Here is a 57671-nt window from a genome sequence, read left to right as displayed (position 1 = left end):
CGGTAACCAAATCGCGGGTAATAATACCACGAGCTTTACCGTCGATCTTAACAACGTCTAGCATTTCCTGGCGGCTGTACATTTCAACGTTGCCTTTGGCAATCTGACGGTTCAGTGCCTGATAAGCTCCAATCAGCAACTGTTGACCGGTTTGGCCGCGGGCATAAAACGTACGGCTGACCAACACACCACCAAACGAACGGTTATCCAATAATCCGCCGTACTCGCGACCAAACGGAACACCTTGCGCTACACACTGGTCGATAATGTTTGGCGAAACTTCAGCCAAACGGTAAACGTTGGCTTCGCGTGCACGGTAGTCACCTCCTTTAATCGTATCGTAAAACAAGCGGAATACCGAGTCGTTGTCGTTCTGGTAGTTTTTGGCCGCATTAATACCACCCTGTGCAGCAATGGAGTGTGCACGGCGCGGGCTGTCCTGGTAACAAAATGCTTTTACTTTGTATCCTAATTCGGCCAGTGAAGCAGCTGCCGAAGCACCTCCCAAACCGGTTCCTACTACAATAACTTCGAGTTTTCGTTTATTAGCCGGGCTCACCACTTTAATAGTCGACTTGTGTTTGTTCCACTTTTCGGCCAATGGCCCTTCGGGTATCTTGCTATCTAATATGCTCATAACTTTTCCTTTTTATTTGTACAATCCCAACATGAAATAAAGCGGTATAATGGCAAATCCCACGGCTACAACAATAGCATAGATTTGACCGATTACCTGCCATCTTTTCAACCAGTACTTATTGTTCACACCCAGAGTCTGGAACGACGACCAAAAGCCGTGCGAAAGGTGCAGACCAAGCAGGATACCACCGATGATGTACAAAATACCGGTAAAAATACTTTCCTTGAATTGTCCGGCAACCAAATCGTAATCACCTTTGGCCAGTTGTTCTATTTCTTCAGGATTGAATTTAATTACCCAGAAAAAATCGATAATGTGAATAACCAGGAAAACCAAAACCAAAGCTCCCAGAACAAGCATGTTTCTTGAAGCCCATGAGCTCGCGCCACTCATGTTCTTTTTGGCGTATTTTACAGGCCGTGCTTTCCAGTTCTGATATTCCAGAAAAAACGACCACAGAATGTGAATTAAAAAACCCAATCCTAAAATGGGTTCCATAATTTTAATTAATGGATTGGTGGCCATAAAATGAGCACCCTCATTAAACAAATCACCACTGTCGTCAAAAATCAGCAACAAGTTCAGGCCCAGGTGGACAGCAATAAAGGCCATCAGGAATATTCCTGAGAGACTCATCACAAACTTCCTTCCAATCGAGGCAGTTAAAAATTTGCTCATAATCTAATCTTATTTTAGTTGAATGTTTATCTCTGTTTATGAAGCGAATCACAAATGTAGATGAACGTGGATTTATACCCAAAAAAGGCGTTCTAAAATAGCTAATTTAAAATCGTTCTACAAACAATTTAATTTTGGGTTTAAATAACGGTTTTTAGTCGCTCTAATCTATCAATATATATTGACAAATGTATATATTTTCATAAATAAAACCCTTACTATTCGGGCGAATGTGATAGAATTTTGAATCCTAAACATGAAACTAAAGTGCCTTAAACGCCCGGTTCCATTCGCGCAAAGTAAACTCTTTAGTTAGCGCAATCAACTCGGTGGGGTGAAAACTATCTTCCACATCAATTAGTTTAACATCGTTGAAGCTGCATTGAACGGCTACAGTACCTCCTTCTTTTAAATTTGCATAGCCTTTTATTCGATAGGATTTAGGCGCCCATTCATCCAAAAATATTTGCAGGTTCTCGCGACGAATCTTTTTCGACGATTTGATGACCATAGAATTCACTTCGGGACGTGGCATCGCTTTCACATCGCCAAAATAAAATTTGTCAACAGCCGGATTCCCAATTTCGAAATCGATGTTACAAAAAGTTGAATGTTTAATTTCAGCAAAAGGATTGATTTTTTTGATCTCCTGCTCCATTTCATCTGCACTGCCTTTTACCAAATCAGTTTTGTTGATCACTACTACATCAGCCATCCGCAACTGGTGATTAACGCGCTGCTTCATTAATCCAACTTTGGCAAAATTCTGTGCATCGACGATGCACCAATTCGACGCCAGAAATATTTTTTCAGAAAGCGATCCAGCCGAAATCACCTCCGAAATAGATGTTGTGTCCGACAAACCTGAAGCTTCAATAATCACTACATCGGGTTGGTGTTCGTCGATGAATTTTTCGAGCGATCGTATAAAGTTTCCCAGCAAACACACACAGAACACCGAACCGTTATTTATCTCGAGCAGCTCAAAATCATCTCCCGATTTTTTCAATTCGGCTCCATCGATATTAGCCGGTGCAAATTCGTTCTGAATGATACCCACTTTCTGTTTCGAGGCTGTTTGTTCCAAAATTTGTTTAAGGAAGGTGGTTTTCCCGCTTCCCAAAAAACCAGATATGATGTGGAATGGAATTTTTGCCATACCCTGCAAAACTATAAACCTTATTTTAAAGTCGAACTAAAGTTTTAAACTAAAAATAAGGAATAACAGCTTAAATACTATTACTCCTTATTTTCATTTCAATTTATTTGAACTCTCACATGGCCGCCAGTTCCAGCAATTTTTCCTTAGTCTTTGGATTTGACGGACGACTTGCGTTGGCATTCACTATTTTGCCTTCTTTATCTATTATGATAAATCTTGGAATTCCGCGAATAGCGTAGGCTTTTGTAATATCCGACTGCCAGGCACCTTCTGCAAACAACTGTAGCCCGCCCAGCTCGTCTTCTTTTACCATCTTTTCCCAGGCGTCCTTGTCATCGTCAATCGAGATACTCACAAAAGCAACCGGCTTATCGTGAAGCTCTGCTTCCATTTTTTTAAGCGATGGAATTTCTCCACGGCAAGGGCCGCACCAGGTTGCCCATACATCAATGTATACCACTTTACCTTTAAGTGACTCGGAAGAAATCATGTCTCCATTGATATCCTCGTAATTAAAAGACGGAGCAATGGTTCCCGATTTTGTTTTATCGACTACAGCAACAATTTCCTCAAATTTCTTTGTGTATGAATCTTTTGTAAGCAATTCCTTATAACGGGCCCTGTAAATCTCCTGAATAGAATCGGGCATATAGGTATAGCTCGAAAGTGTACTATTCCCAATTTCATTCTTTACCTCTTCGGGAACATCAAGTGCTATCACCTTGTCGATGCTTGCATTATAATAGGCCCCGGAACCTCTTGTCAAAGTTGAATCTTCCATTAACCCGGCATTGATTTCTTGCTGGATTCCGGAAATCACATAAAATTTATAATCTCTGAGTTCATTAAAAGCCTCATAATCATCCAGCGGAACCTCATCAACATAAGCCTGAAATGCAACAGGGATTGGAGTTGTATCGGCCGGAGCATATCTGTTATGCAGCCTGATATAATAGTTATACTTCTGCGCTAAATCAACTTTTCCCTTTAAACTGACTAAGCTTACAAATTTTTCAGAAAGATTATTTTCCACCTCAAAAGCTTCAATTGCATCCGACCATTTTTTATCTTCTTCAGACATGATCATCGAAAAACTATCAACAGGCATTTTTAATAGATCCACTATCCCATAATTCATGCTATTGTTTTCCAGTTTATCAATCAATGCAGAAGGCTCACTTCCTTCTCCTGTTATTTGAACAGCATCAGTTTCTTCTTTATTGGCCGCCTCAACATCGTAATCTATGTTTATGGTGGCACCGGGAGTTAAGAAAAGTGTGAAGATGAAATTTCCATCATTTAAGGTTGCCAGGTGTTCTTCATCTAAGTTAAGTTGTGTTGAAAATGTTCCGTCTTCGGCTAAGGTTAAAGTATCAGTCAGGTCTAAAACATCAATGTGGAGCAGTACTGTTTTTTGATTTGAGTTCGTGATTTTTCCGCTAATGGTAACGGGTTCGGTTTTTGTGCATGAATAAGCAACAAAGGCAATCAAGACAAACAGGGCAATTTTTTTCATAACAATCGGTATTATTTCATTTTGGTTGGCATGAAAATAACGCTTCTTGACCGAAATGAAAAAATAATATTGTTAAATATTTATTGAGCCTCCTTTGATTGCAGTCACAATAACAAGAACTTAGAGATAATACTATTCTTCTATTCTGTTTAGTTCTTCCCTAACACGGCAAATATGATCGGGAGTGGTTCCACAACAGCCACCAATAATGTTGGCACCGGCGGCCAGGATTTTAGGAACAAGCGCACTCATTTCATCGGGTGTTTCCGGAAAAACAGTTTCGCCATCTTTAAAAACGGGCATTCCTGCATTGGCATGCACCAGTACCGGAATATCAGGATTTACTTTGCGAATTTCTTCCACAATTCCGATCATGTTTTCAATGCCGTTTCCACAGTTGGCACCAATCAGTTCAGCACCGGCGTCAATCAATGCAGGAATCATGTCGGTTGGAGCAATTCCCATCATGGAACGGAACTCACCATCGACGGTTTTCTCGAAAGTCATGGTGCAAAATACCTCGCATTTGGTATTTTCTTTTGCAGCTTTTACTGCCAAACGAGCTTCATCCAAATCGGTCATGGTTTCAATCATGATGGCATCGGCACCACCCGCCTCCAAACCAAGACACTGTTCTTTAAACGCATCGTACAGTTCTTCTTCGGTAACATCGCCCATCATCAGAATTTTCCCGGTCGGACCGACTGAACCCAACACAAATTTATCGCCGGCAGCTTTTCTACTGATCTCTGCGGCAGCTTTGTTCAGCTCGAAAACTTTATCGGCCAAATCGTATTTTTCAAGCTTAAAACAAGTTCCTCCAAAACTGTTGGTTTCAATCATGTCAGCACCGGCATCGATGTAACTTTTAGCAATATCGAATACATCGTCGGCATGCGAGATGTTCCATTCTTCAGGGCATTCACCGGGCTGCATTCCTTTTTGCTGAAGGAAAGTTCCCCAGGCACCGTCCGAAACCATTGTCTTTCCCTGTTTGATCTGATCGATTATTTTTCCCATATCTATATTTTCCTGGTGAGACTTAGAGCTAACTTTGGGCGACTTTGCGGTCAAATAACCACAAAGATCACTAAGTATTACACAAAGTCTCTCAAAGTTAAGAATACAATTATAACTCTTTTATCCACTCTTTTATCACATCGAGCGAAGGTTCGGTAGCTTCCGATTTTACCTTGTATTTTACGGTTACCACGGCCGGCCCCTGAGCCACTCCAAAATTGGCCATCTGAGCTTTGTCCGAAATCACTTTTACATCTACGTCTTTGCCCAGTTCGGTAATGGCCCGCCTGATATTTTCTTTGATGCCTTTGCACTCGTCATTTTCCTCGCACAGCAAAAGAATTTCACTCTTTTTCTGTTTGATCTTTAGCTTCAGTTTCTCGTTTATACGTTTCTGAATAGCTGCAATCAATTCGGCTTTGGGTGGAATTTGTGATACAAAGGCAATCTTACCATCGATACAAATCGTCGGGATATTTTTTACCATCAGCGACGACATAAAAGTTACCGCCTCCATTTTTTTAATGGCATGTTCGCGCCATTCCACCACGCCTTCAAATTGCGGAGTCACTTTTTTTACGGCTTCAACCATGTACTGGCAGGGCGCACACGATTCCGAGTCGAGCGTGATTACATCCACGACCACTTTATCAGCCTGCCCGTAATCCTTCATGTTAAATACTTCGAGGGTGCTTTCCTTTTTATCCATGGCACGCACCACATCCTGCTGATAAGAGTCCTTTACCAGTTCGGTAACTGCTTTCAGGTTTACCGGTGGCGTTTCCATAGGCAGGTCGCATCCGGGAGCCAGGATAAATCCCTTTTTCCCGCCCTGGTCGAGACATTCAATGGCATGTTCACGCACATCGTTTTCGTCGCCCATTAGCAGCACAACCGTAAGTTTCAGGTTTCCGCCAAAGCTGATCCCTTTTTTCAGGGCCACATCTTTTACAAAATCAAGCGGTATGTTTTCATCTATTGAAACATTATCGGGCTTACAATTGCACATGGCTTCGATATTTTGCTGTGCGTGTCCGCACACAAAAAATGAACTCAGTTTTTCACGCTCTCGCACATAATCAAAAACGCGCGTAACAAAAGGCGTAACAAAGGTTTCGAACGACATTGGATCGATCTGGCTGGTCATCGGATCGACAACGGCAATTATATCGCAACCGGAATCGATAAGGTATTCCGACATTTTGATGCCCACCTGCGTACATAATTCCATCACCTCGTTCACCTCGTCGGGAGCCTCGAATAGTTTCATAAAAACATCAGTTCCCAGCAGGTGAAGCGCCAAAGTAAATGGCCCCGTTATTAATCCGTACAAAGCCAAATCGGGGTATTGTGCCCGTAATTTTTCAGTAGCCTCCAAAATCACAGGAATTCTGCCGGTTGTTCTATCCGGAATTTTTAAATCGGAAATTGAAGTACCATTTGCAAGTGGATGAGAAACCACAGCTGGCGGATTATGAGGTGCCCATTGCAATTCACAACCCAGAATTTCAGCTTCAACCTGCAAATCAAAAACTACAGGAACACCATCAGGATCGTATTCTTCAATGGCATTACTAACTCCTTTAACTACTTCGTCGGCCGATTTCAGGTAAGTTTCCGCATCAACTCCGGTAAGAAATCCACCATGAACACCTACAAACGGCACCCAGGGAACCCTTTCTACTTCTTGCAGTTGAAATGCTTTTTTTATGAGTTCGAGTCCTTTCATTTTACTAGTATTTTGATTTTAGTCGTGAGTATTGAGATCACACTGAATGCAATTCTCCCATTTCAGAAAATCTGGTTTTCCAATCAACTCAATTTGAATAAATTACTGTTTTTATTGTCCTGATAAAATAGGCACAAAGTAGCGACTGGAATTCTCTCACTACTCAGTACTTATCATCTCGGGTCTAATTAGGCCACTTGCGAGTTCAGGTATTCCACCAGTCCCTGCGGATCGGGTGAATACACATCAGCACCAATTTTTTCGCAGAAATCCTGTGTGACAGGTGCTCCGCCAACTGCTATTTTTGCGTTTGGTATTTCTTCTCGGATCACTTTTGTGATCTTCTCCATACTTGCCATTGTAGTTGTCAGCAATGCCGAAAGTCCAACAAAAGCGTTTTCATGTTTGCGCATCGCCTCAACAAAAGTTTCGGCTTTCACATCGGTTCCCAGGTCAATCACTTCCCAGCCGTTACCTTCAACCATCATGGTTACCAGGTTTTTGCCAATATCGTGCAGGTCGCCCTCAACGGTACCAATAATAAATGTTCCTTTTTGCTTCACTGCTCCTGAAAGGAAAAAAGGTTTCAGGTGAACCATCGCCGTGCTCATAGCTTTGGCCGACATTAAAACCTGCGGAACAAATACCTTGTTCTCGCGGAATTTTATCCCTACTTTTTCCATTCCTATCATTAATCCATTTGACAGAATATCCTGGGCCGAAACACCTTCATCCAGGGCTTGCCTTGTCAGTTCGTCGGCTCCGTCCTGACCTTTCATTTGAGGTGGGAAAGGAGCTGCCTTGTTGATCTTTCCGAATTCAATACAATCGGAAATTTGTTTTAGAATCTCGCTCATCGTTCTTTTATTTGAAAATCGTATAGTTCGTGTTGCTGACAAAATTATTCGTGAGTGAGGACTCAAAAAATAGTATTTTCTTTGAAAAAGATGGTAAATATTACTTTATTGAGTTTTGAATCCAAATTTTGTGCATGATTCAGGAAAAAAGATATTACCGCTTACCAAAAGCGCTTACCGAGGAGCAGAAAGTCAATAAAATTACAGGCGATCTGTACCTCACGGAAATTGGCGAAATTGAAGTAAAAAGCGGAAGCATCTGGAATTCAGAAGTTACTTTATCAGCCAATCTGCTGGCATACTGCACAAAAGGCGACGGAATTGTCCAGATCGGGAATGAGCAGATCCCGATTTCCGGAGAGCAGTTCTTTGTTATTCCCAAGAACGAAAACTTTAAATTCTACTCGGTGCTGGATGTCGATTCTCGTTTTCTGTTGGCTGCTTTCGATGGTAAAAAAGCGCGTTATCTGGGGAAAGAATTTGCACTGGTCAGAAACCTAATTCCTTCGGTGAACAATATGGTGGCTAACCGCGAAATGCTGTTCGATGAGATTTTTAATAACCTGTCAAAAGGCTTTCACGACGAAAACCTAGAATATATAAACCTGTGTTTTGGACACCTGCTGGCCACTTTTATTTATGCCAACCGCACCGGCGACGATCTCGAAGAAGAATCGAATCCGGTGGTTCGCAGAGCAATCAACTACCTGGGCAAAAACCTTCACAAAAAACTAACGCTCAACAAACTGGCTGTTGAAGTTGGTTATTCACCTACCTATCTCAGCACACTTTTCCGTAAAGAAACCAATTACTCACCCATCTCTTACTTTTCGCATCTGAAAATACTGAAGGCCTGCGAATTTCTCGATTACACCAACATGAAAGTGAAAGAGGTATCATTCAACCTGGGCTACACCGATCCTTACTATTTCACGAAAGATTTTAAAAAGAAAATGGGAATGTCGCCACGGCAATATCGAAACAGAGTAGTAGAAGGACGGAAAACATACACCGGTTTAGCGGAATAAAAAAGAGTTCGAATCCACACTTGCTATCGTCCACGCATATATCTATATTTAATTCCAATTATCAAAACTAAACTATGAAAGCATTGGTGCTCGAGAATTACAATGAACTGGTTTACCAAGATGTTGCTGAACCCATCCCGGGAACAAACGAAGTACTGGTAAAGGTAAAAGCCTGCGGAATTTGCGGCTCTGATGTGCACGGAATGGACGGCAGTACAGGAAGAAGAATTCCGCCGATTATTATGGGACACGAGGCTTCCGGCATTATCACAGCTCTTGGAAGTGAAGTATCAGGCTGGAATATTGGCGACAGGGTGACATTCGATTCAACGATTTATCCGCTAAACGACTGGTTTACATTGAATGGCCATTACAACTTAAGCGAGAACCGACAAGTTCTTGGAGTGTCGCCTGGGACATACAAAAAGCACGGAGCTTTTGCCGAATACGTAACGGTGCCAGAACACATTTTGTACAAATTGCCCGATAATGTCACCTTTGAACAGGCGGCCATGGTGGAGCCTGCTGCAGTTGCGCTTCATGCCATTAATCAGTCCGGAATTCAAGTAGGAGAAAGTGCTGCTGTTGTAGGAGCCGGAATGATCGGTTTGTTCCTTGTTCAACTTTTAGCTCTCTCTAATCCCTCTCCACTTTTTGCGATCGATATTGACGATTCGAAACTGGAAATGGCAAAAACATTTGGTGCCGAAGTCATTTTGAATCCGGAAAAGAACGATTTGATGAAGGAAGTTTTAGCCCGGACAAATCAGCGCGGAGTCGACCATGTTTTTGAAGCGGTCGGAATTAGCCCGACCGTTAAAAATGCGATCGAAATTGTCAGAAAGGGCGGAAAAGTGGTGTTGGTTGGCAACCTTTCTCCCAGCATCGATTTTCCACTTCAAAGTGTTGTTACCCGCGAAATAAAAGTACTGGGAAGCTGTGCCATCAGGGGAGAATACGAAACGGTACTTCAGCTGATTTCAGCCGGCAAAATACAGGTTGACGAAATGATCTCGGCTGTTGCTCTTCTTTCAGAAGGAGCTGATTGGTTTAAACGATTGTACCACAAAGAAGCCGGATTGAAGAAAGTTATTCTTGTACCATAAAATGCTAAATGCCTTTTCCACCATGCCAAAATCAACACAAACCATAAAACTCAAATCAACTTGAAAAAAGATCTTTACAATATTTCCATTCTGGGCTGTGGCAAAGTAGCTCACCTTCATGCTAAAGCTATTCGGAACATACCTAATGCACAATTATCAGGTGTTTGGAGCAGAACACTCGAAACGGCAGTAAACTTCGCTTCAGAATACAATGTTCAGGCCTTTTCAGACATATCAAAACTCATTTCCGAAAAAGAAATTGACCTGGCCATTGTTTGTACGCCTCATCCTTTTCACCTCGAACCAACGCTGGAAGCCGCTAAAGCCGGAGCAAACGTTTTGGTTGAAAAACCGCTGGCATCAACACTTACGGATTCTGATGAAATGATTGGTGCATGCAAAAAGTACGGTGTTAAGCTTGGAGTAATTAGTCAGCGGCGCTGGTACGAACCGGTAAAACGAATAAAAAACGCAATCGACGATGGAAAAATCGGGAAACCGGTTTTTGGAACGGTAAATATACTTGGCTGGCGCGATAAAGCATATTACGATACAGATGCATGGCGCGGAACCTGGCTTATGGAAGGCGGCGGAGTTCTGGTCAACCAGGCACCGCATCAGCTGGATATTTTGTTGTGGTACATGGGCGAAATCGACGAAGTCTATGGTGTCTGGAAAAACCTGAATCACCCTTATATCGAAGTGGAAGATACGGCCGTGGCCATCATTAAATTCCAAAATGGCGGGATAGGTAACATTATTGTGAGTAACTCGACCAAACCCGGAATTTACGGGAAAGTACATGTACATGGCGACAATGGCGCTTCATTAGGTGTTCAAACCGATGACGGCGCCATGTTTGTTGCCGGCATGTCTGGAATTCTTGAACCTCCCGTCAACGACATCTGGACGGTTCCGGGCGAAGAACAATACCTCGAAAAATGGAAGGGAGAAGACTCTGCTTTTTTTCAATCAGTTGATCCAACTGTCTATTACATGGAGAAACAGATTGATGATTTTTTGACAGCTTTGAGGAACAACACCGATCCTTTGGTAACAGGTGAAGAAGGACGAAGAACAGTTGAGTTGTTTACTGCAATTTACCGTTCAACACGCGACAATCAACCGGTAAAATTTCCGCTTCAACCCGAAAAAGAACGAAAAGATATGGACGGCCGGCTGGTCTAACTACTTTTACGCAAACTAAACCTAAAAACTATGTCAACATTTTTTATCTTTTTTTTGGTCACCTCAGCGGTTGCTCTACTGCTTTTCATGGTGCTCAAATTAAAAATAAGTGCTTTTATCACGCTGCTTATCATCTCAATCTATGTTGGAATTCTAACCGGAATGCCACTGAAAAATATTCTTCAGAGCATACAGGACGGAATGGGGAGTACGCTGGGTTTCGTTGCTACTGTGGTTGGATTGGGCGCCATTTTTGGGCAGATGCTTGAAAGCTCAGGAGGTGCTTTGTCGCTCGCCCATTCACTTGTGAAAAAGTTTGGCAAAGAAAAGGCAAGCTGGGCAATGGTGATAACCGGTTTTATTGTTGCGATTCCTGTTTTTCTCGATGTGGGTTTTATTATCCTTGTACCGATCATTTATGCTTTATCCAAAGACACCGGAAAGTCGTTGCTATACTACGGCATTCCGCTGTTGGCAGGCCTTGCAGTCACCCACAGCTTTATTCCACCAACTCCAGGTCCGGTTGCAGTATCCGATATTCTTAATGCCCAATTGGGCTGGGTCATATTTTTTGGCGTAATTCTGGGATTTCCTACGGCTGTTATTGCCGGTCCGTTCTGGGGAAAATACATTTCAAAGAAGCTACACATTTTGCCTCCTGCCGAATTTTTAAATTCCTTCAGCGAAGATAAAAAAGACAAAGATCTGCCGTCGTTTCGCGTTGTGGCCCTGATCATTTCAATCCCGCTGGTCTTGATTTTACTGAATACCTTATCCTCTCTTCTTGTTGAAAAAGGAGTGATCGAAAAATCGATGCTTACAGAAGGCGTTGAATTTATTGGGCATCCGTTTTCAGCTCTGATCATCGCAACCTTAATCGCGATTTATGTTTTATGTGTAAAACGAGGAATGCCCAAACAAACCATACTCGATTTGAGCACCAAAGCCCTGGGCCCGGCAGGAATTATCATCTTAATTACCGGAGCAGGAGGAGTGCTTAAACAAATATTGGTGGATTCAGGGATCGGGAAAATGATGGCCGAATCGATGGCAAATTCTGCACTCCCACCCATTGCACTTGCCTGGATTCTTGCTGCTATTGTTCGTGTAACGCAGGGCTCGGCAACCGTTGCTATGATAACAGCGGCCGGAATTGTCGCGCCGGTGATTAATGAGTTGGGACTGAACGATCCCCAGAGAGCACTGGTGGTTTTGGCTATTGCATCGGGTGCTACCTTGTTGTCACATGTCAACGACAGCGGATTTTGGCTGGTAGGCAGATATTTCGGAATGAACGAAAAACAAACCCTGCAATCGTGGACGGTGATGGAATCGATAATTGCATTGTGCGGGCTGGCTTTTACTTTGCTTGCCAGTTTATTCGTTTAAATTTGCCGTGCAGATATTAAAAATTAATTCATGAAATTCACATTCAAACATTTCTCCGAATTAACAACCGAAGAACTTTACGAAATTCTGAAACTCCGTTCAGAGATTTTTGTGGTGGAGCAAAATTGTGTTTACAATGATATGGACGGTCACGACAAACAAGCGGTTCATCTTTTTGTAAAAAAGAATGAAGAACTGGTGGCGTATTCACGATTGCTAAAACCCGGCAGTCGGTTTCACGATTATTCCATCGGGCGGGTAGTTGTGAAAGAAACCGAACGCGGAACAGGTTTGGGCATTGAAATGATGAAAGCAGCCAAGCAATATATTCTTGAAGAATGGAAAGCTGATAAGATAAAAATCAGCGCGCAGAAATACCTGCAGAAATTTTACGAGGATCTTGGATTTGTTGTAATCACCGAAGAATACCTCGAAGACGGGATCCCTCATTTTGGGATGTTACTGGAATTCACCAAATAAATATTCGGTTTCTTCTTTGCACCATATCATTTGTATTTTCATTATCGATTATTTCCTCGGCTCAGAACACTGTTGCTGAAAATATATTCCGGCAGATTTACAACCAGAAATACGATTCAGCACAAATCCTTTTACTAGCGAACGAAGCCAACATCGATCCGATGTATTTTGCCGTGCTCGATATCGATTGCAGCTACTGGAAAAATGTAACCGGAACCGATACACCGAATTATCCTGAATTTGAGCAAACACTTCAAAAATACATGTACGAAAATGCAGCTTCCGACGAAGAAAAAGTCATTCGGCTGATTACACTCTTACCAGCTGCGCTACCAAATCAAACGTTTCCAGTTGATTGGCGCCATTTCAACCCGAAAGCAAACTATGGCATTGTTTCGCGAGTTTCAACCTAAGGCCAACACTTTACCTCCCAACTAACAAAAGCTATTTCAGCTGTACAATGCACTCATCGATTATTTCGACAATTTCCTCCAACCATTTTTTGTTAAGAATAAAGACACAAAGATAGATCAGGCCATCCGGAACATGGAAAAACTGTCGCGATCAAAGCAACTAATTGTTCAAACGCTGAGCAATTACTTCGTAGGAAAAATCCATTTAAAATATAAAAAGGAGCCCGACAAAGCATTGGTGAATTTTGAGTGGCTCAGCAAAACTTTACTCGAAAACCTGAAATTTGTGGTATACCTTGAAGCGTGTAAATAAAAGCAGGTTTTCGTTCTATGCTGTTTAGCCACAATTTTGGAAACTTCATTCAAAGCATGTAATTTGTATTCAAATCGGTTATTGAATGAATAAAACGGTCTGGCTTTCAATCCTGCTTCTCACCCTTCACCTGCAAAGTTTTGCGGGCAAGACCGACAGCATTGCCAACAGCGTTTTCTCCCTCATTTACCACGAAGAACTGGAGGCTGCTGAACAAGAGCTGAATATTCAAAAAAACAACCTCGACGAATTTTATTACCTTCTGTTAAATCTCGATCTGCATTGGTGGAAATACCGTACTGACAGAACGAAACAAAACACCAAAAAACTTGAAATTCTGCTGAAACAACAAGATGAAACATTAGTCGAAAACAATGAGCAAAAAATACACCTGCTACTATTAAAATCGTACCAGCTGCGTTACGAAAAAAGGAAACTGAACCTGATTGGGTTGCTCACGACGCGTGCTGAAATGAGAAGCCTGATCAATGAGATTATACCCGGCAATATTTCCGGATCTGCTGATGAACAAAAGCTGCTCGAAGTTTACATTATCATGTTTGAATATATTGAAGATGTGAATTTTTTATCGAGCCAGATCAATTCGGAGCAACGCCTTGAAAAGCTGGTTCGAATGGAAGAATTTGCTGCCGATAACAATGAAATGCTAAATACCATTTCCCGATTTTTCCTGGCTCGCATGTATCAGAAAATCGAAAATCAACCGGTAACCGGTCTAAAACATTTTAAAATACTTACCACAAAATACCCCGGCAACAGCACATTCCTCGAGTACCAAAAAGAATGCGAAAAGAAAATTTAATCCCACAACAAGTTACTTGAATACTCCCTGTGGAAAGTGCGCTTGCGGCACTTCGGGCATATCGCTTTTTTCAACCGATGAATATTGGTGAGTTTCAGTCGCGACCTGCAGGCCGGACACCTGAACTCGCTTTTGTGAACTACCTTCTCGCCATCAAAAACAGTCACTTCAATTTTATCACGCAGGGTTTTGCAATGCGGACATTTGTAGATCTGAAAACCGGCTTTCAGGAACAAGTCATCCTTCTCCTTTGCCAATTTTCGAAGCACTTCGCGTGTTTTGTAATGAAATATTTTTGTGGGTTGTTTCAGGTATTCCTTTAGCGACTGCGAATGCACCAAAAAACCATGACCCTGGTTAAATTCTTCGGAATATCCACAGTGATCGCAGCGATATGCGTATGCGTGCCCCATTTTCAACGTTTTGTTTAAAATTAATCAAAATCAGGCTGATTTAAAACGCTTTATGTTGTAAAGTAGCAATTCCGTTCGGGTATTCTGTATAAACAAAAAGCACCTTCATTTGTCTTCTTGGCAAACGATATTAATTTTTAAAATAGAACAAGATGAAAACGATATTAATACTGATTGCTACTATTTCGATATTATTGAATGTAAGGTATGCTCAGGACCTTGAAGTTGGCGATAAAGCTCCTTCATTCTCGGCAGTGGCCGACGATGGTTTTACCTGGGATTCAGATGAATATCTTGGTAAGAAATTTATTGTAGTGTATTTCTATCCGGCAGCAATGACAGGCGGTTGCACTGCTCAGGCTTGTGCATATCGCGATATGCACAACGAAATCGATGATGCCGACGCAGTAGTAGTTGGCGTAAGCGGCGACAATGTTGAAGGTTTGAAATTGTTTAAAAAAGCGAATAACCTTAATTTCCCTCTGTTGTCAGATTCGCACGGTGAAATTGCTAACAAATTTGGTGTACCAACCCGCGATGGTGGCAGCATAACAAGGGAAATAGATGGAGAAAGTTTCGACTTGGTTCGGGGCGTAACTTCAAGCCGCTGGACCTTTATTATTGGGAAAGACGGAAACATTGTTTACAAGAACACGGATGTGGATGTGACAAAGGATAGTCGCGAAATTTTGGAATTTATCAAAAACAATTCTTAATTTGTAATTGATTTGCAAACCCGTTAAATTTCTCATTATGAAAAAATTAAGATTTATTGGACTTTTGGTCCTTTTGTTGATGATTTTGTCTGTTCCTAAAAGTTTTGCGCAAACTGAAAAAATTATAAACTACGAAATTGATATTTATCTGACATCTACAATTGAAGATGAAAATGGGAAAGTATCTAAAGACACCGTGTTCACTTTAAATTCCGGAATCGAGAACATAAAGATTACACCTATTGGAAATTACATTCGTAAAGTCCAGTTTAAAATTGATCCGGAAAATCCAATTATGGAATACGCTAATCCCGTTGTATTTCTTAGCGTTACAATGCGTGAAAATGTTTATGGGGATGAAATGGAAGAAGTTATGACCGATAAGTTAGCCATTCTGACTAGCAATGGAAGTCTTACGCTGTTATATCATTTCAAGCCAAACAAACATAAAGACAAATAAGAATGAAGGAGCAAATTTGCTCCTTTTTTTATGCACTAATTTTTTGTAAAACCTATCTTTGCCCAAAATTCTGATTTTTGGAAACCACATCGTTTCTGAAATATTTCGAGGGGTATAAGAGGCTCGAGCAGGTAGCTAAAAAACTCAATACCCCCCCGGGTGAAAAGCTTCACCTGCATGGGCTTATTGGCTCTTCCAAAACTATTTTACTTTCAAAGCTATTTAAAAAGGCCGGTAAAAACTTTGTAATGCTGCTCAATGATCGTGAAGAAGCGGCCTATTTCTACGACGATCTGAACAACCTCGGTTTTGGTAACGATACCTTATTCTTTCCGGCTTCTTACAAACGTTCTATCCAGTACGATCAGCCCGAACAGGAAAATGTAGTACAACGCACCGAAGTCCTCAATGTGCTTTCAAACGCTGACAAACCATATTTGGTAATCAGTTATCCCGAAGCACTGATTGAAAAAGTAATTTCGAACGAAAGCCTAGAAAGCAATACTTTGCAGGTAAAAACCGGCGACAAACTTTCCATTGAATTCATTAATGAATTTTTGTATGAATACGGTTTCGAACGCATGGATTTTGTCTACGAACCGGGGCAATTTTCAGTGCGGGGAAGTATTGTTGACGTTTTTTCTTTTTCGCACGAAGATCCCTATCGCATCGATTTTTTCGGAAATGAAATTGACTCGATCCGCAGCTTCGACATCGAAAACCAATTGTCGAAATCAAATTTAAATTCCATCACAATTGTTCCGAATATCCAAAACAATAATGTTGAGGGACAACGAATATCACTGGCTGAATTTATTGGTGAGCAAAGCATTTGGCTGGGCAATAATCTGAATCAATTCATCGACCGGATTTCGGAGATCCACCGACAAACCCTGCTGGCTCGCGAAGAGGAAAATATAGCTGATCTTATGATCACCGCTAACAATCTGCAAAAACAGTTAAACGGTCTTAGCCTTTTTGATTTTGGTTTCGACCTCACTTTTGAAGCTACCGAACGTTTTGAGTTCTCAACTTCGCCGCAACCGGTTTTCAATAAGAATTTCGAGTTGTTGGCCGAAAACCTGAAGGAGCACCAGAAAAGCGGCTACCGGATTTTGATCCTTTCCAACCAGGAAAAGCAGATCGAGCGTCTGCAATCCATTTTTAAAGATACGGATGTAAATGTGAATTTCACGCCGGTGAATTTTATTTTGCACGAAGGATTTATCGATCACGAGACAAAAACCTGTGTTTACACCGATCACCAGATTTTTGAGCGTTACCACCGTTTCAAACTAAAAAGCCGGAAAGCACAGCGTGAAGCCATTTCATTAAAAGAACTGAATAAATTGCACCCAGGCGATTATGTGGTACATATCGATCACGGGATCGGGAAATTTGCCGGGCTCGCGAAAACCGAAGTCAACGGTAAAATGCAGGAAGCCATCCGTCTGGTGTACCGCGACAACGACTCGCTGCTGGTGAGTATTCATTCGCTGCACCGCATTTCGAAATACAAGGGTAAGGATGGCAGCGAACCCAACATCAACAAACTGGGAACGGCTGCCTGGCAGAAAATGAAAAACCGCACCAAATCGAAGGTGAAGGACATTGCCAAAGAACTGATCGCCCTGTATGCCAAACGACGAGCCGAAAAAGGGTATGCTTTTACACCCGATTCGTACCTGCAGACCGAATTGGAAGCCTCTTTTATCTACGAAGATACACCTGACCAGGAAAAAGCAACAACTGCCGTGAAGAGCGACATGGAACGAACCATGCCCATGGACCGACTCGTGTGCGGCGACGTAGGTTTTGGGAAAACCGAAATTGCGATTCGCGCAGCTTTTAAAGCCGTGGCCGACAGTAAACAAGTGGCCGTTTTGGTGCCAACCACTATTCTGGCGCTGCAACACTACAAAACTTTTTCAGAACGTTTAGCCGACTTTCCGGTGCGTATTGAATACGTTAGTCGCTTAAAATCAACGGCCGAAGTTAAACAAACACTTCGCGAAGTTACCGATGGTAAAGTGGATATTATTATTGGAACTCATCGCTTGGTGAGCAAAGACGTAAAATTCAACGATCTTGGGCTGCTGATCATCGACGAGGAACAAAAATTCGGCGTGTCGGTAAAGGAAAAGCTCAAACAGTTTAAAGTTAATGTGGATACACTGACTTTAACAGCAACTCCAATTCCACGCACATTGCAGTTTTCGCTGATGGGAGCACGCGACCTGTCGATCATTCAAACACCGCCGCCCAACCGCTACCCGATTGTTACCGAAGCACACGGTTTTAACGAGCAGATCATCAAAGAAGCTATTCTTTACGAAATCGACCGCAATGGACAGGTATTCTTTATCCACAACCGGGTACAAAATATCTACGAAGTGGAGGACACTGTCAAACGCATTGTTCCGGGTGTAAAAACTGCAGTTGGCCATGGGCAAATGGATGGGCCCAAACTTGAAAAAGTGATGCTCGATTTTATTAACGGAAAGTACGATGTGCTGATCGCCACTACCATTATTGAATCGGGGCTCGATATTCCGAATGCGAACACCATCATCATTAACCAGGCACAAAACTTTGGTTTGAGCGACCTGCATCAGTTGCGCGGACGTGTTGGCCGGTCGAATAAAAAGGCATTTTGTTACCTCATCACCCCGCCGCTTTCATCGGTAAGTGCCGAAGCGCGAAGACGCATACAGGCCATTGAGCAGTTCTCGGAACTGGGAAGCGGTTTTAACATCGCCATGCAGGACCTCGACATACGTGGAGCGGGAAACATGCTGGGTGCCGAGCAAAGCGGATTTATTGCCGACATTGGTTTCGAAACTTATCACCGGATTCTAAATGAAGCCATCCAGGAACTGAAACAGGATGAGTTTAAAGATTTGTTCGAGGAAGAAGACAAGCAGCAATCGCAGGTCTTCCTGAATGTAAAATATGTGAACGATTGTACGATAGATACCGATATGGAATTGCTCTTCCCTTCGAGCTATATTCCCGGAAACTCGGAACGCATGCTGCTTTACCGTGAGTTGGATAACATCGAGAACGAGCAGGAACTCGATGCGTTTAGAAAAGGATTGATGGATCGGTTTGGAAAACTACCTGCTGAAAGTCGCGAATTGCTCGATGTTCTTCCATTACGCTGGAAGGCCATCGATTTAAGCATGGAGAAGATGATCCTGAAGAACAAGAAAATGATCTGCTATTTTGTTTCCGACCAAAAATCGGCATTCTACCAGTCGGAAATGTTTATGAAAGTAGTTCAGCACATTCATAAAGGTAAAACCCGGGGTAAAATGAAAGAATCGAACGGAAAACTCACCTTAACCTTCCCGAATGTCCCCAACATTGAAACCGCCGACTACATCTTAAAAGAAATTCTGGAAGACACTAGAAACTAGCTACCTCAACAACTCCTGAAGAATATTTTCAAACAATTCTCTCAGCAAATTTTGATACAATTCTTTCGCTGTGCGTATGATTTACTCTGATTTTTCGTTTATAATTTTTAGATGCTGCACGCAACCAATTTAAACTTTTAGCATCAATAGTACACAAAGAGACAGAAAGTAAGTAAATCTTACTTATTTTAGTAACGGAATTTAAACTCAATCAAATGATTACACTTCAGAAAATTGGAAAATTATTTATCCTGTTATTTATTGTTGCAGGACTTGCGTCGTGTAAAGACGACACAGAAAATGACAATTTTGACGGAAATGGCGAAGTTATCGTCTTGAAAAGACAACTTAACGATGACGCCGTTTATGCAAGAGCTTTTTACGTATACGCCAATCAACCCATGAGTTCAGCTTCGGTGACACTTCCCGAGGGAGAAACATTAACACTTTCTCCAATTCCTCAAACTAATTTTTACAGCCACTTACCCACAATTGGCGATTTCACCCCATCAGTTCCCGAATTGGGCACATTTTACTTTACTGTAGAGAACGAGGGTATTGAGCATGAATTTGTCGAATCAGCAAGCTTCAACGACATCGATTTTGCAACCATTGATACCGTTTATGCCAATAACAACAAAGTTCGTATTGAATGGCAGTTGGTAGCCGAAGCCGATGCTTATCAAGTTCGTTTAGCAGATGAAAACTTTGAGGTTTTATTCACGGGAGATCTTTTGAACAATGCGCAAACCATTTACGAATTCTGGCCAGTTTCACAAATACCTGAAAGCGGTAAAACATATAAAGTTGAAATCCTTGCATATTCCTTCGAACCGGATGCGGGAAATAGCTTACTATACAATATCGAAGAAATCTCAATTTCTTCGGTCGACATTGTTTGGCCATAATTAAAGATCAAAACAAATAGATCAAAACCATCTGATTTTCAGGTGGTTTTTTTATTACCTATTAATCTTTACTATATTTATAGTATTTATTTTATTAAAATAGTTTTAATTCTAATTTTTAAATACTATTTTTGTAGTAGGAAGTTTTAAATAGAATTTTTGAACAAAGAAAAATCATAAATGAAGCAGTTAACAAAAGCCGAAGAGCAAGTCATGCAAATTCTTTGGGATTTGAATGAAGGAGTTGTAAAAGATGTGGTAGATGGATTTGATGAACCACGTCCGGCCTATACTACGGTAGCCACCGTATTAAAGGTGCTCGAAAAAAAAGAATTTGTTAAAAGCCGGAAGGTGGGTAACGTTAACCTTTTTTCGCCGCTGGTTTCTAAAAAAGAATACACCGGTTTTCAGTTCACCTCGCTGGTCAAAAATTATTTTAACGGCTCATTCCCAAAAATGGCCACCTTTTTTGCCCGCGAAAACAACCTGAGTGTTGAAGAACTGGAACAAATTTTGAAGATAACTGAAGCAGAATTAAAACGTACAAAGGAACAAAAACCATGGAAACGCTTCTAATCTATTTGCTAAATGCATCAGGAGGAATTGCCCTTTTTTACATGGTATATTGGTTTTTCCTGAGGCACGAAACTTTTCATTCGGCTAATCGCTGGTTTCTGATTGGTTCGCTGCTGCTGGCTATTGTACTTCCGTTTATTCCAGTCCGTTACGAGGTACTGGTGGAAACAAATGCTTCAAAACCCGCTATTCAAACCATTTCCGACACGTTTAAAAACATCCCGGTTTTTGCAGGTTCCGACGAAACGACAGCAACATTTAGCTGGCAGCATGCCTTGCTGATTGTATACATTACCGGAGCCTCAATATTTCTGTTGCGATTACTCATACAAACAGGAGTATTATTCGCATTAATGATCAGGCACCGGATAAAATCATTTAACGGTGTTCGCATTATCGAGAACGAAAAATACGGTCTGCCCTTCTCGTTCTTCAATGTCATATTTATCAATCCGAAGTTTCATACACAGGACGACCTGCCGGAAATTCTGGCTCACGAAAAAGTGCACATTCGTGAGAATCACTGGTTCGACCTGCTTTTTATAGAACTGTTAACAGTCATCTTTTGGTTCAATCCATTTATTTGGCTCTTTGAACGATCAATTAAACAAAACCATGAGTACCTGGCCGACAAAGGTGTTCTTGCGCAGGGACACACTGTGGCTCGCTACCAGGCTTTATTAGTAAACCAGCTGATGGGCATGCAGATTATTGGAATTACCAACAACCTGAACTTTGCTCTTAGCACAAATCGATTAAAAATGATGACGAAAAAGAAAACTTCCCCGCTAAAGGGGCTGAAATTTGTATGGGCATTGCCTGTTCTTGCGCTGTTGCTTTTTGCTTTTGCCGAGCCGGAATACCGCTCAAAAGGGCAAGCAGAGGAAACATCAACTGAAACTGCGACGCTGCTGAAAGCTGACAAGACCGTTAAAATTGCCGGAATTGTCTTTGACGAAGAAGGCGAGCCATTACCCGGAACATCAGTAGTAATAAAAGGAGGAACAGTAGGCACAGTGGTTGACCTCGACGGTACATTCGCTTTGGAAGTAAGCGAAAATTCAGACATTGTACTTTCTTTTGTAGGAAAGAAAACCAAGGTTGTTAGTTATTCTGACCTTATTTCGGGTACAGAAAATAATGGTGCCTTTACCCGGAAATACGTCATGGAAGATGCCGTTCAGGTGCTATACAACAAAGCTTATTCTGGTGAACAATTACTTCCGCCACCTCCGCCGCCACCTCCGTCAAAAGAAAATGCAAAACCGGCAAACGGAGAAGTCCCACCGCCACCGCCACCATCTAAATCAGAAATTAAGACGGTAAACGTGAATGGGAAAAAGATGAATATTTTAGACGATCAACCAGGAGAAACTGAGGTATTTTATATTGTTGAAGACATGCCAAAATACCCCGGCGGCTTTGAAGCGATGCACAACTACATTGCAAAAATGCAGCAAAAACTGGCCGAGGGAAAAGGAATAAAAGGGAAGGCAAAAGTGGCATTTACCGTGAATGGCAAAGGGAAAGTGACAGATATTAAGGTTGTTGAAAACGACAATGACGCAGCCGCAAAAGGTGCTTATGCTATTGCCAACGAAATGCCCGACTGGACGCCCGGCAAACAACGCGGGAAAGCGGTTCCGGTAAAATACCTGCTACCCGTAGAATTTAAATAGAACAGAAAACTATCTTATTTTACTCACCCGCTTTCCCTTATGAAATGCGGGTGTATTTTTAGTAACTTGGTACATTATGAATACCAGGTATTTTGAAACCGATAGAGATTGGGAAAACTGGCTGCGTGAGAACCATAATAAAGAAACCGAATTGTGGCTGGTGTATTATAAGAAGCACACCGGTAAACAGGGCGTTGCTTACGAAGATTCAGTAAAAACAGCGCTCTGCTATGGTTGGATCGATAGCCTTATAAAAAAGCTGGATGATGACAGTTACGCCCGCAAATTCTCCCCTCGCAAAGAAAACAGCCTCTGGTCGGAATCGAACAAAAAACGCATTGCGGAGTTGATGAAATTCGGCAGAATGCAGCTATCCGGATTAAAACTGGTAGAAGCCGCCAAACAAAACGGCAACTGGGATAAAGTGATCGTTCCGTCAAAAATTGATCTGACCGTTCCCGAAGATTTTGAAGCAGCCTTAAAGAAATATCCGCAAGCCGCAAAGTTTTTTGAAGAACTCCCAAAATCGCACAAAAAGCAATATCTCATTTGGATAAAAATGGCCAAACGCACAGAAACACGCGAACGCCGAATAAAGAAATCGATTGAAATGCTGCTGGAGAAAAAGAAACTTGGTTTGAAATAATGCAAAAAAAGAAAGGCTGGTATAGCTACCAACCTTTTCTCAAATCAACCTAAACCTAAACTAAACCAAAAACCAAACCATCTATATGGTGAGTATTTATTCTTGTTATTAAAAACAAAGGTTTTAAAAAAAGGTTTAAAGTGAGTTCATTTTTTTAATTTTCAACAAAAACTAAGTAATTCCATGGTTCCAAAGTAATATCCTCACTAATGCCCAGAGAGATATCTTCATTGGTGAAGAATTCGTGGTAATTTCCTGCCTCAACATCAACATTTCCTGTGAGTTTATTCTCAGATAGATTCATAACTACCAAAACTGAATTTTTATCTTTTTCTCTTTTAAAAGCAAGTAAATCTTCCGGATTGGAAGTAGCATAAAAAACGATATCAGTTCCGGCTTCGCCATTCCAAAGTGCCGGGTTTTCCTGCTTCAGATCTATCAATTGCTCGTAAAGATCCGTCATCGAAGGATCACGATTCCAGTCGATTTGGTCCTTTTCAAAAAACTCAAGTCTCTTGTTCAATCCGGCTTCCTGACCATTGTAAATCAGTGGCATTCCCGGAATTGTAAACGAAAGTACTGCAAAAGTTTTCACTGCCTCGCCCAAACGTTCATAGGCTGTTCCGTTCCAGCTATTTTCGTCATGATTGGAAGTGAACTGCAGCGGATAAGTTCCGGCAGGATAGGTCGAATCTACCTGCATGAAGTAGCTCATAATGTCATCCACCGATTTTTCGCCACTGTAAATCTCATTCATGTAATGATGCATGGTCCAGCCGTAATTGCAATCAAATGCTTTTTCCAGTAAATCGAGGTGATCCTGATCTTCGGCCAGCATAAAAACCGGTTTGATTTTGTCGAGTGATGCACGTGCTTCTTCCCAAAAATCGGTTGGCACTCCTCCCGCATAATCGCAGCGGTAGCCGTCAATATTGGCTTCTGCCACCCAGTAATCCATGGCATCGATCATGGCAGCACGCATTTCCTGATTGTTGTAATTCAGATCAGCAACATCGCTCCAATCGGGATTAGGAGGCAAAACATTGCCCAGTGAATCCTGTGTGTACCAGTCTTTGTGCTGGCTCATCCAAACATTGTCCCACGAGGTGTGATTGGCCACACAATCTATCAGCACCTTAAAGCCCATGTCGTGCGCCTGTTTTACCAACGTTTTAAAGTCTTCAAACGTCCCGAATTCGGGATTTACAGCTGTATAATCTTGAATTGAATAGTACGACCCCAGTGTTCCCTTGCGGTTCTCCTCACCAATGGGATGAATTGGCATAAACCAGAGAATCTCAACGCCCAGCTCTTTTAAACGCGGCAGATGTTTGGCAAATGCGTTAAATGTACCTTCGGATGTGTATTGCCGCACATTTACCTCGTACATTACAGCATCTTCGCTCCAGGCCAATGGATTTTCATCGCTTGCAGGTGTAACCGTTTTTTGATTTGAATTTGAACAGGCTCCCAACAAGAAAGCCACTAGAATTAAAATGGAATAATATTGTTTCATTTTTTATGATTTTACTTTTTGAGTTCGATGATTGATGCCGATCTCGCCGGAACGGTTATTTCTGAGATATCGTTGATCGTATTTCCTGAAATGATTTCTTTACCTGAAGAATAATCAGCAACCACTTCATTAAAACGATCAGTATTTAAAGTTTTGGCCTCTTCATTTTTATTCAGAATAACCATCACAGCTTCATCTTCATTATACCGGAAATACACATAAGTTCCATCCTCCGGTGCAAAGTGTTTCAGTTTTCCACTATGAATTACGCTTGCATTCTTCCGCCAGTTTTGGATAGTAGCTACATAATTTTGCATGTCTTTTGCTGCAGCGCTCAATCCTTCTCCCGTAAAAGCGTTTACTTTATCTTCTGCCCAGCCACCGGGAAAATCTGCACGGATATCACCATGTTCACTTCCTTCGTGGCGCATCAGAATTTCGGTACCGTAGTATATTTGCGGAATCCCGCGGGTAGTCAGGAAAAAAGCGACTCCCATTTTCAACAGGTTGACATCTTCGCCCACCTGTACAAAAAAGCGCGACATATCGTGGTTATCAGGGAAAATGGTGAGCATTTCCGGATCGGGATATAAAAAATCGTTGGCCAGCATTTCATAGATCTGGATCAAACCGGTTCCCCAGCTTTCTTCATTTTTCAGTCCCTCGGAAACGGCACTTTGCAAGGGAAAATCCATCATACTTGGCGCATAGTTATGATAACCATCACGGTTGTTCTGTCCATTCTGCCAGTACGAAACAATCGCCGGATTCAGACTCCATTCTTCGCCCACAATGTTAAAATTGGGATACTCCTTCAACACTGCTTTTGTCCAGTCACTCATCATATATTTATCGGGGTATGGCCAGGTATCCTGACGAATTCCTTCCAGACCGGCATATTCAATCCACCAAATACTGTTCTGGATCAGGTATTTTGCAAGAAATGGATTCCGTTGGTTCATGTCAGGCATGGCGGTCACAAACCAACCTTCAACCATTCCCTTAATATCAACTTCCGATGCATGCGGATCCTGATTAACAGTTCTGCGATGATTGGTAATTTTTATATCCGGGTAATTGTTGATCCAGTCTTTCATGGGCATGTCGTGCATCCACCAGTGTTCCAATCCGCAATGATTAAAAATCATATCCATGATCAGTTTCATATCGCGTTTATCCAATTCTTCTTTTAACCGGAGGTACTCTTCGTTTCCTCCGTAACGCGCATCTACTTTGTAAAAATCGGTAGTGGCATAGCCATGATATGACGAACCTGGCATATCGTTTTCAAGAACCGGATTTAACCAGACTGCCGTGTAACCGAGATCCTGCAGATAATCCAGTGAATTAATGATCCCCCGGATATCACCACCATGACGGCCCCACTTATCGTACCGGTCCAGTCCTTCGCGCATTCCTTCCACCTCATCATTTGATGGATCGCCATTTACAAAACGATCGGGTGTTATCAGGTAAATCACGTCCGATGGATTAAAACCTTCACGTTCAGCAGAATTCGGTTTTCTCTCCAAAAGTTTATATTTATAGCGCGATACCTCTTTTTTCCCTTCTGTAAATTCAATATCAAAGGAGCCCGGTTTTACGTCTTTAGCAAGTTTCATGTCGATAAAAAGGTAGTTCTGATTTTCCACCTTGCTCACCGACTCCAGCTCAACACCAGGATAATCGAAACTTACATCGAGGTTCGAAATATCTGTCCCGTGAACCATCAACTGCAAATCGGCCGATTTCATACCGGCCCACCAGTTGGGTGGCTCTACACGATCGATTGTTTGTGCATCAACATGAAGAGCCAGAAATAGAATAAGTAGTGCGAATACTTGTCTCATCTCAATAGTTTATAAAATATGTTTAGCTACTTTTCTCAAACGAACGGAATCGTTTCCTTTAATGCTTACTTTATCTCCCCAAACAAGCGCATTCACATCGCAGTCAGAATGATTTTCAATCACAAAATACTGTCCTTCTTTGGTCACTTTTAAATGTGCCCCGCCAAAATCGATTCGGAACGAATACGACTTCCACTTATCCGGTAGGAAAGGATTAAAAGTAAGCTCGCCGTTAACCACGCGCATTCCGCCAAGCCCCATCACAAACGACATCCATGTTCCGCCCATGCTGGTAATGTGCAATCCATCTTCGGTGTCGTTGTTGTAATCATCCAGGTCAAGCCGGGCAGTGCGCAGGTACATTTCGTACGATTTTTCTTGGTAACCGATTTTGGCTGCCAAAATAGAATGCACACAAGGCGACAACGATGATTCGTGAACGGTTAGTGGCTCATAAAAATCAAAATGCGCTTTTATTTCTTTAGCCGAGAAGTTCTCCTGGAACAGATAAATACTCTGAAGGGTATCGGCTTGTTTAATGTAAGGTGCTCTCAAAATTCGGTCCCACGACCATTTTTGATTGATTGGTCGATCCGATTCAGCCAGCTCTGAAACCGGTGTCAGATCCTTATCCAGAAATCCATCCTGCTGAAGATAAATTCCACGCTTTTCGTCGCGGGGAAAGTACATGTTATTTATGATATCCTGCCATTTCTCCGTCTCCTGAATCTCGTTGAACTTCCATTTGGTTACCATTTCTTCATAAAGAAACGGGAATTCAGTTTTCAGATACGCGATCACTTCAAGTGTATATTTTAAGGTCCACACCGCCATGTAGCTGGTATGGAAATTATTATTCACATTGTTTTCGTATTCGTTCGGACCGGTTACGCCCAGCATCACATATTTCTTCTTGTCGGCCGACCAGTTTACCCGCTGGCTCCAGAAACGACTGATGCCGAGTAACACTTCGAAACCGTAAGATGCCAGGTATTCTTTGTCGCCGGTGTAGTTTACGTAGTCGTAAACGGCATAAGCAATAGCACCATTCCTGTGGATCTCCTCAAAAGTGATCTCCCACTCGTTGTGACATTCTTCGCCATTAATGGTTACCATTGGATACAAGGCTGCACCATTGGTAAAACCTAGTTTTTCGGCATTTTCAATCGCTTTCTGAAGGTGTTTGTGCCTATATACCAACAAGTTCCTCGAAACCTTTTGCGGTGCAGTACTCAGGTAAAATGGCAGACAATAGGCTTCAGTATCCCAATAGGTTACACCTCCGTATTTTTCGCCTGTAAATCCTTTTGGCCCGATATTTAAACGCTCATCTTCGCCGGAATAAGTTTGGTTAAGTTGGAAGATATTGAAGCGGATACCCTGCTGAGCTGCAACATCGCCTTCAATTATAATATCGCTGGTTTCCCATTTCTCGAGCCATGCATCTTTGTGGCTTTCAAACAACACATCGAAACCTGCATCAGCCGCCAGATCGATCGCTTCTTTAGCTTTCTCAACCAGTTCTTCATTTTTATAGTACAACGACGAAACTGTTGATGAGAATTTCTCGACTGTGATTTCATCGCCTTCTGAAACTTCCACTTTTTGAGAAACTTCCACATATTTTTCTTTGTTTCGGTTCGTAATTTTCGAATCTACTTTTTCCCCGTTTTTTATCAGTTGAAACCACATTCCGGTGCATAACTGAAACTGCGTTTTTAGCGTTTCAACGGTCAGGTAACCTTCGTTACCGCCAACCGCGCGCGAGATTTCCACCCAAAATTTTTCATCGTAGTTCGAATCTTCATTTTCCACATCACCATCCAGGAAGGGGATTACCTGTATTTCTCCTGAATAATTCAGTGCTTTAACCGTATAACGAATAGCCCCGATTTCGGTAGCCGTGATACTTACAAAACGATGAGAACTGACTTCAACCTGGTTGCCGTTTTTCATTTCGGCCACAAATCGGCGCGAAAGCAAACCGTTCTGCATGTCGAGTTCGCGAGTGAACGACAAAACTTTGACTTTTGCCAAATCGAGTTCTTCGCCATTGATCTTTACACGAATCCCAATCCAGTTGGTTGAATTTATGATCTTGGCAAAATACTCGGGGTATCCGTTTTTCCACCAGCCTACCCGCGTTTTATCGGGGTAATAAATACCGGCAACGTAAGTTCCGTTCAGCGAATCACCGGAATAGTTCTCTTCGAAATTGGCCCGCTGCCCCATTTTGCCGTTTCCAATACTGAAAATACTTTCCGAAATCCGATTGTATTCAGGATTAAATCCTTCTTCGATTATTTTCCAGTTGTGATGAATTATATAATCCTTCATCTTAATTTTTTTAAATTTTAATTGTCTGCTGAAACATCTTTTACAAACAGCACTAAAACAGCTGCCACTACCATGGAAATTCCACCAAACACAAGTGCCAGAATGGATTCTCCGCCGAACAGGTCTTTTACCATAAAACCAAGAATTGTAGCTGCCAGAATTTGAGGAATTACAATAAAGAAATTAAAAATCCCCATGTAAATTCCCATTTTGTTCGATGGCAACGAGCCGGTAAGAATGGCATAAGGCATAGAAAGAATACTTGCCCAGGCCACGCCAACTCCTATCATAGGCAGGATGAGCCAGGTCGGATCTTTGAACAGATAAATGGATGCCAGGCCAACTCCTCCAATCACCAAACTGATAAAGTGAGTGATTTTCCGGTTGGTATATTTGGCCAGAACAGGCAATGCGAATGCCACCAGTGCAGCAACGCCGTTATACACCGCGAACAACACATTTACCCAATCGGCTCCATCGTTGTAAATTTTTGTTGTGGGATCGGTAGCACCGTACACATGACTGGTAACACCTGCAGTGGTATAGATCCACATCGAGAACAAACCAACCCAGGTAAAAAACTGGACCAATGCCAGTTGTTTCATCGTTAGTGGCATTCGAAGCAAATCGCTAAAGATCTCCACCAGCGCATTCTTGTCTTTCTTTTGTGATTTCAGGGCCGAAGCCATCATCATGAACAGGAAAAAAAGCAAAAGAATACCGCCAAGTATGTACAATTCTTTTTCGATGTGCATCGTTGCCGTAAGCACCACAATCAGTAAACCGATCAAACCAAATATTCCACCAACACGCGCAAAACGGCTACTATGTACTTCTTCCTCGTTTAGCAGTTCCTCTTTGTTGGTACTCTGTCTTTCGGCTTCTTCGAATTCCTTTAATTTCTCCGGTGGATATTCTTTGGTTGAAAAGATGGTCCAGAGAATAGCCAGAAAGAATACAAATCCGCCAATGTAGAAGGACCAGCGCACCGACGGAGGAATGATGCCTTCGGGTGCAGTGTTTGATACATTCAGCCAATTGGTCATTACATAAGGAAGGACCGAGCCCACTACTGCACCTGTTCCAATAAAGAAACTCTGCATAGCGAAACCCTGGGTGCGCTGTTCGTTGGGCAACATGTCGCCAACAAAAGCACGGAAAGGTTCCATCGAAATATTGATCGAAGCATCCATGATCCACAAGGTGCCGGCTGCAATCCACAGTGCAGGTGAATTAGGCATAAAAATGAGTGCCGCCGAAGCAAATATGGCACCAAACAAAAAGTAAGGCCGCCGTCGTCCCAGTCGGTTCCATGTTTTATCACTCATATGCCCGATGATGGGTTGAATGATCAAACCCGTAACCGGTGCTGCAATCCATAATATTGGAATGTCTTCAACATTCGCTCCCAGCGTTTCAAAAATACGGCTCACATTGGCGTTTTGGAGGGCAAATCCAAACTGGATGCCCAGGAATCCAAAGCTCATGTTCCATATCTGCCAAAAGCTAAGTCTTGGTTTTTTACTCATGACAAATGCTTTTAAGTTTGGCTGTAATTATGTAAATAAGAGATTACAGCAATTGGAATTTGCTGTTGAAAAGAAGTTGAACTAAAACTTGATTTTGCCGAGACAAATATAAAACAGAATAGTGCAGAAATCCAAACCTGAAGTGGAGCTAATCCACTGAAAACATGACATTAATTGATTATGCACCCCATTTCAAACGTTTGCATAAAACAAAATATATTGTACAACATGTTTTTAAAAAGTGTGCATTATTATAGGGAAGAACCGCGAACGATAAGATCGGCATTTAAAATTCGTGTTTCTGCCGGATAGGAATCGTCCTCAGCTGTAATCCGTTTTAACAGCATTTGAGTTGCAATAGATCCCATTTCGTAACCGTGCTGATCTACCGAAGTTAACGTAGGATCGGTTATTCCTGAAAAACGCCCGTCGGAAAAACCAACGATAGCTACTTCTTCCGGAATTTTCAGACCTTTTTTCTGTACCGTTTGCATCGCTCCGATAGCCGTTAAGTCATTCACAGCAAATATACCATCGAAATCTCTCTTTTCATTGAGCAAGCGCATCACGGCCAACCTGGCTTTTTCAAACGAATCGGCTTCAATAATAAGGCTCTCATCAATTTCAAGGCCTGATTCCTTTAAAGCTTTAATGTATCCATCTTTGCGTTGCCGGCCAATCAGCAATTTTTGCGGCCCGGCAAAATGGGCAATATGTTTGCGTCCGCTGTCGATCAAATGGCGGGTAACACGGTAAGCTGCATCAAAATCGTCAATAATCACCTGGTCAGCTTCCAATCCCGGAACTATACGGTCGTAAAAAACCATCGGAACATTGTTGTTTTGCAGGTTAAAAAAGTGACTGTAATCTTCAGTTTCCTTCGAAATAGAAACCAAAATCCCGTCGACACGACTGGCAAGCAGGGTTTTTGCATTGGCCACTTCGCGTTCGTAACGTTCGTTCGACTGACAAATAATAACATTGTAACCGGCGTCGTAAGCCACGTCTTCAATTCCGCTTATAACCGACGAAAAAAAGTAATGTACAATTTCAGGAATGATCACACCAATGGTATTGCTTCTTCGCTGTTTGAGGCTAAGTGCAACTGCATTGGGCTGGTAATTCAGTTTTTCGGCGAGTTCGTGTACGGCCTTCTTGGTCGCCTCACTAATATCGGGGTGATTTTTAAGCGCACGCGAAACCGTTGATGCCGAAATTTTTAGCTCACGAGCCAGATCTTTTATGGTAACGAGTCCACTTTTCATGTTATTCGATTAGCCTGATTTCTGATCAGCAATTCAAATCCATCTGATCATAGGTTTCTTATCGGAATAAAAATACACAATTCGAGCAAATTTCAACGACTTATCCATCCATATTTACACCCAACCAGTAACCACCTGTTTTATAACATGTTGGGCGCAAACGACACCGCAATCGTTTGCAGAAACCGGAGTGTTAAAAAGCCTGAAATTTTATTAACAATTATTATACATTCGCCCCGAGAATTTGAATTTGTTGAATATGAGACGACCTTAAAACCTTGATTTTTTGCCATTTAAAGTTGAAGATTATTTAACTGAAATTTAAAGATCATAAACTAATAAAAATTAACATGAGGATTATTCGTAAAAACCTTAAAGTAGTCTTGTTTTTGGTTGCCATGCTGAGCTTTGGTCTCGGTTATGCGCAGGTGAAAACAATTACTGGTAAAATTACAGACGCTGACAGCGGCGAACCTTTACCTGGTGTGACCATTGTGATAAAAGGTACTACTAATGGTACTATAACTAATTTCGATGGCGAATTCACTATCAAAACAGAGGAGGGACAAACACTTGTATTTTCCTTTATCGGATACACTGGGCAGGAAGTGGTTATCGGAACAAGTAATGTGATCGATCTGCAACTGGCACAGTCCATGGAAAACCTGGAAGAAATCGTGGTTATCGGTTACGGACAGGTGAAAAAGGAAGATGCTACCGGTTCTGTCACTGCTGTTAGCTCCGAAGATTTTAATAAAGGAAATATTACTTCACCACAAGACTTGTTAGTAGGTAAAGCATCAGGTGTTGTAATTACTTCATCAGGTGGTGCTCCCGGAGCGGGATCGACTATTCGTATCCGTGGTGGATCATCTTTGAACGCATCAAACGATCCGCTGATCATTATCGATGGCATTCCAATCGGGAATGGAGCTGTTTCCGGAAGTCCCAACTTCCTATCGTTTGTGAATCCAAACGATATAGAATCGATGACCGTTTTAAAAGATGCATCAGCAACCGCGATTTACGGTTCACGTGCATCCAACGGTGTGATCATAATAACCACTAAGAAAGGGAAAGCCGGTCGTCCGATGCAAATCTCTGCAAATATCAATACCTCGGTTTCAACTCCGGTAAAATACGTTGATGTGTTTTCGGGCGACGAAATGAGGCAAATCGCACACAGTAGGCCAGATCTTTATTCTCCCGAAACCTATGATTTGTTATGGAATGCCAATACCAACTGGCAGGATGAGATTTTCCATACCGCAGTTTCGCAGGATGATAACGTCAGTATTTCAGGTTCGTTTAATGATATCCCTTACCGAGCATCTGTTGGTTATTCCAACCAAAACGGTATCCTAAAAAATACCTTTATGAAAAGGCTGACTGGATCGCTGAGTGTCGACCCAACATTACTCGAAGGCGATCTGAAAGTTAACCTAAATGTAAAAGGAATGACCACAGATAATAACTTTGGCGATTCGGGAGCAATCGGTTCGGCAGTGAGTATGGATCCAACGAAACCTATATACGATGATAGCCAAACCGGATCAGCAGGTTATTTCCAGTGGGAAAATTACGGAGCCAATCTCGGGACTCCAAACCCGGTTGAACAATTAATGGCTGTTGATAATCAGTCTAATGTGAAACGAGTTGTTGCTAATGCACAATTCGATTATAAAATTCCATTCCTGAATGGATTAAGCGCCAACCTTAATTTGGCGACTGATCACTCAAAAGGCGATGGTCACAACAACCGCCCGGAAACATCACCTTCGACGTTAACAGGAGAAACCGTTGGTATGATAAGTACATACTGGTCTGAATACTCTAACGATCTGCTTGATTTCTATCTGAATTATAAATCAGATATCGATGTCATTAACAGTGTTGTTGATATCACCGCCGGTTATTCATGGCAGCATTTCCAGCGCGAAGGTGGAAATTACCGGGAAGGAATCAGCCAACCTGAATCTTCCTACATTTCAGAAAATTACCTGGTTTCGTTTTTTGGCCGTGTAAACTATACACTGGCTGACAAATATCTGGTGACTTTTACACTTCGCGACGACGGTTCTTCTCGTTTCCAGGGCGATAACCAGTGGGGATTGTTCCCATCGGCAGCCTTTGCCTGGAAAATTAAGAACGAAAACTTTCTAAAAGATGTTGATTTTGTTTCAAACCTGAAACTTCGCTTGGGCTGGGGTGTAACCGGACAGCAAAGTGTTGGTTCAGATTATCCTGCACAGGCCACTTATACTTCGTCTTCGGATGGCTCGTGGTACCCGATTAATGGAGAATTTCAACCAACTTTACGTCCGAATGCCTACGATCCCGACATTAAGTGGGAAGAAACGACTACACAAAACATTGGGCTTGATTTCGGTTTCATGGACGACAGAATCATGGGGTCAATAGACGTCTACAAACGTGTTACCGATGACCTCCTGAATACTGTAACCGTTCCCACCGGCAGTAACTTTTCGAATACATTGCTTACCAACGTTGGTAGCCTCGAAAACAAAGGGATTGAACTTTCAATCGACTGGAGGGCCATTTCGAAACAAGATATGTATCTTAATTTCGGATTCAATGTTTCGTACAACGAAAACAAGATTACCAAATTGTTGCTGAACGACGATCCTGATTACATCGGAATACTTTACGGTGGCGCCATGACAGGTGTGATGCAGGTTACCCGCGTTGGTTATCCGGCTTATTCATTCTTTGTAAACAAACAGGTTTATTACCCCGATGGTACACCTATTGAAGGAATGTATGTTGACTTGTCGGGCGAAGGTGGAACCGTGAACGGCGACAACAACGATAAATACATTTATCACAATCCGGTAGCCGACGTGTTAATGGGATTTTCGGGAAGTTTCAGTTATAAGAATTTCGATGCTTCATTCTCATCTCGCGTCAGCCTGGGTAACTACGTTTACAACCAGGTATCTGCCGGTTCATCATACGACCAGATGTACCAGATTGGTTACTGGAAGAATATGCCAAAATACCTCGATGAAACGCAGTTTGTAAAACGCCAGTTCACTACCGACCATTTAGTGAGCAACGCTTCGTTCTTCAAACTCGACAATGCAAGCGTCGGCTACACGCTGGACGGACTAAACGGAAGAATGATTCCACGCATCAGTTTCACTGTTCAAAACGTATTTACAATTACGAAATACGACGGACTCGATCCTGAAGTATCGGGTGGTGTAGATAACAATTTCTACCCGCGTCCTCGCACCTTTATGTTAGGAATTGGATTTACTTACTAACCCTTAAAAATAATTAGCAATGAATAAGTTAAAATCAATATTTATACTGTTACTATCGACCGTGCTGATGACAGCCTGTGTTGATGACTTGGATGTAACCCCGAAAGATCCAGATATAATTATGGCTGGTAACCTTGGAGACGACCCGGCTTATATGCCACAGGTTCTTGGAAAAATTTATGCCAGCTTCATTATTGCAGGTCAGGGAGCAAATGGAGGTGCCGATATTAGTGCATCCGACGAGAACTTCTTTACTACGATGAGGGCACTGTGGAACCTCCAGGAGATTACAACCGATGAAGCCATTTGCGCCTGGGGCGACATAGGTATTGCCGATTTGAATACACAAACCTGGAGTCCGAGTAATCCTTTCCTTACCGCACTTTACCAGCGTCTGGGATTAAGTATTACCTATGCTAACGATTTTATCGCCTTAACCAAAGACGATACAGATCCTCAGGTGGTTCAATACAATGCCGAGGCACGCTTTTTAAGAGCACTGGCTTACTATTGGTTCATGGATCTCTTCGGAAATCCTCCGTATACAACCGAAGAAGATGGAGTAGGTAAATTTTACCCTGAACAAATTCAACGCGCACAATTGTTCGATTATGTATTATCGGAATTAAAAGCTATCGAGGAAATTCTACCCGAGGCCGGCAACGGAACGTACCCACAAGCCGACAAAGGTGCTGTTTGGATGCTTTTAGCCAGAACATATCTGAATGCAGAAGTTTATACCGGAACCGCACATTGGGACGACTGTAAAACGTATTGCAATAAGGTAATTAACAGCGGAGCATATGCTTTAGCCGAAGATTATCGTCAGAACTTTAGTGCCGATAATGATTATCCCACTAATCCCGAGATGATTTTTGCCTGGGAACAAGATGGTGAACATACACAAGGTTATGTTGGAACCACCTTTATTATTGAATCGAGCAGCGATGCAACCTACATTAGGGCAGAAGATTACCACGGTTTAACATCGAACACCAACTGGAATGGTAACCGTGCCCGTATAGATTTCATGAATATTTTAGTGGATACACTGGCTACATACGGCGGCCCGATTGATATGACGGATGTGGAATTCTCGAAAGCCAAAGATAAGCGCACCTTCATGAAAATGAAACTGAGTCTCGATATCCCGAGTGCCTCATCGAGTGGTGATTACGGAATTGGAGTTTATAAATTCACTGCGTTAAATCACGACGGATCGCAACCGGCAAATTACAATGCAGCTTATGCCTGTACCGATTTCCCGATCTTCCGTTTGGCCGATGCTTACCTGATGCGGGCTGAAGCGAATTTCAACATGGGAAATACAAACGAAGCGGTTTCAGACATTAACATTATTCGCGAACGTGCCTACGGAAATACTGATGGAAATATTACTGCCAATGAACTGACGTCACAATTCATTCTCAACGAACGGGGCCGTGAGTTTTACTACGAAGCACAACGCAGAACCGATTTGATTCGTTTTGGTCAATTTACTGATGGCACTTATAACTGGCAATGGAAAGGCGGAGTATTTGATGGTGCTGCTACCAGCAATCACCTCAATCTTTTCCCAATTCCGGGTGATGAAGTTTCGGCCAACAGTAACATTCAACAAAACACTGGTTATTAATCGTAAAAAGCATTAAAAATGAAGAAATTAATTTATATAACTTTTGTTGGGCTACTTGGTATGCTCTTCGCCTGCGAGAAAGACGGCGATCAGATTTTTCTGCCCGAGAACCCAACACCGCCCACCCTTGTTTCGATGCCCGATTTAACCCTAGAAAGAAACAACGGAACTGACATTCTTGAGTTTGTTGGGACACCTGTCGATCCCGGTTTTACAGCTTCAGCCCGGTATTTTCTTGAAGCCTGTGCCACTGGCGACAATTTTACGGATGTAACGCAAATTATGAGTTCTAATGAAGCTACTTCGTTTCAAATTTCAGTAAGCGATTTAAATTCATTGTTGCTGAAGAAATTTCCTGCAGATGAGGTTTCTTCGCTCGACTTTAGAATTCGCTCTCGCCTGGTGGTTGATGCCGGAACCGGTGCTCCCGGTGCCGCCGACGATGCTTTCGAATATATATCGGAAGTGCACACGGCCAGCGTAACCTTGTATGGTTTGCCGCGCCTCGACCTGTTAAACTCAGGCATTGAGCAAAAAATTGAGTCGGCACTTGGAAACGGAGAATATGACGGCTATGTGAAACTCGACGAAAGCATGTCGTTCAACCTGTACGATCCTGACAACGACGTAACATACGGAGGAAGAAATGATGTTTTGGAAGAAAATGGTGCAGCCATTCCTCCTGTTTCTACAGGATGGCACAAACTATCAGTAAACCTGAACGATATGACTTACGAGTTACTCGATTATAGAATCGGGTTGATTGGCGACGCAACACCAAATGGCTGGGATGCTCCGGACCAAAAAATGGAATACGACCCGCAAACCGGACTATGGAGCATTACACTTGACTTGGTAGTGGGTACCGTAAAATTCAGGGTAAACGACGACTGGAGCGGCTCTATTAACCTCGGACTGGGTGATGATGATCATCCGGAATACACCCTGGATAACTTATGGAACAGTGGCAGTAGTCAAAATATTCCAATTGATGAAGCCGGTAATTATACCATCACCTTATCCATTGGAAGTACTTACAGTGCAACAATTACTAAAAACTAAGAAAATGAAACGAAACAGAATATTAACCATATTTGCTTCATTGCTTGTGGCTATTGTCCTATTTTCAGCCTGTACAGAAGATACAGCTGATGTTCGGCTTGAACCAACTCTATCTACAGCAAACACCTTAAATGTTACTTCCGACTCGGCAACAGTTGTTGGTTTTGTAGTTGCAGAAGGTGATGGTTTTACTGAACGTGGCGTTTGTTACAGCACAAGTGAAGGCCCAACCATTGATGGCAACAAAACCATTTACAACGAAGATTCACCCAATGCGACCTTCTACGTCACATTATCGGGACTAAATTACGCTACAAAGTACTATGCCCGGGCTTATGCTACTGGTGAAGCCGGTACCGTTTACGGCGAAGAAGTAAGCTTTACGACCTTGCCGGTTGTACCCTTTCTTACTACAGCTGCAATTACCGATATAACAGGGAATTCGGCTATTGGAGGTGGCGAAGTTACCGGGAATGGGGGTGCTTCGGTTAGTGCCTACGGCCTTTGTTTCGGAACCTCAGAAAATCCGACAGTAGCCGACAGTAAAACTACCGACGGCGAAGGAACCGGTGCATTCGAAAGCATGCTAAGCGAACTTCATGGGAATACCACCTACTATGTGCGGGCATATGCCACAAGCAGTGCCGGAACAGCTTACGGTCAGCAAGTAACCTTTACAACTCTGGTTGATTTACCCAAAGTAACAACTGCTGCGCTTAACGAAATTACTAAAACATCGGCGGTTTCCGGTGGTAACGTCACTGATGATGGCGGTGCCGATATTTCAGCACGCGGTTTAGTTTGGGGATTGAATCCTGAACCAGGCACAGCCGATAATGTAATTGACGGTGGAACAGGGACCGGCGAATTTGTAAGTAACCTTACCGGTTTGGAAACAAACACCACTTACTATGTTCGTGCTTTTGCGACTAACAGCACAGGTACCGCCTTTGGCGAGGAATTGTCATTCACTACGCTCGCCGATATCACTAAATTCTGGGTTGTTGGCGATTACAATGGCTGGGACAACAGCGATAATGCCGAGTTTATCCTTTCTACTATTAACAGTAATGGTTTGGCCGAAGGCTATGTTTGGCTGAAACAAGGCGGTATCAAACTGGTTACCGATCACACTTGGGACGATGCACATACGTTTGGCGATGACGGTTCGGGCGGACTAACCAATCCGGGTAACAACATTTCGGTTCCGGCCGATGGGTATTATCGCATCCGTGCCAACCTGAGCGACATGACTTACTCGCTGACTGAAACAGTTTGGGGAGTAATTGGTGATGCCACAGCAGGAGGCTGGAGTGATCAAACCAATATGACTTATGATACCGAATCCCTGACATTCAGAATAGTAACGCATTTGAGTGAAGCAGGGTCATTTAAATTCAGAGGAACATCTGATTGGGGAATCAACTACGGAAGCGACGATAACGACGGAAAACTGCAACAAGATGGAGCAAATATTCCTGTTGAAGTTGAATCAGACTATGCTATCGTTCTTGATTTGAGCACACCAAATGAGTACTCTTTCATTGCCAATTGTTGGGGCTTGATCGGTGATGCCACTCCGGGTGGATGGGATACCGATACCGACATGACCTGGGATGAAGAGAACAAAGTATTTACTGTTACTTTAGATCTTACTGCCGCTTCTTTTAAGTTCAGAGCCAACAACGGATGGACAGTGAATTTGGGAGGAGATCTGGATAATCTTGTTCAGGATGGTGAGAACATTTCGGTTGCTGAAGCTGGAAACTACACCATTACTTTCGATCCGTGGGCATTGAAAGGTACGATGACTAAAAACTAGTTTAGTTAGATTATAAAAAGGGTTGTCCGTCGACTGATGGACAGCCCTTTTTTTCAAAAAACCTGAAGAATCATGTCAAAAAAAATATACCTGGCCTGGCTTTTTACTTTGTCCATCCTGGCAGCTAACTCACAGGTAACAACAGACCCCGAATTTCCGGTAATCAATAACAGTATAAAAATAATTTTTGATGCCAGTCAGGGCACTGCCGGACTTAAAGACTGCACCGGCGATGTATATGCGCACACCGGAGTCATTACTGACAAGAGCACTTCGGGCAGCGACTGGAAATATGTGATCGCTTCGTGGAACACAAATGTTCCCAAAGCCAAAATGACCAGAACGTCGGCAAACATATATGAACTGCAGGTTACTCCCAACATAACTGATTATTATGGAGTACCCTCATCAGAAAAAATATTGAAAATGGCTTTTGTTTTTCGCAGCGCCGACGGGAGCCGCGAAGGAAAAGCAAGCGGAGGAACAGATATTTTCGTCGATGTTTATGAAGAAGGACCGGTGGTTGAAATTACCGAACCTTCAGGCTCATCCATTCTCGAGATGAATGAAGCAATTTCCTTTATCGCACGATCGTCGGTTAATGCCGATTTGAAACTGTGCCTCGACGAAAACATGCTGGCCCAGAACACCGGAACCCAAATTACTACGGATTATACTTTTACTGCAGGAGGGAATTACTCGCTAATCGCCGAAGCCACTGCCGGTGGTGTTACTGTTTTTGACTCGATGGAAATTTTTGTACGAAACGAAGTTACCATCGAACCTTTACCCACCGGTTACAAAAAAGGTATCAATTACATCGACGACAATACCGCAGCATTGGTGTTGTACGCTCCTCTAAAAGAGTCGGTATTTGTGATCGGCGACTTTAACGACTGGAAATTACAGTCTGAATACCAGATGAAAAAAGACAGCGACACCTTTTGGCTCGAAATCCCTAATCTCCAAAAGGGCAAAGAATATATTTTCCAGTATTTGATTGATGGCGAATTAAAAATTGCCGACCCGTACACCGAAAAAATTGTTGATCCGTGGAACGACCAATACATTCCCGCCAGCGTGTATCCCGGTCTTCTTTCATACCCGACCGGAAAAACAGAAGGAATTGCTGCCGTCCTGCAAACCGGACAGGAGTCTTACAACTGGCAGATAGACGACTTTGAGATGCCCGACAAAAACAAAATGGTGATCTACGAATTATTGGTGCGCGATTTCACCAGCGAGCATTCTTACCAGGCTGTGATCGATAAACTGGACTACCTGGAAGATCTGCGCATCAACGTTCTGGAACTGATGCCGGTAAACGAATTTGAAGGCAATAGCAGTTGGGGTTATAACCCTTCGTTTTACTTTGCCCCTGACAAATACTATGGTCCCAAAAACAAGCTCAAAGAACTGATCGACGAATGTCATCAACGAGGAATTGCCGTGGTATTCGATATGGTTCTCAATCATAGCTACGGACAAAGTCCGTTTGTGCAAATGTATTGGAACAGCAGCAAAAATCAACCCTCTGCCGAAAATCCATGGTACAACGAAGAACATAACTTTCAGAATCCGGATGCGCAATGGGGATACGACTTTAACCACGAAAGTTTATATACAAAAGAGCTGGTGGATTCAATCAACAGTTTCTGGATGAGTGAATACAAGGTAGATGGTTTCCGTTTCGACTTTACAAAAGGTTTTTCCAATACATCCTGGAATTCATCAAGTTGGGGAAGTTCCTACGATGCCTCCCGAATTGCCAATTTAAAACGAATGTCAGACGAAATATGGAAGCAAAAATCAAATGCACTTATCATTTTTGAACATCTTTCTGATAATTCGGAAGAAAAAGAGCTGGCTAATTATGGAATTTTGTTGTGGGGAAATATGAATTATGATTATGCTGAAGCAGCAATGGGATACAGTTCAAATTTCTCCTGGGGTGTGTATTCAAATCGCGGATGGTCGCAGCCAAACCTCGTAACATATATGGAAAGCCATGACGAACAACGTTTGATGTACAAAAACCTGCAATATGGGAATTCGTCAGGCAATTATTCAATTAAACAACTTTCTGTTGCACTGGACAGAATAGAATTAAACTCGGTTTTCTACATTCCAATTCCGGGACCAAAAATGATCTGGCAGTTTGGCGAACGAGGTTATGATATTTCAATTGATGAAGGAGGGCGTTTGGGTGAAAAACCACCACATTGGGAATACCTGGAACAAAGCGATCGTACCGACTTGTATAAGGTAATGGCCAAACTGCATGAGTTGAAACAATGCTACGAGGAATTTGCTCCCGAATCTTATTCGTATAGTCTTAACGGTTATATTAAAAATTACAGGCTTACTTCAGGTGAAAACCATGTGTTTGCTGTGGGAAATTTCGATGTTGTGCCAGCGAATGCCAACCTTACTTTCCCGGAAACCGGAAAGTGGTACGAATTTTTTAGTAGAGATTCAGTTGAATTTTCCAAAAGCGATCAAATCTTAAATCTGGAACCGGGAGAATACCGTTTGTATTCTACCCGAAAATTTGATGATCAGGATGAGATTACTGACATCACAGAAGTTGAGCAAAATGAGCACCGAATAAGCGTTTATCCGAATCCGGCGGAAGATATCCTCAAAATTACTTCTAACAAAATGATCGATAAAGTTGAAGTTTATTCAATGACCGGCCGCCTTATATTTCAGGACAATACTGAAACAAACACTAAAATCCTGAATGTTGATTCGTTCGAACCCAGGATGTACATAGTCCGTACTTTCCAAAATAAGCGAGTTCAGAATAATAAGATAATAGTACGCTAAAAAGTAGGGGCTCAACCAAGTGTTGAGCCCCTACTTTTATAGTATAAATCTTAGCTAATTTATTCCGACATACTTTTCCCGGTAGCTTTTAATCCCTCCAGGTCGTTCACCGTGAAATCGCCGTAAAACGAAACCACAAATTCATTTCCTGCGGGATTTTCGTTATGGACAAAAACATGGCATTCCTGGTATTTCTTTCTTTTACCCAGCAACCAGATTTCCGTGTTCGAGTCGTCATCTTCATCCACGTATTTTTTGTATTGCGAAGGCAGCATCGAAACTGCCTTTTTCATGAATGCTTCACCGCTCATCTCACCTTTTTCCGGATTGTACGATAAAAATCTGATTTTATGCAAATCGCCGCTCACGTTTTTTTCGTCGCCATCATCACCCAGATCGATGTTAAAAGCGTCGGTCATTTCTTTGGTGAACGTAAAAATGGTTACGCCGTCTTTGTTATCGAAAGCATCGTAAATTTTATCGGCTTTGCTTTGTGCCGAAGTCAGCAAACTGGCCAGCAGCAACCCAAGCGCAAAGAAAAGTGTTGTTAATGTTTTCATGTGTACTGAATTTAAACGTAAAGTTTTATAACACGAAGACGCGAAACTTTCAAATAAATTACATCAATTGTTAGCTTTGTGTCTTCGTGCTTCTGTTTTCGTATTGTCTTCTGATTTAATTGTTTTCTTTTAAAGTCAGTCCTTCGGGCTTCATTTCCCAGAATTTTCCAATCATGTCGCGATCCCAGGTATTCGAAGTATTTTCAATGTCGTGAATGATCTCCTGCATTCCTTCACCCAGATAAATTGCTTTACCTTCGGGTACTTTCACTGTAATATACACCTCCTGGTTACGCCATTTATCGTTATCGCCCAGGAAGAAATACGGATCGAACACTACCGTTGAGTCGGTAAGCGTATAATTATAAACTATTTGCTGACTGTTTTCTTTGGCTTCGTCTCTCGATTTGCCGCGGGAAATTCCTTTAACCGTTATAGAAAACTCGTCGGAATTCGAACGAATTACATCCAATTCAGGCTCGCCAACAAACACCTCTTCGCCATCGACCATGTACACATTGAATCCTTCGATATCCCAATCCAGCTCAGCATAATCTTCGTATTTGTTTTCAGCAATATTAAGGTAGAGTGTCTGGCACGAATCGCAATCAATTACTTTGCTGGTGGTCACTGACGAACGGTCTTTAAAATGTTTTACCTGTGCAGCAGAAACTGAAAGCAGAACTATTAGCGATACAAACCAAACTCCGATCATACTTAAAATAATAGCGGCATTGTTCGATTTGTAACGGAACACCAGTTTGGTTCCCGCATAGAGCATGGCCAGCAAGGGAATTCCTACAAGAACACCAACCAGTACAAGACCAAGTGTTACTGTTCCCGGTTCAACAAAATAGTTAAGGAAATCAGGCACATACACTTCCGGACTCCAGAGCATTGGCCAGCTTGAAACAAATGATTGACCGATCACCATGGAAGAAATGAGTCCCAGTAATCCAAAGAAACCGGAGATCAGTAATATAACTCCAAAAATTATTACAAAGATTTTCAGGATAACCTTCACGATATTAAAAGCTACATCGCCGGCTCCTTCCATCGATTTTTTACCTTTCGAATAGGTGTCAGATTCTTTGAATTTCTTATAGCTTTCTTTTACTTCTTTTACTTCTTCTTTTATCGATTTCTCGATGTTTTTCACGGTTGCTTCCTGGCCGCGCATTTCGAGACGCTGTGCGGTGTTCCTGGCTTTAGGTACGGCAATCCATAAAATCAGGTAAGCCAATCCGGCTGCTCCCGATGTTATAAAGAAAAGGACCACAAATATGATACGAAGGATCACAGGATCCATTCCAAAATAAGCGCTCAATCCGCCACAAACACCACCTAAAACACGGTGGTCAGGATCGCGGTACAAGCGTCTTTTCCTTTTGGCTTCCGAAGCAATGCTTTCTTCTTCATCTTCGCCTTCTTCCTCGGCAAAATCCTCGGGAGTACCCATGGTTTTTATAACGTCGTTCACCCATTCTACGGTAATTACTTTTTTATCGTCGCTGGTTTTCGAGCTGAAAATCTCAGCAATTCGGGCTTCAATATCGGCAATGATTTCTTTTCCTTCTTCATCGCTTCCAAAATGATTTTTCAGGTTGATCAAATACTTCTGAAGTACTTCATACGCATCATCTTCGATGTGAAAAATCGTACCGCTTATATTAATTGTAAATGTCTTCTTCATCTTGTCTTTTGTTAGAAATTGAGTGGTTCTGTTTACGCCTTATTGGTTTTTATGGTATCAACGGCTACTACCAGTTCGCTCCACGAGCCTTCGAGTTCAACGAGGAAACTTCGGCCGGTATCGGTCAGTTCATAGTATTTCCTTGGCGGTCCCTGGGTCGATTCTTCCCAGCGGTAGGCTAACAACCCGGCGTTTTTCAGGCGGGTAAGAAGCGGGTAGAGCGTTCCTTCAACAACGATCATTTTTGCAGCTTTTAAAGCTTCAATGATATCGCTGGCGTAAAGTGGTTTGCCATCCAGAACGAGCAGAATACAGTATTCCAGTACCCCCTTCCGCATTTGTGCTTTTGTGTTTTCAATCTTCATTATTTGTCCCTCTTTAAATCCTTTAATTTTGTTCCCGTTCTCTGTGTTCTCGCGGTCTCAATTAAAAACTCCAAACCGCATCCGAAACCATCCATGCTTCAAGAGCAAGTGCAGGATCGGTTTCAGCCGCCCTTTGAAATAAGTATTGATCCATCATCCAGGGTTCCAACTCCAGGGCTACTTCGGCTACTTCGCTAATTTCAAGGTTGTAAACAGCGAAGTTGGCTTCATTGGTCATCCATGGCTCCATTTCAAGATCGCTTTCTGTTTCTGTTTCCATCAGCATATCAACAGCAGAAAAAGTAGAACTGCTCTCAACTGCCGGCGCTTCGGTGTCTGCCATAATCATGGCAATATGACCGAAACTACTGTTTTCCAGAAATCGTTTCCAAAATTCCTGCGCACTTACTGTATAGCTTATCAATACAAAACTTACAACTACTGCGGCAAATCTCAGAACTGCTTTTTGAACATTGTTTTTTGTTTTCATGACTCTTGTTTTTCGTTTTTCTATTGTTTTTTGTTTTCCGTCTTACGCTTTTAAGACGTGGCTTTTTTGCTTTCGTTACAAACTATAAAGAACTTTTCTTAAAAAACTACTAAGTTTTACATCGTTGTTTGCATTACAAATATATATTCTTTTGTTAGTACCATGCAACACATAGTACCATATTTCTTTTAATGAAACCGAAAATAATATGCATTTGTTGCTGATTTACTGCAAATTAACTCATAATAAAAATTTGAAAAAATTTTAGGTATTTTTTGAGGCGCAATAGTCTATTTAACAATAAAGCCGAAAATGAAAAATACAAGAAAGTTCTTTAATCGCTAAAAAGTGTTTATAAGTGTTTGAAAAATTGTTTAAAACTATACCATTTTGTTTAACAACTAAAACAACATTCGTGTGTTAAAACTAGTCGCTAAACATTAATTTTAAAGCTATTAATCTATAACGCCCCAGGGGATAAATGAGAAACAATAATTTAACCTGTAGTTAATATAAGTTAAAAAAATAAAAGTTTCTTTTGCCTGAAATTTGGAGCTGAATATCGGGAATGTTAATGATAAAAAGTAAACACATCATTTCGAGATTTGGTCAAGTCATTCAAACTACACCCACGGTGTGGAGTCTACCTTTAAACTTCAATCCGCTCTGATGAACTCAAACATTAAAACTGAAATTTTATTTATTCAATATTTATTCTTTAATCCAAATCAAAAGTTTTATGAAAAGATTTAGAATTTTTGTAGGTGTGGTATTGTTTCTTACAATTATCATCTCACAAGTTCAAGCGCAGGTAACCACATCCAGCATGAGTGGACGCGTTACTGATGCTGACGGAGCTGTAATAGGTGCAACGGTGATTGCTACCCACACTCCTTCAGGAACAACCTATGGTACTGTAACCAACGTGGAGGGCCGATTCAACCTAAACGGTATGCGTGTAGGCGGACCTTATACTGTAAAAGTTACTTTCATAGGATATGGTGCATATACCCAGAACAACATTACGTTGAGCTTAGGTGAAAACTATGTAATGAATGTTGTACTCTCAGAAGAAACAACATCATTAGATGAAATTCTGGTTACTGCAACCCGCACAAAATTCTCTAATGAGAAAACCGGAGCAGTGACCAATATCAACAACGAGCAGATAGCTAATTTACCCACAGTGAATCGAAGTATTTCAGACATTACACGCCTGTCTCCATACGGTGGCAATGGGATGAGCTTTGCCGGTTCAGATGGTCGTACGGCTAACTTTACTGTGGATGGAGCTAATTTCAACAATAACTTCGGTTTGAGTGATGCGCTTCCCGGTGGAGGTAACCCAATTTCTATTGAGGCTATCGAAGAATTACAGGTTGTAATCGCTCCATATGATGTTCGTCAAACGAATTTTATTGGTGGTGGTGTAAACGCGATTACAAAATCCGGTACAAATACATTCAAAGGTAGCGCTTACGTTTATCACAAAAATGAAAACATGCGCGGAGATGCGGTTAATGGTCAAGTAATCGCAGGAGCACGTGAAAAAGACCGTAATACAACATACGGTTTCACTTTAGGTGGTCCGATTATCGAAAATAAATTGTTCTTCTTCGTAAACGCTGAAATGTCGGAAACACCAACAGTTGCTAATCGTTGGAGAGCTTCAACTGATGGTGTCGCTGATCCAGACAATTATATTTCCCGCACAACAGAAAGCGATCTTCAGACAGTGTCTGATTTTGTGAAAAGTAAATATGGATATGAAACGGGATCATTTACAAGTTTCCCTGCAGATGAAAGCAACAAAAAACTTCTTGCTCGTCTGGATTGGAACATCACAGACAAACATCGTTTAGCATTACGTTATAACTACACGAAGAACGCTTCATGGAGATCTCCGAATGCTTCTTCCATGGATGCTGGTACTCGTATGTCAGAAGCAAGAATGTCACAGGCTTCAATGTCATATGCCAACTCGATGTATTCGATGGACAATCTTGTTCACTCCTTCTCTTTTGACTTAAATAGTCGTTTATCGGATAACATCTCTAACCAATTCCTGGCAACATACTCCAAGCTTGACGATATTCGTGGAACAAATTCTAACGAATTTCCTTTTATCGACATTTTGAAAGACGGTCAGGCATACCTTTCTTTAGGTTACGAGTTATTTACCTGGAACAACGGTGTTCACAATAACGTAGTGAACATTAAAGATGAGATGACCTTTTATTTAGGTAATCATAAAATTGTTGGCGGAGTTGCTTTTGAGTATAAGATGGCTGATAACTCTTATATGCGAAACGGTACAGGATACTATCGCTACACAAGTCTTGACGACTTCCTGAACGAAGGAACACCTGAAATTGTAAACTTAACTTATGGTTATGACGGAGAGAGCAACCCTGCAGCTCGCATAAGAACAAACAAAATCGGAGTTTACGGGCAAGATGACTGGAGCATTACTGAAAATTTCAAACTGTCGTATGGACTTCGTATTGATGGGCTTTTCTTCAACAATAGTGACCTGATAACAAACAATGCTATCGCTGCTATTGATTATAACGGTCGTAATATCGATACAGGAAAATGGCCTGATGCGAATATCATATTCTCTCCTCGCATAGGTTTTGTTTGGGATGCATTTGGTGATAAGAGCTTGAAAGTTCGTGGAGGTACCGGTCTTTTCTCCGGTAACTTACCACTTGTATTCTTCACTAACATGCCAACCAATGGCGGTATGGTTCAATACCAGGCGCAAATAAATGAAAGAAATGCTGCAAATAATGGTTTCACAATGGATGAGTTTGCCGGAGGTCTGGTAACCGATGCTAACGGAAATGCTAACATTGCTGGACTTTACGATAAGTTAATATCATTGGGATATCCTTCAACCATTTCTCCGGAAGATGGAACAGTTCCTTCTGCTATTGCGGCTGTAGATCCTAATTTCAAAATGCCGCAGGTATGGAAATCGTCACTTGCTGTTGACTACGCATTCCAAACATCATTCCCACTCTCTGTATCAGTAGAAGGGATTTACAATAAAACAATAAACGGCGTTTCAATTTCCGACTGGAGTATTCCCAATGTTGGTGGTTTCGCCCGTTTCAATGGTGTTGACAACCGTCCAATTTATCCTGCCGGTTATCGTACCGCCACCAAGGCCTTTGTATTGGAAAACACAGACCGTGGCTATGGTTGGTCGGGCAACATCACCCTTAATGCCAAACCAGCAGACTGGATCAGCTTGATGGCTGCTTATACACATACAGTTGCTAAAGATGTAACAGGAATGCCTGGATCTAATGCTGAATCTGCATTTACATACGTTCCAACTGTTGAAGGTCCTAACAACATTAAATTGCACAATTCTCAATACACCACACCGGATCGTCTTATAGCATCACTTACTGCTCACGATAATGGAGGTAACCACTATAGTATCATCTATGAAGGATGGCGCGGTGGATATAAATATTCATACATGACAGTTAACGATATCAATAGCGACGGTTATAACTACGATGCGATCTATGTTCCAACTGACGATGAAGTGGCTAGCAATGAGTTCCGCTTTGTTTCAGCAGACGATCAAACTCGTTTTATGGACTATGTGCATTCCGACGATTATTTGAAAGATCAACAAGGCAAGTATGCAGAAGCCTATAGCGTTTACTCACCATGGGTACATCGCGTTGACTTAGGGTACAAACATGATTTTTCTCTTAAAACAGGTAATAGCCAACACAAACTGCAACTCAGCCTTGATATCAAAAACGTGATGAACCTGTTCAACTCCAGTTGGGGTGTAAGCAAATATTTGAATCCGGAAATTGGTTCAGAAGCTCGTATCCTCAAATACGAAGGAGTTGATGCTGATGGTGTGGCTACGTTCTCTACACCTGCTTCAATCCATGGCGATACCAAAACATTCACACCCAACTACTCATTGGGTCAAACCTGGTATGCATTAATCGGTATCAAGTATATTTTTAACTAATTAAAAAGCACTGACAATTATGAAATTAAAAAACATATTTCCATTTCTCATTGCAATACTTGCCTTGATGACAAGTTGTACAGATGAAGAAACAGTGACATTGCTTGATGAAATTCAAGTATCGTCGTCTTACGTGTCCATCCCTGTGGATGGTGGTTCTACCGACATTACAGTAACAGCTAAAGATAGCTGGACAGTAGAAAATAATGTAGAATGGTTGACTATCTCTTCAAGTTCTGGCGGTGCCGGTGAATCAACACTTACATTTTCGGCTCAATCTGCCGTAGATGGTCGCACCGCAGAGGTAAGAATTCAATGTGGAAATGCAACACAGCGAATAAATATTATCCAGGGTTTGGCCACAATTTCATCTGCCACATGTGCCGATGTAATTGCAGGACCTGATAGCAAGACCTATCAGGTAACCGGAGTTTGTACAGCAATAACCAACACACTTTACGGCAACTGGTATTTGGAGGATGAAACAGGTTCTATTTATATATATGGTACTCTTGACTCGAAGGGTGGAGAGAAAAACTTCTTAAGTTGGGGACTTGAGGTAGGTGATGAAATTACTGTTCAGGGACCCAAAACTACTTACAATGGAACTGTAGAGTTGGTAAATGTAACAGTTATCAGTATCAATAAATCACTTGTGAAAGTTGATTCGGTAGCAAACGCACAGCTACCTCTTGAAGGTGGTGAATTTACAGCCTACCTTACCTGCAAAGGACAAGGCGTTTCTGTTGAAATTCCTGATGATGCCAAGTCGTGGTTATCAATTTCTTCTATCCAATCAGCAGGAACAAATTCTGTTGTGAAATTCAAAGCTGACGCTAATACCGGTGGAGATCGTGAAACTACGCTCACGTTCAAAACTACTGATGGATCTAAAATCTATAGTGCGCAAACAATGCTGAGCCAAACTGGAGCGATCATTGATGCAACCATTGCTGAATTCCTTGCAGCTGAAGTTGGTAATACACAATATCGTTTAACAGGTGCTATTACCAGTATTGTCAATGATAAATATGGCAATTTATACCTGCGAGATTTCTCCGGCGAAACTTTTGTTTATGGCATTGAGGATTTCCAGGACAAAGGATTAAAAGAGGGTGACATTATTACAATTGTTGGAAAACGAGCCGCATATAACGGAAGCCCACAAGTTGGCGATGCTGTATTGGAGAATGTTATTCCTGTAACTACAGCTACAGTTGCAGAGGTGCTGGCTAAACCTGACGACGCAGATACATACTTTATGGTAACCGGTCAAATTACATCGATTACCAGTGATACATATGGTAATCTTTATTTGAAAGACGATAGCGGTGAAATATACGCATATGGTTGTTATCCGGGTTGGGGTGCAACCGGCGATGATAGAAAATATTTGTTAGCCGACAAAGGCATAAAAGTGGGTGATACACTAACCATGATTGCAGCAAAGGGTTCATATAATGGATCACCTCAGCTTTCACATGGTTTTTATTTCAGCCACGTAAGTAATTAATATTCGTACATTATTAATTTAATGGAGTAGATAAGAAAGCCGCCCAGTGCGGCTTTTTTTATGCTTCGAAACCAAACATTTACAAACTACTGCTGTTTTTTTTAAAGGAATTTATAATTTTGCGCCCTGTTTATCAGGGAAATTCAGGGAAAAAATGGAACAGCTACAGATAGATCAAATGTTGGAAGAGAAAGGTTACATCGATGAAGCGATAGATCCTTCGGTGAAACTGGTGGAGGAGATTACCCGGCTGAAAAAAGAAAAAAATGCAGTTATTCTAAGTCACTTTTATGTTGACGGACCTCTGCAGGACATTGCCGATTTTGTAGGCGACAGCCTGGGGCTTGCGCAGGCAGCTGCCGAAACCGATGCCGATTTGATTGTTTTTGTCGGTGTTCATTTTATGGCCGAAACAGCCAAGATCATCAATCCGAATAAAAAGGTTATCCTTCCCGACCTGAAAGCCAGCTGTTCGTTGGCCGAATCGGCTCCGGCTGATAAGTTTGCCGAATTTAAAACGCAGTATCCCGACCACAAGGTCATTACCTATGTAAATGCCACTGCTGCACTCAAAACCATGTCGGACATTGTATGTACTTCGGCCAATGCCGCTAAAATCGTGGAAAGTTTCCCAAAGAATGAGAAACTGATTTTTGCGCCGGACAAAAACCTTGGTAACTACATTAACAGCATCACCGGTCGTAACATGGTACTTTGGGACGGAGCATGCATGGTGCACGAACAATATTCCGTAGAAAAGATCGTGGATTTGATGGAGCAATACCCCGATGCTGAGTTTATCGCTCATCCCGAATGTGAAAAGCCTGTGCTTCTGCTTGCCAAACACATTGGATCGACCACTGCCCTGCTGAATTACGTTCAGAAAAGTAAAGCACAAAAGTTTATTGTGGCTACCGAAAGCGGCATCCTTCACCAAATGACAAAGGCTTGCCCCGATAAGACCTTTATTCCTGCGCCATCGAACGATTCAACCTGCGCCTGCAACGACTGCTCGTACATGAAGCTGAACAGTCTGCAGAAGCTGTATGTCTGCCTGAAGCATGAACAACCCGAGGTAACACTTCCAAAGGATGTAATTGAAAAAGGCCAGGTACCGATAAAACGAATGCTGGAAATTTCGAAATAATGCCGGGCAAAAACCTTAAGCTGGCCGATGATTTTGCAGCCGATTACGATGCATCCGTACTTCAGAATAACTGGATCGGGCCTAAGGTAATATTCGATTTAGTTAAACCACATTTAAATAAACCTTCGAGCACACTAGATCTGGGGATTGGCACCGGAGAAAGTGCAAGCCCCTTTGCTTTGGCTGGGCATAAAATCACTGGACTCGATGGATCGGAGAAAATGCTGGAACAATGCCGGCAAAAGAAAATTGGTGATGAGCTTGTACTTCACAATCTTGAGGTTGTTCCATTTCCACTGACATCAAACAATTTCGACGCCGTAATTTCAAACGGAGTTTTTCACCTAATCCATCCTATAACGCCTTTATTTTCAGAAGTACAGCGGATTTTAAAACCCAACGGAATTTTTGCTTTCAGTTACGAAGCTTTCGACCATATTGAAGGATCAACACAAGTTGAACCCGGTGTGTGGGAAAAAGAAACCGAAACGGGCGTGCTGACCTACACACACGAAAAAACATACATCAGAAAATTGCTACGGGATAATCAATTTGAAGTAATCGATCAAAGCCAGTTTCTTGCCTTCGTAAACAAGAAAAGCAATACCAAATTCTATTTCGAGGCCGTTATGGCAAGATTGAAACCGAATCGGTAGCCACCACATTCTGCACAAGCAGATCTTCACGCGAAATATCGATGGTCCTCAGTAGTGTTTTATCAATTTGTTTAATGATGGGATAAAAACCTTCTTCTCCGATAATATTTCGGGCAATGTAAGCTTTCAATTGTGTTTTAATAATTTGTCCCGATTCACTGATTCCGGAAGCATCTTTCGTAACGCCTTTTTCTTCGGCGTAATCCACAAATTCACCCATTGCATTTTGTTTATCAAGGTAAGCATTTATCTCATCAGCTTTGGTGAATGCCGAAAGCTCTTCACGGTGCTGATCGGCATAAGCATAAGCAAATGTATAAATCAAGCCGCGACGATAAATTTTATTGAAATATTCGGAATTACCCGCGGTATCGACAGGCACAAAAAAGTCAGGCATTATACCGCCACCGCCATAAACCACACGGCCACCCTTGGTTTCGTATTTCAGCGAATCGATAAAATGAATGCTGTCGGCCACGAGTTGCTCCATGTTGTGGAAGCGTTCGTAAATGTGGTTGTAATATTCGTCGTTACCATCTTCGTATGAACTTTGAATACAACGCCCGCTTGGTGTATAAAATCGTGCAACTGTTAATCGCAGCGCCGATCCGTCCATAAGCGGTATTTGCTCCTGAACAAGGCCCTTCCCAAACGAACGACGCCCGATAACAAGACCGCGGTCGTTATCCTGCATGGCACCTGCAAAAATCTCGCTTGCCGATGCCGAGAATTCATCGATCATTACATAAACGCCCAAATCACCAAAACTTGTCCGCGACGATGCGTTGTATGTTTTACGTGCCTGATGAGATCCTTCAGTATATAAGATCGGTTCGCCGGCCTGCAAAAATTCATCCACCATTTGCAGCACGCCAACCAACGATCCACCCGGGTTGTTTCGCAAGTCGATGATCACCTTTTCAGCTCCGGCATCCTGAAGTTTTTTCATGCCTTTCATAAACTCCATATAAGTTGTATTGGCAAAACGACTGACTTTTATAAATCCGGTTTTATTGTCGATCATATAAGCCACATCAACACTGTAAATCGGGATATCACCACGTGTAATTTCAAAATCCAGTTCTCCATCGTATCCTTTTCTTATCACACCAACATTAACCTTGGTGTTTTTCTGGCCACGAAGCAAAGTAAGCACAGTATTGTTCGAAACATCAACTCCGGCGATTATCGAATCATTAACGGTAACAATTCGGTCTCCGGGAAGGATCCCCACCTGACTCGAAGGGCCTCCTGAAATCACCTCCACCACGCGTACAGTATCTTCCATGATCGAGAATTGAACGCCGATTCCGGAGAAATTTCCCTCCATTTCTTCCTGCACTTCCTGCATATCGCGCGCCGGAATATAACTGGTGTGCGGATCAAGATTTTTAAGGATCTCAGGTATGGTTTCTTCAATAATGTCACTTGTATTTACACTGTCGACGTAACCCTGATCTACCAATTCGAGAATCGTGGCTAACTTATTCGGGTGCGAGAAATTCATCCCGCTAAAAACGGGACTCGCATTCTTTTTCATCATGTTCCCAACCAGCATCCCGATGGCGATCGAAATGGCGATGAGAATTGGAAGTAGTATGACTGTTTTCTTGTTCATTGCTTTCTTTTCTGATTAAATATCCACTTGTTTCACCTCTATACCTGCCCGTTTCAACAGGTTGATCCCGTCTTCAATTCGGTAATTTTCGGTAAAAACAACGCGCTTAATCCCGGCTTGAATGATAAGTTTTGAGCATTCCATACAGGGCGACGAAGTAACGTACAAAGTAGATCCATCGCTGCTATTGCCCGATTTTGCGACCTTGGTAATGGCATTTGCTTCGGCATGTAAAACATACGGCTTGGTTACGTTATTGTCGTCTTCGCAAATATTTTCGAAACCCGACGGTGTACCGTTGTAACCATCCGAAATGATCATTTTCTCTTTAACGATCAATGCTCCAACCTGCCGGCGTTTACAATAAGAATTCTGTGCCCAGATGTCGGCCATCTTCAGATAGCGTTGATCGAGTAAACGTTGTTTTTCATCCATTGCCATGATTCGTGTTGTCTTTAATAGGTATCCTCTTTTTAAACGGATTACAAAATTAGCATTGATTTTTAATTATCGTACCTATTATAACGCGCTGAGCCAGTCAGTGTTTGATTTTAAAGTTTTTTAAGTGATTTACGCACGTGTTTCAAGAACACAGAAACAAAAAACGCCGCTAAAAGCGGCGTCAAAAATTCAAGTAATCCTGTATAGAATTATTCCTTAATTAATAGCCAAACATCGGAATATTTTTCGAAAGATTGTCTGATCTGTGCTACCCTGCCACGGGCCTCAGATTCGTTTTTGTAAGAATTGACGCAAACGCGGTAATAACCTGTTTCGCTGTGCAGGATGATCGGCGTAAATCCTTCATCGAGCAAAGTTGTCCGGTAATTTTTTGCGTTCTCCAACTGGCTGAACGAACCGATGATCACAAAATAGGTGTTTCCTTCGTTTTTCACCTTATCTTGCTGTTCGGTAAACGAAACCTGCTCTTTCCGAATAGCAATAGGTTTTTCTTCCACTACGGGTTGGGCCGGTTTTTCAACCTCCGTTGTTTCCGAACCTGGAACCTTAAATACTTTTGTTTGTACAGTATTATCGGAGGTGTATTCCGACTGAGCCGGTTGCTTTATGGTTTTACACGCAGAAAATACTACAATAAAAGCTGCTAATACAAATGTTATCCTGTTCATCTGTTTAATTTTTTCAGTCATTGAACTCAGCGAATATACACAGAAAGCCTGCGTACTTCTGATGAAAAGAACGCAAGTTTTGCACAGGATGTTGTTCGCAACTCAAATTTTGTCGGTATGCTTTTATTGCAACTTAGCACCTGGCCTTGGCACCGCCTCCGCCAAAGAACATCATCACGCCCAGGAGGTAGCCAAAATTGTACCAGCCACCGGCATTGGGGAAAGCATAAATTTCGTAGTCGGTAAACAGGCTGGCTATAAAACTGAACAGTAAAATAAACCCGTGAAATAAACCTTTAAAAAATCCGGGCGGATCTCCAGCATTTTCCAACGACTGGGTAGCGCATCCCATAAAAATTAGGGCCGCCAGTAATACTACAATAAATAGTGGTAATCTTTTTCGCATCATTACTTTTTGCTGTAAGTTACTACCTTCGGCACAAACCTGCAAAAGGGGGCTACAAATAAATAAGTAAAGTTGACGTGTTTCGCGGAATCAGTTTACTCGCGAATAATAAGCTTCATAAAATCGATAAATGCGGGGGTATTGAGCCGCTCATTGAGCATAACGAAATATGGATTGAGCAGATCTTTACGGTTATATTGGAGCGTTTTGAAGTTATCATGCCTGAGTACTGCACCGCCAAATTCCTCCACCATCAATTGTCCCGGAGCGGTATCCCATTCCGAGCACGGACCTGCTTTCAGGTACATATCGGCATTGCCTTTTACCATTTGTACCTGCTTTTTCGAACTGCCACAATGTAAAATATCGATTTGGTAATGCTGCTTCATTTTTTCGATCAACTCGGCTTCATGAGGTTTAAAAAACGAACGGCTTGCTGCAATACGAATCACATTCCTTTTGATTTCAGGTTTTTCAATCCGATGAACTTCACCATTGCTAAACTCCACAATTCCTTCTCCTTTCGCACAAAACCAACCGGTTTTAGTAAGTGGCTGATAAATCCAACCCAACACCGGCGACGTTCCTTCTATTAGCGCCAGATTGATACAAAATTCCCCATTTTGTTTAATGAATTCTTTGGTGCCATCCAGCGGGTCGACAAGGAAATATTTTTCCCACTTGCTCCTGACTACATAATCGGGAATAGAGGTTTCTTCATCAAGAACAGGAATTTCAGGAAACAAGCTTTTCAATCCCTCATTTATAATACGACTCGACGCCTTATCAGCGCGGGTAACCGGCGAATTGTCCTTCTTGAGCTCGGCTTCGAAATTGTCGCTGTTGTAAACCTCTACAATCGCTTTTCCGGCTTTGGCAAGTAACTTAAATATATCTTCCTGTTGGTTTGAATCCATTTTTGAATGTTGGTTCTTGTAAATTTACTTCGAATTCATTTTAATAACGATTTTCTATCACCCTGAAACAAATCATTTAAATGTTTTTTCACACTGTAAATTCAGATCAGAACTATGCAAATTCTGTAACCGACTTATTATGTTGACTGAAAATTAATACCTTGCGTCAGGTTAATTTTGAAGTAAAAATATGAAGCCCGGTCTTCAACATCTGAACGTAAAATTCAGCGATTTAATAACGCCACTGCTTATATCAATTTTAGTGGTTATTGGTACGTTCCCTGAAAACGACTGGTCGTTCAGCATTGGAATTGATCCTCCGCTAAAATGGGTATTCAACTGGCTTTTCGAAACAGGACTTGACCGGGGTAAGCACATTATTTTTCCACATGGCCCGCTGGCATTTTTAATGTATCCGCTAAGCGAGAATATTTTACTGGCCACACTGGTACATGCCCTTTTAAAAACGATTTTGGTTTTCGGAGCAGCGGGTTTGCTGAGCAAAATTAAATCTCCTGTAAAATGGCTAGCGATCGCAGTGTTTGCCTACGGAATTGCAGTGTTTGCCAGCTTTAATCATCTGCTTCTGGCAGGTGTTATTCTGCTTTACCTGAACTATTACGAGCACCGTAAGGTCGTATTCAAGTTCAGTGCGTTTTTCTTAACAGCCCTGGCTTTTTATGTGAGAGCCTACGTAGCAATTTTAACCGGAACCATCTTTGTTTCTTTCCTACTATATGAACTGGTAAAGCACCGCAATATCCGCGCAACAATAATCGATGCAATGAGCATGCTTGGTTTTATGTTGCTTTTCCAAATTCTGATGTATGGAACGCCTGCAGGGTTTATTCGTTATGTGTTGGGAATGTTGCATC

The 57671-nt window shown here is 42.0% G+C and carries 47 protein-coding genes (2 of these 47 only partly in view); 25 read left to right on the top strand and 22 right to left on the bottom strand.

Annotated elements, in window-relative coordinates; all coding sequences use genetic code 11:
* The 7 genes from WFY05_RS07020 to WFY05_RS06990 all read right to left on the bottom strand — a co-directional run.
* Positions 1-637, bottom strand: the 5' end (the start) of a protein-coding gene (locus WFY05_RS07020; RefSeq protein ID WP_340112057.1) for a fumarate reductase/succinate dehydrogenase flavoprotein subunit. 1304 nt of this gene lie to the left of the window's left edge; 637 of the gene's 1941 nt are visible here — the first part of the coding sequence; it begins with the start codon at positions 635-637; its stop codon lies off the left edge, out of view.
* Positions 638-649: 12 nt separating this feature from the next.
* On the bottom strand, positions 650-1318 hold the full coding sequence (locus tag WFY05_RS07015; RefSeq protein WP_340112056.1) for a succinate dehydrogenase cytochrome b subunit: 669 nt from the start codon (positions 1316-1318) through the stop codon (positions 650-652).
* A gap of 262 nt (positions 1319-1580) precedes the next feature.
* The gene (locus WFY05_RS07010) at positions 1581-2477 is read right to left on the bottom strand and encodes a CobW family GTP-binding protein (protein WP_340112055.1); all 897 of its coding nucleotides are present in this window, start codon (positions 2475-2477) and stop codon (positions 1581-1583) included.
* 115 nt (positions 2478-2592) lie between these two features.
* Positions 2593-3996, bottom strand: a complete 1404-nt coding sequence (locus tag WFY05_RS07005) for a redoxin family protein (protein ID WP_340112054.1) — start codon at positions 3994-3996, stop codon at positions 2593-2595.
* A gap of 132 nt (positions 3997-4128) precedes the next feature.
* On the bottom strand, positions 4129-5016 hold the full coding sequence (locus WFY05_RS07000; protein ID WP_340112053.1) for a homocysteine S-methyltransferase family protein: 888 nt from the start codon (positions 5014-5016) through the stop codon (positions 4129-4131).
* Positions 5017-5125: 109 nt separating this feature from the next.
* Complete coding sequence (locus WFY05_RS06995; RefSeq protein WP_340112052.1) at positions 5126-6745, bottom strand: uroporphyrinogen decarboxylase family protein; 1620 nt, start codon at positions 6743-6745, stop codon at positions 5126-5128.
* 188 nt (positions 6746-6933) lie between these two features.
* Entirely contained in the window at positions 6934-7602 is a 669-nt protein-coding gene (locus WFY05_RS06990) for a corrinoid protein (RefSeq protein WP_340112051.1), read from the bottom strand.
* A gap of 134 nt (positions 7603-7736) precedes the next feature.
* Between WFY05_RS06990 and WFY05_RS06985 the strand changes: the two genes are divergently transcribed.
* The 8 genes from WFY05_RS06985 to WFY05_RS06950 all read left to right on the top strand — a co-directional run bounded on the left by WFY05_RS06985 (position 7737) and on the right by WFY05_RS06950 (position 14342).
* Complete coding sequence (locus WFY05_RS06985) at positions 7737-8630, top strand: AraC family transcriptional regulator (protein ID WP_340112050.1); 894 nt, start codon at positions 7737-7739, stop codon at positions 8628-8630.
* A 74-nt stretch (positions 8631-8704) separates the two neighbouring features.
* Positions 8705-9736 (top strand): galactitol-1-phosphate 5-dehydrogenase, encoded by a 1032-nt coding sequence (locus WFY05_RS06980; RefSeq protein WP_340112049.1) that lies wholly within the window; start codon positions 8705-8707, stop codon positions 9734-9736.
* Between the two features lie 60 nt (positions 9737-9796).
* Positions 9797-10924 carry a Gfo/Idh/MocA family protein gene (locus WFY05_RS06975; protein ID WP_340112048.1) on the top strand — a complete coding sequence of 376 codons (1128 nt, stop codon included), beginning with the start codon at positions 9797-9799 and terminating at the stop codon, positions 10922-10924.
* 30 nt (positions 10925-10954) lie between these two features.
* Positions 10955-12313, top strand: coding sequence for a GntP family permease (locus WFY05_RS06970; protein WP_340112047.1), 1359 nt, complete (start codon positions 10955-10957; stop codon positions 12311-12313).
* A gap of 30 nt (positions 12314-12343) precedes the next feature.
* The gene (locus WFY05_RS06965) at positions 12344-12793 is read left to right on the top strand and encodes a GNAT family N-acetyltransferase (RefSeq protein ID WP_340112046.1); all 450 of its coding nucleotides are present in this window, start codon (positions 12344-12346) and stop codon (positions 12791-12793) included.
* Positions 12794-12954: 161 nt separating this feature from the next.
* A complete protein-coding gene (locus tag WFY05_RS06960; protein ID WP_340112045.1) occupies positions 12955-13206 on the top strand; it encodes a hypothetical protein in 252 nt (83 codons plus the stop codon).
* A gap of 133 nt (positions 13207-13339) precedes the next feature.
* Positions 13340-13519, top strand: a complete 180-nt coding sequence (locus WFY05_RS06955) for a hypothetical protein (protein WP_340112044.1) — start codon at positions 13340-13342, stop codon at positions 13517-13519.
* 85 nt (positions 13520-13604) lie between these two features.
* Positions 13605-14342, top strand: a complete 738-nt coding sequence (locus WFY05_RS06950) for a hypothetical protein (RefSeq protein WP_340112043.1) — start codon at positions 13605-13607, stop codon at positions 14340-14342.
* Here WFY05_RS06950 and WFY05_RS06945 read toward each other — a convergent pair.
* Complete coding sequence (locus tag WFY05_RS06945) at positions 14339-14755, bottom strand: hypothetical protein (RefSeq protein ID WP_340112042.1); 417 nt, start codon at positions 14753-14755, stop codon at positions 14339-14341. The two genes, WFY05_RS06950 and WFY05_RS06945, sit on opposite strands and share 4 nt — an antisense overlap.
* A 152-nt stretch (positions 14756-14907) precedes the next feature.
* Between WFY05_RS06945 and WFY05_RS06940 the strand changes: the two genes are divergently transcribed.
* The 7 genes from WFY05_RS06940 (at position 14908) to WFY05_RS06910 (ending at position 23159) form a co-directional block, all read left to right on the top strand.
* Positions 14908-15471, top strand: coding sequence for a peroxiredoxin (locus WFY05_RS06940; protein ID WP_340112041.1), 564 nt, complete (start codon positions 14908-14910; stop codon positions 15469-15471).
* Between the two features lie 37 nt (positions 15472-15508).
* Positions 15509-15931, top strand: coding sequence for a hypothetical protein (locus tag WFY05_RS06935; RefSeq protein WP_340112040.1), 423 nt, complete (start codon positions 15509-15511; stop codon positions 15929-15931).
* A gap of 77 nt (positions 15932-16008) precedes the next feature.
* The gene (mfd, locus tag WFY05_RS06930; protein ID WP_340112039.1) at positions 16009-19350 is read left to right on the top strand and encodes a transcription-repair coupling factor; all 3342 of its coding nucleotides are present in this window, start codon (positions 16009-16011) and stop codon (positions 19348-19350) included.
* 215 nt (positions 19351-19565) lie between these two features.
* On the top strand, positions 19566-20258 hold the full coding sequence (locus tag WFY05_RS06925) for a hypothetical protein (protein WP_340112038.1): 693 nt from the start codon (positions 19566-19568) through the stop codon (positions 20256-20258).
* Between the two features lie 180 nt (positions 20259-20438).
* Positions 20439-20834: a BlaI/MecI/CopY family transcriptional regulator gene (locus tag WFY05_RS06920; protein ID WP_340112037.1), complete on the top strand. Its 396-nt coding sequence runs from the start codon at positions 20439-20441 to the stop codon at positions 20832-20834.
* A complete protein-coding gene (locus WFY05_RS06915; protein WP_340112036.1) occupies positions 20819-22513 on the top strand; it encodes a M56 family metallopeptidase in 1695 nt (564 codons plus the stop codon). The genes WFY05_RS06920 and WFY05_RS06915 overlap by 16 nt, the downstream gene beginning before the upstream one ends.
* 76 nt (positions 22514-22589) lie before the next feature.
* Positions 22590-23159, top strand: coding sequence for a YdeI/OmpD-associated family protein (locus WFY05_RS06910; protein WP_340112035.1), 570 nt, complete (start codon positions 22590-22592; stop codon positions 23157-23159).
* Positions 23160-23313: 154 nt separating this feature from the next.
* Here WFY05_RS06910 and WFY05_RS06905 read toward each other — a convergent pair whose 3' ends face one another.
* From WFY05_RS06905 to WFY05_RS06885, 5 genes are all read right to left on the bottom strand, one after another.
* The gene (locus WFY05_RS06905; RefSeq protein WP_340112034.1) at positions 23314-24675 is read right to left on the bottom strand and encodes an alpha-amylase family glycosyl hydrolase; all 1362 of its coding nucleotides are present in this window, start codon (positions 24673-24675) and stop codon (positions 23314-23316) included.
* An 11-nt stretch (positions 24676-24686) separates the two neighbouring features.
* Positions 24687-26525 (bottom strand): glycoside hydrolase family 13 protein, encoded by a 1839-nt coding sequence (locus WFY05_RS06900; protein WP_340112033.1) that lies wholly within the window; start codon positions 26523-26525, stop codon positions 24687-24689.
* A gap of 9 nt (positions 26526-26534) precedes the next feature.
* Positions 26535-28862, bottom strand: a complete 2328-nt coding sequence (locus WFY05_RS06895) for a family 65 glycosyl hydrolase domain-containing protein (protein ID WP_340112032.1) — start codon at positions 28860-28862, stop codon at positions 26535-26537.
* Positions 28863-28879: 17 nt separating this feature from the next.
* On the bottom strand, positions 28880-30391 hold the full coding sequence (locus tag WFY05_RS06890) for an MFS transporter (RefSeq protein ID WP_340112031.1): 1512 nt from the start codon (positions 30389-30391) through the stop codon (positions 28880-28882).
* A 251-nt stretch (positions 30392-30642) separates the two neighbouring features.
* Positions 30643-31656: a LacI family DNA-binding transcriptional regulator gene (locus WFY05_RS06885; RefSeq protein WP_340112030.1), complete on the bottom strand. Its 1014-nt coding sequence runs from the start codon at positions 31654-31656 to the stop codon at positions 30643-30645.
* Between the two features lie 350 nt (positions 31657-32006).
* On the opposite strand from WFY05_RS06885, the gene WFY05_RS06880 reads away from it, so the two are divergent.
* The 5 genes from WFY05_RS06880 to WFY05_RS06860 all read left to right on the top strand — a co-directional run bounded on the left by WFY05_RS06880 (position 32007) and on the right by WFY05_RS06860 (position 42292).
* Complete coding sequence (locus tag WFY05_RS06880) at positions 32007-34943, top strand: SusC/RagA family TonB-linked outer membrane protein (RefSeq protein ID WP_340112029.1); 2937 nt, start codon at positions 32007-32009, stop codon at positions 34941-34943.
* 19 nt (positions 34944-34962) lie between these two features.
* Complete coding sequence (locus tag WFY05_RS06875) at positions 34963-36579, top strand: RagB/SusD family nutrient uptake outer membrane protein (RefSeq protein WP_340112028.1); 1617 nt, start codon at positions 34963-34965, stop codon at positions 36577-36579.
* Positions 36580-36597: 18 nt separating this feature from the next.
* Entirely contained in the window at positions 36598-37641 is a 1044-nt protein-coding gene (locus tag WFY05_RS06870) for a SusE domain-containing protein (RefSeq protein ID WP_340112027.1), read from the top strand.
* A 4-nt stretch (positions 37642-37645) separates the two neighbouring features.
* Positions 37646-39463 (top strand): cadherin repeat domain-containing protein, encoded by a 1818-nt coding sequence (locus WFY05_RS06865; protein ID WP_340112026.1) that lies wholly within the window; start codon positions 37646-37648, stop codon positions 39461-39463.
* Between the two features lie 72 nt (positions 39464-39535).
* Positions 39536-42292, top strand: a complete 2757-nt coding sequence (locus WFY05_RS06860) for an alpha-amylase family glycosyl hydrolase (RefSeq protein WP_340112025.1) — start codon at positions 39536-39538, stop codon at positions 42290-42292.
* A 59-nt stretch (positions 42293-42351) separates the two neighbouring features.
* On the opposite strand, the gene WFY05_RS06855 is transcribed toward WFY05_RS06860, so the two are convergent.
* The 4 genes from WFY05_RS06855 to WFY05_RS06840 form a co-directional block, all read right to left on the bottom strand.
* Complete coding sequence (locus tag WFY05_RS06855; protein WP_340112024.1) at positions 42352-42852, bottom strand: DUF4252 domain-containing protein; 501 nt, start codon at positions 42850-42852, stop codon at positions 42352-42354.
* Between the two features lie 115 nt (positions 42853-42967).
* A complete protein-coding gene (locus WFY05_RS06850; RefSeq protein WP_340112023.1) occupies positions 42968-44545 on the bottom strand; it encodes a PspC domain-containing protein in 1578 nt (525 codons plus the stop codon).
* Between the two features lie 32 nt (positions 44546-44577).
* On the bottom strand, positions 44578-44910 hold the full coding sequence (locus WFY05_RS06845; protein ID WP_340112022.1) for a PadR family transcriptional regulator: 333 nt from the start codon (positions 44908-44910) through the stop codon (positions 44578-44580).
* Positions 44911-44971: 61 nt separating this feature from the next.
* Positions 44972-45400 carry a hypothetical protein gene (locus WFY05_RS06840; protein ID WP_340112021.1) on the bottom strand — a complete coding sequence of 143 codons (429 nt, stop codon included), beginning with the start codon at positions 45398-45400 and terminating at the stop codon, positions 44972-44974.
* 739 nt (positions 45401-46139) lie between these two features.
* Between WFY05_RS06840 and WFY05_RS06835 the strand changes: the two genes are divergently transcribed.
* From WFY05_RS06835 to WFY05_RS06820, 4 genes are all read left to right on the top strand, one after another.
* Positions 46140-49409, top strand: coding sequence for a TonB-dependent receptor (locus WFY05_RS06835; RefSeq protein ID WP_340112020.1), 3270 nt, complete (start codon positions 46140-46142; stop codon positions 49407-49409).
* 67 nt (positions 49410-49476) lie between these two features.
* Entirely contained in the window at positions 49477-50922 is a 1446-nt protein-coding gene (locus WFY05_RS06830) for a BACON domain-containing protein (RefSeq protein WP_340112019.1), read from the top strand.
* Between the two features lie 154 nt (positions 50923-51076).
* A complete protein-coding gene (gene nadA, locus WFY05_RS06825) occupies positions 51077-52069 on the top strand; it encodes a quinolinate synthase NadA (protein ID WP_340112018.1) in 993 nt (330 codons plus the stop codon).
* Positions 52069-52725 (top strand): class I SAM-dependent DNA methyltransferase, encoded by a 657-nt coding sequence (locus WFY05_RS06820; protein ID WP_340112017.1) that lies wholly within the window; start codon positions 52069-52071, stop codon positions 52723-52725. The genes nadA and WFY05_RS06820 overlap by 1 nt, the downstream gene beginning before the upstream one ends.
* Here WFY05_RS06820 and WFY05_RS06815 read toward each other — a convergent pair.
* From WFY05_RS06815 to cysQ, 5 genes are all read right to left on the bottom strand, one after another.
* The gene (locus WFY05_RS06815) at positions 52697-54343 is read right to left on the bottom strand and encodes a S41 family peptidase (protein ID WP_340112016.1); all 1647 of its coding nucleotides are present in this window, start codon (positions 54341-54343) and stop codon (positions 52697-52699) included. The genes WFY05_RS06820 and WFY05_RS06815 overlap by 29 nt on opposite strands.
* A gap of 15 nt (positions 54344-54358) precedes the next feature.
* Complete coding sequence (locus WFY05_RS06810) at positions 54359-54784, bottom strand: deoxycytidylate deaminase (protein ID WP_340112015.1); 426 nt, start codon at positions 54782-54784, stop codon at positions 54359-54361.
* 209 nt (positions 54785-54993) lie between these two features.
* Positions 54994-55473 (bottom strand): SPOR domain-containing protein, encoded by a 480-nt coding sequence (locus WFY05_RS06805; protein WP_340112014.1) that lies wholly within the window; start codon positions 55471-55473, stop codon positions 54994-54996.
* A gap of 133 nt (positions 55474-55606) precedes the next feature.
* On the bottom strand, positions 55607-55882 hold the full coding sequence (locus WFY05_RS06800) for a hypothetical protein (protein ID WP_340112013.1): 276 nt from the start codon (positions 55880-55882) through the stop codon (positions 55607-55609).
* Between the two features lie 92 nt (positions 55883-55974).
* Positions 55975-56796 carry a 3'(2'),5'-bisphosphate nucleotidase CysQ gene (gene cysQ, locus WFY05_RS06795; RefSeq protein ID WP_340112012.1) on the bottom strand — a complete coding sequence of 274 codons (822 nt, stop codon included), beginning with the start codon at positions 56794-56796 and terminating at the stop codon, positions 55975-55977.
* A gap of 190 nt (positions 56797-56986) precedes the next feature.
* Here cysQ and WFY05_RS06790 point away from each other — a divergent pair, with 190 nt between their 5' ends.
* On the top strand, positions 56987-57671 hold the beginning of the coding sequence (locus WFY05_RS06790; protein ID WP_340112011.1) for a hypothetical protein. 1691 nt of this gene lie beyond the right edge of the window; the window shows 685 of its 2376 coding nt (coding positions 1-685); its start codon is at positions 56987-56989; the stop codon falls past the right edge of the window.

The sequence above is a fragment of the Maribellus mangrovi genome, from assembly GCF_037646455.1.
GTDB classification, from domain to species: Bacteria; Bacteroidota; Bacteroidia; order Bacteroidales; family Prolixibacteraceae; genus Draconibacterium; species Draconibacterium mangrovi_A.
The sequence above is the reverse complement of the archived record's forward strand: the minus strand, read 5'-3'. Positions and strand labels throughout refer to the sequence as shown.

Excerpts from the sequence above, each read along its gene's own strand:
- WFY05_RS06880 (WP_340112029.1), top strand. The coding sequence starts at position 32,007 with ATGAGGATTATTCGTAAAAACCTTAAAGTAGTCTTGTTTTTGGTTGCC.
- cysQ (WP_340112012.1), bottom strand. The coding sequence starts at position 56,796 with ATGGATTCAAACCAACAGGAAGATATATTTAAGTTACTTGCCAAAGCC.
- WFY05_RS06970 (WP_340112047.1), top strand. The coding sequence starts at position 10,955 with ATGTCAACATTTTTTATCTTTTTTTTGGTCACCTCAGCGGTTGCTCTA.
- WFY05_RS06995 (WP_340112052.1), bottom strand. The coding sequence starts at position 6,745 with ATGAAAGGACTCGAACTCATAAAAAAAGCATTTCAACTGCAAGAAGTA.
- WFY05_RS06990 (WP_340112051.1), bottom strand. The coding sequence starts at position 7,602 with ATGAGCGAGATTCTAAAACAAATTTCCGATTGTATTGAATTCGGAAAG.
- WFY05_RS06885 (WP_340112030.1), bottom strand. The coding sequence starts at position 31,656 with ATGAAAAGTGGACTCGTTACCATAAAAGATCTGGCTCGTGAGCTAAAA.
- WFY05_RS06835 (WP_340112020.1), top strand. The coding sequence starts at position 46,140 with ATGAAAAGATTTAGAATTTTTGTAGGTGTGGTATTGTTTCTTACAATT.
- WFY05_RS06855 (WP_340112024.1), bottom strand. The coding sequence starts at position 42,852 with ATGAAAACATTAACAACACTTTTCTTTGCGCTTGGGTTGCTGCTGGCC.
- WFY05_RS06840 (WP_340112021.1), bottom strand. The coding sequence starts at position 45,400 with ATGAAAACAAAAAACAATGTTCAAAAAGCAGTTCTGAGATTTGCCGCA.
- WFY05_RS07000 (WP_340112053.1), bottom strand. The coding sequence starts at position 5,016 with ATGGGAAAAATAATCGATCAGATCAAACAGGGAAAGACAATGGTTTCG.
- WFY05_RS07015 (WP_340112056.1), bottom strand. The coding sequence starts at position 1,318 with ATGAGCAAATTTTTAACTGCCTCGATTGGAAGGAAGTTTGTGATGAGT.
- WFY05_RS06865 (WP_340112026.1), top strand. The coding sequence starts at position 37,646 with ATGAAACGAAACAGAATATTAACCATATTTGCTTCATTGCTTGTGGCT.
- WFY05_RS06950 (WP_340112043.1), top strand. The coding sequence starts at position 13,605 with ATGAATAAAACGGTCTGGCTTTCAATCCTGCTTCTCACCCTTCACCTG.
- WFY05_RS06810 (WP_340112015.1), bottom strand. The coding sequence starts at position 54,784 with ATGGCAATGGATGAAAAACAACGTTTACTCGATCAACGCTATCTGAAG.
- WFY05_RS06845 (WP_340112022.1), bottom strand. The coding sequence starts at position 44,910 with ATGAAGATTGAAAACACAAAAGCACAAATGCGGAAGGGGGTACTGGAA.
- WFY05_RS06870 (WP_340112027.1), top strand. The coding sequence starts at position 36,598 with ATGAAGAAATTAATTTATATAACTTTTGTTGGGCTACTTGGTATGCTC.
- WFY05_RS06900 (WP_340112033.1), bottom strand. The coding sequence starts at position 26,525 with ATGAGACAAGTATTCGCACTACTTATTCTATTTCTGGCTCTTCATGTT.
- WFY05_RS06985 (WP_340112050.1), top strand. The coding sequence starts at position 7,737 with ATGATTCAGGAAAAAAGATATTACCGCTTACCAAAAGCGCTTACCGAG.
- WFY05_RS06925 (WP_340112038.1), top strand. The coding sequence starts at position 19,566 with ATGATTACACTTCAGAAAATTGGAAAATTATTTATCCTGTTATTTATT.
- WFY05_RS06830 (WP_340112019.1), top strand. The coding sequence starts at position 49,477 with ATGACAAGTTGTACAGATGAAGAAACAGTGACATTGCTTGATGAAATT.
- WFY05_RS06940 (WP_340112041.1), top strand. The coding sequence starts at position 14,908 with ATGAAAACGATATTAATACTGATTGCTACTATTTCGATATTATTGAAT.
- WFY05_RS06890 (WP_340112031.1), bottom strand. The coding sequence starts at position 30,391 with ATGAGTAAAAAACCAAGACTTAGCTTTTGGCAGATATGGAACATGAGC.
- WFY05_RS07010 (WP_340112055.1), bottom strand. The coding sequence starts at position 2,477 with ATGGCAAAAATTCCATTCCACATCATATCTGGTTTTTTGGGAAGCGGG.
- WFY05_RS06875 (WP_340112028.1), top strand. The coding sequence starts at position 34,963 with ATGAATAAGTTAAAATCAATATTTATACTGTTACTATCGACCGTGCTG.
- WFY05_RS06980 (WP_340112049.1), top strand. The coding sequence starts at position 8,705 with ATGAAAGCATTGGTGCTCGAGAATTACAATGAACTGGTTTACCAAGAT.
- WFY05_RS06910 (WP_340112035.1), top strand. The coding sequence starts at position 22,590 with ATGAATACCAGGTATTTTGAAACCGATAGAGATTGGGAAAACTGGCTG.
- WFY05_RS06945 (WP_340112042.1), bottom strand. The coding sequence starts at position 14,755 with ATGGGGCACGCATACGCATATCGCTGCGATCACTGTGGATATTCCGAA.
- WFY05_RS06800 (WP_340112013.1), bottom strand. The coding sequence starts at position 55,882 with ATGATGCGAAAAAGATTACCACTATTTATTGTAGTATTACTGGCGGCC.
- WFY05_RS06815 (WP_340112016.1), bottom strand. The coding sequence starts at position 54,343 with ATGAACAAGAAAACAGTCATACTACTTCCAATTCTCATCGCCATTTCG.
- WFY05_RS06920 (WP_340112037.1), top strand. The coding sequence starts at position 20,439 with ATGAAGCAGTTAACAAAAGCCGAAGAGCAAGTCATGCAAATTCTTTGG.
- nadA (WP_340112018.1), top strand. The coding sequence starts at position 51,077 with ATGGAACAGCTACAGATAGATCAAATGTTGGAAGAGAAAGGTTACATC.
- WFY05_RS06965 (WP_340112046.1), top strand. The coding sequence starts at position 12,344 with ATGAAATTCACATTCAAACATTTCTCCGAATTAACAACCGAAGAACTT.
- WFY05_RS06955 (WP_340112044.1), top strand. The coding sequence starts at position 13,340 with ATGGAAAAACTGTCGCGATCAAAGCAACTAATTGTTCAAACGCTGAGC.
- WFY05_RS06915 (WP_340112036.1), top strand. The coding sequence starts at position 20,819 with ATGGAAACGCTTCTAATCTATTTGCTAAATGCATCAGGAGGAATTGCC.
- WFY05_RS07005 (WP_340112054.1), bottom strand. The coding sequence starts at position 3,996 with ATGAAAAAAATTGCCCTGTTTGTCTTGATTGCCTTTGTTGCTTATTCA.
- WFY05_RS06820 (WP_340112017.1), top strand. The coding sequence starts at position 52,069 with ATGCCGGGCAAAAACCTTAAGCTGGCCGATGATTTTGCAGCCGATTAC.
- WFY05_RS06935 (WP_340112040.1), top strand. The coding sequence starts at position 15,509 with ATGAAAAAATTAAGATTTATTGGACTTTTGGTCCTTTTGTTGATGATT.
- WFY05_RS06905 (WP_340112034.1), bottom strand. The coding sequence starts at position 24,675 with ATGAAACAATATTATTCCATTTTAATTCTAGTGGCTTTCTTGTTGGGA.
- WFY05_RS06960 (WP_340112045.1), top strand. The coding sequence starts at position 12,955 with ATGTATTTTGCCGTGCTCGATATCGATTGCAGCTACTGGAAAAATGTA.
- WFY05_RS06895 (WP_340112032.1), bottom strand. The coding sequence starts at position 28,862 with ATGAAGGATTATATAATTCATCACAACTGGAAAATAATCGAAGAAGGA.
- WFY05_RS06860 (WP_340112025.1), top strand. The coding sequence starts at position 39,536 with ATGTCAAAAAAAATATACCTGGCCTGGCTTTTTACTTTGTCCATCCTG.
- WFY05_RS06850 (WP_340112023.1), bottom strand. The coding sequence starts at position 44,545 with ATGAAGAAGACATTTACAATTAATATAAGCGGTACGATTTTTCACATC.
- WFY05_RS06805 (WP_340112014.1), bottom strand. The coding sequence starts at position 55,473 with ATGAACAGGATAACATTTGTATTAGCAGCTTTTATTGTAGTATTTTCT.